The sequence below is a fragment of the Amycolatopsis sp. NPDC114505 genome (genome assembly GCF_055633615.1).
Genome location: NZ_JBVKDV010000002.1, coordinates 613,040 through 669,481, shown reverse-complemented (window position 1 = coordinate 669,481; position 56,442 = coordinate 613,040). Strand labels below are relative to the sequence as shown.

General features: G+C 72.0%; 54 protein-coding genes and 1 pseudogene (2 of these 55 only partly in view). 14 read left to right on the top strand and 41 right to left on the bottom strand.

The genetic code is table 11. The annotated features are described in order from the left end of the window. Both ACZ7OU_RS21210 and ACZ7OU_RS21205 read left to right on the top strand, forming a co-directional pair. On the top strand, window positions 1-310 hold the final stretch of the coding sequence (locus ACZ7OU_RS21210) for a coproporphyrinogen III oxidase (protein WP_470238365.1). The gene continues 530 nt to the left of window position 1, outside the view; 310 of the gene's 840 nt are visible here — the last part of the coding sequence; its start codon lies beyond the left edge, outside the window; the stop codon is at window positions 308-310. A 216-nt stretch (window positions 311-526) separates the two neighbouring features. Further along, entirely contained in the window at window positions 527-3,094 is a 2,568-nt protein-coding gene (locus ACZ7OU_RS21205) for a PQQ-dependent sugar dehydrogenase (RefSeq protein WP_470256332.1), read from the top strand. A 54-nt stretch (window positions 3,095-3,148) separates the two neighbouring features. Here ACZ7OU_RS21205 and ACZ7OU_RS21200 read toward each other — a convergent pair whose 3' ends face one another. Together ACZ7OU_RS21200 and ACZ7OU_RS21195 are read right to left on the bottom strand one after the other, a co-directional pair. Continuing rightward, entirely contained in the window at window positions 3,149-3,517 is a 369-nt protein-coding gene (locus ACZ7OU_RS21200; RefSeq protein ID WP_470238367.1) for a hypothetical protein, read from the bottom strand. A 169-nt stretch (window positions 3,518-3,686) separates the two neighbouring features. Continuing rightward, on the bottom strand, window positions 3,687-4,295 hold the full coding sequence (locus tag ACZ7OU_RS21195) for a TetR/AcrR family transcriptional regulator (protein ID WP_470238368.1): 609 nt from the start codon (window positions 4,293-4,295) through the stop codon (window positions 3,687-3,689). 70 nt (window positions 4,296-4,365) lie between these two features. On the opposite strand from ACZ7OU_RS21195, the gene ACZ7OU_RS21190 reads away from it, so the two are divergent. Then, window positions 4,366-5,226, top strand: a complete 861-nt coding sequence (locus tag ACZ7OU_RS21190) for a sterol desaturase family protein (RefSeq protein ID WP_470256331.1) — start codon at window positions 4,366-4,368, stop codon at window positions 5,224-5,226. A 1-nt stretch (window position 5,227) separates the two neighbouring features. Here the strand turns inward: ACZ7OU_RS21190 and ACZ7OU_RS21185 are convergent, their stop codons facing one another. From ACZ7OU_RS21185 to uvrC, 5 genes are all read right to left on the bottom strand, one after another. Further along, window positions 5,228-6,229 carry a glucosyl-3-phosphoglycerate synthase gene (locus ACZ7OU_RS21185; RefSeq protein WP_470256330.1) on the bottom strand — a complete coding sequence of 334 codons (1,002 nt, stop codon included), beginning with the start codon at window positions 6,227-6,229 and terminating at the stop codon, window positions 5,228-5,230. A 228-nt stretch (window positions 6,230-6,457) separates the two neighbouring features. Then, on the bottom strand, window positions 6,458-7,453 hold the full coding sequence (whiA, locus tag ACZ7OU_RS21180; RefSeq protein ID WP_470238371.1) for a DNA-binding protein WhiA: 996 nt from the start codon (window positions 7,451-7,453) through the stop codon (window positions 6,458-6,460). Beyond that, complete coding sequence (locus ACZ7OU_RS21175; RefSeq protein ID WP_470239009.1) at window positions 7,453-8,439, bottom strand: gluconeogenesis factor YvcK family protein; 987 nt, start codon at window positions 8,437-8,439, stop codon at window positions 7,453-7,455. The genes whiA and ACZ7OU_RS21175 overlap by 1 nt, the downstream gene beginning before the upstream one ends. A 1-nt stretch (window position 8,440) precedes the next feature. Further along, complete coding sequence (rapZ, locus tag ACZ7OU_RS21170; protein WP_003101350.1) at window positions 8,441-9,298, bottom strand: RNase adapter RapZ; 858 nt, start codon at window positions 9,296-9,298, stop codon at window positions 8,441-8,443. A gap of 42 nt (window positions 9,299-9,340) precedes the next feature. Continuing rightward, the gene (uvrC, locus tag ACZ7OU_RS21165; protein ID WP_470256329.1) at window positions 9,341-11,302 is read right to left on the bottom strand and encodes an excinuclease ABC subunit UvrC; all 1,962 of its coding nucleotides are present in this window, start codon (window positions 11,300-11,302) and stop codon (window positions 9,341-9,343) included. Window positions 11,303-11,468: 166 nt separating this feature from the next. Between uvrC and ACZ7OU_RS21160 the strand changes: the two genes are divergently transcribed. Both ACZ7OU_RS21160 and ACZ7OU_RS21155 read left to right on the top strand, forming a co-directional pair. Next, on the top strand, window positions 11,469-12,191 hold the full coding sequence (locus ACZ7OU_RS21160) for a S1 family peptidase (protein ID WP_470256328.1): 723 nt from the start codon (window positions 11,469-11,471) through the stop codon (window positions 12,189-12,191). 71 nt (window positions 12,192-12,262) lie between these two features. Further along, entirely contained in the window at window positions 12,263-13,039 is a 777-nt protein-coding gene (locus ACZ7OU_RS21155; RefSeq protein ID WP_470256327.1) for an exodeoxyribonuclease III, read from the top strand. 12 nt (window positions 13,040-13,051) lie between these two features. Here the strand turns inward: ACZ7OU_RS21155 and ACZ7OU_RS21150 are convergent, their stop codons facing one another. The 5 genes from ACZ7OU_RS21150 to rpe form a co-directional block, all read right to left on the bottom strand. After that, entirely contained in the window at window positions 13,052-13,495 is a 444-nt protein-coding gene (locus ACZ7OU_RS21150; protein ID WP_470238375.1) for a PH domain-containing protein, read from the bottom strand. Continuing rightward, the gene (gene ribH, locus ACZ7OU_RS21145) at window positions 13,492-13,998 is read right to left on the bottom strand and encodes a 6,7-dimethyl-8-ribityllumazine synthase (RefSeq protein WP_470238376.1); all 507 of its coding nucleotides are present in this window, start codon (window positions 13,996-13,998) and stop codon (window positions 13,492-13,494) included. Before ribH ends, ACZ7OU_RS21150 begins: the two co-directional genes overlap by 4 nt. Continuing rightward, the gene (locus ACZ7OU_RS21140; protein ID WP_470238377.1) at window positions 13,995-15,323 is read right to left on the bottom strand and encodes a bifunctional 3,4-dihydroxy-2-butanone-4-phosphate synthase/GTP cyclohydrolase II; all 1,329 of its coding nucleotides are present in this window, start codon (window positions 15,321-15,323) and stop codon (window positions 13,995-13,997) included. The genes ribH and ACZ7OU_RS21140 overlap by 4 nt, the downstream gene beginning before the upstream one ends. Next, a complete protein-coding gene (locus ACZ7OU_RS21135) occupies window positions 15,320-15,949 on the bottom strand; it encodes a riboflavin synthase (RefSeq protein WP_470238378.1) in 630 nt (209 codons plus the stop codon). The genes ACZ7OU_RS21140 and ACZ7OU_RS21135 overlap by 4 nt, the downstream gene beginning before the upstream one ends. A gap of 79 nt (window positions 15,950-16,028) precedes the next feature. Then, window positions 16,029-16,700 (bottom strand): ribulose-phosphate 3-epimerase, encoded by a 672-nt coding sequence (gene rpe / locus ACZ7OU_RS21130; RefSeq protein ID WP_470257637.1) that lies wholly within the window; start codon window positions 16,698-16,700, stop codon window positions 16,029-16,031. A gap of 121 nt (window positions 16,701-16,821) precedes the next feature. Between rpe and ACZ7OU_RS21125 the strand changes: the two genes are divergently transcribed. The 4 genes from ACZ7OU_RS21125 (at window position 16,822) to ACZ7OU_RS21110 (ending at window position 21,431) form a co-directional block, all read left to right on the top strand. After that, the gene (locus tag ACZ7OU_RS21125; protein ID WP_470256326.1) at window positions 16,822-18,021 is read left to right on the top strand and encodes a sensor histidine kinase; all 1,200 of its coding nucleotides are present in this window, start codon (window positions 16,822-16,824) and stop codon (window positions 18,019-18,021) included. Then, a complete protein-coding gene (locus ACZ7OU_RS21120; RefSeq protein WP_470256325.1) occupies window positions 18,018-18,677 on the top strand; it encodes a response regulator transcription factor in 660 nt (219 codons plus the stop codon). Before ACZ7OU_RS21125 ends, ACZ7OU_RS21120 begins: the two co-directional genes overlap by 4 nt. A gap of 156 nt (window positions 18,678-18,833) precedes the next feature. Then, window positions 18,834-20,228: an alkaline phosphatase gene (phoA, locus tag ACZ7OU_RS21115; RefSeq protein WP_470256324.1), complete on the top strand. Its 1,395-nt coding sequence runs from the start codon at window positions 18,834-18,836 to the stop codon at window positions 20,226-20,228. Between the two features lie 102 nt (window positions 20,229-20,330). Then, window positions 20,331-21,431 carry a serine hydrolase domain-containing protein gene (locus ACZ7OU_RS21110; protein WP_470256323.1) on the top strand — a complete coding sequence of 367 codons (1,101 nt, stop codon included), beginning with the start codon at window positions 20,331-20,333 and terminating at the stop codon, window positions 21,429-21,431. On the opposite strand, the gene ACZ7OU_RS21105 is transcribed toward ACZ7OU_RS21110, so the two are convergent. Genes ACZ7OU_RS21105 through fmt form a run of 3 tightly spaced genes read right to left on the bottom strand, consistent with a single transcriptional unit; the run spans window position 21,432 to window position 24,273 of the window. Next, the gene (locus tag ACZ7OU_RS21105) at window positions 21,432-21,929 is read right to left on the bottom strand and encodes a flavoprotein (RefSeq protein WP_470256322.1); all 498 of its coding nucleotides are present in this window, start codon (window positions 21,927-21,929) and stop codon (window positions 21,432-21,434) included. Next, window positions 21,926-23,350: an RsmB/NOP family class I SAM-dependent RNA methyltransferase gene (locus ACZ7OU_RS21100; protein WP_470256321.1), complete on the bottom strand. Its 1,425-nt coding sequence runs from the start codon at window positions 23,348-23,350 to the stop codon at window positions 21,926-21,928. Before ACZ7OU_RS21100 ends, ACZ7OU_RS21105 begins: the two co-directional genes overlap by 4 nt. Then, a complete protein-coding gene (gene fmt, locus ACZ7OU_RS21095) occupies window positions 23,347-24,273 on the bottom strand; it encodes a methionyl-tRNA formyltransferase (RefSeq protein ID WP_470238385.1) in 927 nt (308 codons plus the stop codon). The genes ACZ7OU_RS21100 and fmt overlap by 4 nt, the downstream gene beginning before the upstream one ends. Window positions 24,274-24,419: 146 nt before the next feature. Here fmt and ACZ7OU_RS21090 point away from each other — a divergent pair, with 146 nt between their 5' ends. Then, window positions 24,420-25,364 carry a GNAT family N-acetyltransferase gene (locus ACZ7OU_RS21090; RefSeq protein WP_470256320.1) on the top strand — a complete coding sequence of 315 codons (945 nt, stop codon included), beginning with the start codon at window positions 24,420-24,422 and terminating at the stop codon, window positions 25,362-25,364. A gap of 1 nt (window position 25,365) precedes the next feature. Here the strand turns inward: ACZ7OU_RS21090 and ggt are convergent, their stop codons facing one another. Next, entirely contained in the window at window positions 25,366-27,162 is a 1,797-nt protein-coding gene (gene ggt / locus ACZ7OU_RS21085; protein WP_470256319.1) for a gamma-glutamyltransferase, read from the bottom strand. A 203-nt stretch (window positions 27,163-27,365) separates the two neighbouring features. On the opposite strand from ggt, the gene ACZ7OU_RS21080 reads away from it, so the two are divergent. After that, on the top strand, window positions 27,366-28,181 hold the full coding sequence (locus ACZ7OU_RS21080; RefSeq protein WP_470256318.1) for a lysozyme: 816 nt from the start codon (window positions 27,366-27,368) through the stop codon (window positions 28,179-28,181). 79 nt (window positions 28,182-28,260) lie between these two features. Then, complete coding sequence (locus ACZ7OU_RS21075; RefSeq protein WP_470256317.1) at window positions 28,261-29,595, top strand: pyroglutamyl-peptidase I; 1,335 nt, start codon at window positions 28,261-28,263, stop codon at window positions 29,593-29,595. Window positions 29,596-29,643: 48 nt separating this feature from the next. Here ACZ7OU_RS21075 and ACZ7OU_RS21070 read toward each other — a convergent pair whose 3' ends face one another. From ACZ7OU_RS21070 to pyrR, 13 genes are all read right to left on the bottom strand, one after another. Then, window positions 29,644-31,743 carry a primosomal protein N' gene (locus ACZ7OU_RS21070; protein WP_470256316.1) on the bottom strand — a complete coding sequence of 700 codons (2,100 nt, stop codon included), beginning with the start codon at window positions 31,741-31,743 and terminating at the stop codon, window positions 29,644-29,646. Window positions 31,744-31,833: 90 nt separating this feature from the next. Continuing rightward, entirely contained in the window at window positions 31,834-33,036 is a 1,203-nt protein-coding gene (gene metK / locus ACZ7OU_RS21065; protein WP_470239011.1) for a methionine adenosyltransferase, read from the bottom strand. A 93-nt stretch (window positions 33,037-33,129) separates the two neighbouring features. After that, entirely contained in the window at window positions 33,130-34,350 is a 1,221-nt protein-coding gene (coaBC, locus tag ACZ7OU_RS21060) for a bifunctional phosphopantothenoylcysteine decarboxylase/phosphopantothenate--cysteine ligase CoaBC (RefSeq protein WP_470256315.1), read from the bottom strand. Next, window positions 34,343-34,612, bottom strand: coding sequence for a DNA-directed RNA polymerase subunit omega (gene rpoZ, locus ACZ7OU_RS21055; RefSeq protein ID WP_005152353.1), 270 nt, complete (start codon window positions 34,610-34,612; stop codon window positions 34,343-34,345). Before rpoZ ends, coaBC begins: the two co-directional genes overlap by 8 nt. Beyond that, on the bottom strand, window positions 34,609-35,277 hold the full coding sequence (gmk, locus tag ACZ7OU_RS21050; RefSeq protein WP_470238392.1) for a guanylate kinase: 669 nt from the start codon (window positions 35,275-35,277) through the stop codon (window positions 34,609-34,611). Before gmk ends, rpoZ begins: the two co-directional genes overlap by 4 nt. Further along, window positions 35,274-35,591: an integration host factor, actinobacterial type gene (mihF, locus tag ACZ7OU_RS21045; RefSeq protein ID WP_013224622.1), complete on the bottom strand. Its 318-nt coding sequence runs from the start codon at window positions 35,589-35,591 to the stop codon at window positions 35,274-35,276. The genes gmk and mihF overlap by 4 nt, the downstream gene beginning before the upstream one ends. 107 nt (window positions 35,592-35,698) lie before the next feature. Then, the gene (gene pyrF, locus ACZ7OU_RS21040; protein ID WP_470256314.1) at window positions 35,699-36,547 is read right to left on the bottom strand and encodes an orotidine-5'-phosphate decarboxylase; all 849 of its coding nucleotides are present in this window, start codon (window positions 36,545-36,547) and stop codon (window positions 35,699-35,701) included. Beyond that, on the bottom strand, window positions 36,544-39,858 hold the full coding sequence (carB, locus tag ACZ7OU_RS21035) for a carbamoyl-phosphate synthase large subunit (RefSeq protein ID WP_470238394.1): 3,315 nt from the start codon (window positions 39,856-39,858) through the stop codon (window positions 36,544-36,546). Before carB ends, pyrF begins: the two co-directional genes overlap by 4 nt. Next, window positions 39,858-40,979: a glutamine-hydrolyzing carbamoyl-phosphate synthase small subunit gene (gene carA / locus ACZ7OU_RS21030; protein WP_470238395.1), complete on the bottom strand. Its 1,122-nt coding sequence runs from the start codon at window positions 40,977-40,979 to the stop codon at window positions 39,858-39,860. The genes carB and carA overlap by 1 nt, the downstream gene beginning before the upstream one ends. Next, window positions 40,976-41,470 (bottom strand): PH-like domain-containing protein, encoded by a 495-nt coding sequence (locus ACZ7OU_RS21025; RefSeq protein ID WP_470256313.1) that lies wholly within the window; start codon window positions 41,468-41,470, stop codon window positions 40,976-40,978. Before ACZ7OU_RS21025 ends, carA begins: the two co-directional genes overlap by 4 nt. Next, window positions 41,470-42,756, bottom strand: a complete 1,287-nt coding sequence (locus tag ACZ7OU_RS21020; RefSeq protein ID WP_470256312.1) for a dihydroorotase — start codon at window positions 42,754-42,756, stop codon at window positions 41,470-41,472. The genes ACZ7OU_RS21025 and ACZ7OU_RS21020 overlap by 1 nt, the downstream gene beginning before the upstream one ends. After that, window positions 42,753-43,685: an aspartate carbamoyltransferase catalytic subunit gene (locus ACZ7OU_RS21015; RefSeq protein ID WP_470238398.1), complete on the bottom strand. Its 933-nt coding sequence runs from the start codon at window positions 43,683-43,685 to the stop codon at window positions 42,753-42,755. Before ACZ7OU_RS21015 ends, ACZ7OU_RS21020 begins: the two co-directional genes overlap by 4 nt. Continuing rightward, window positions 43,682-44,299, bottom strand: a complete 618-nt coding sequence (pyrR, locus tag ACZ7OU_RS21010) for a bifunctional pyr operon transcriptional regulator/uracil phosphoribosyltransferase PyrR (RefSeq protein WP_470256311.1) — start codon at window positions 44,297-44,299, stop codon at window positions 43,682-43,684. Before pyrR ends, ACZ7OU_RS21015 begins: the two co-directional genes overlap by 4 nt. Window positions 44,300-44,547: 248 nt before the next feature. Between pyrR and bldD the strand changes: the two genes are divergently transcribed. Then, complete coding sequence (gene bldD, locus ACZ7OU_RS21005; protein ID WP_003096372.1) at window positions 44,548-45,036, top strand: transcriptional regulator BldD; 489 nt, start codon at window positions 44,548-44,550, stop codon at window positions 45,034-45,036. Window positions 45,037-45,200: 164 nt separating this feature from the next. On the opposite strand, the gene nusB is transcribed toward bldD, so the two are convergent. The 3 genes from nusB to ACZ7OU_RS20990 are packed head-to-tail and all read right to left on the bottom strand — an operon-like array spanning window position 45,201 to window position 47,352. Beyond that, on the bottom strand, window positions 45,201-45,656 hold the full coding sequence (gene nusB / locus ACZ7OU_RS21000; protein ID WP_470238400.1) for a transcription antitermination factor NusB: 456 nt from the start codon (window positions 45,654-45,656) through the stop codon (window positions 45,201-45,203). After that, complete coding sequence (gene efp, locus ACZ7OU_RS20995) at window positions 45,656-46,219, bottom strand: elongation factor P (RefSeq protein ID WP_360673313.1); 564 nt, start codon at window positions 46,217-46,219, stop codon at window positions 45,656-45,658. The genes nusB and efp overlap by 1 nt, the downstream gene beginning before the upstream one ends. 44 nt (window positions 46,220-46,263) lie before the next feature. Continuing rightward, entirely contained in the window at window positions 46,264-47,352 is a 1,089-nt protein-coding gene (locus ACZ7OU_RS20990; protein ID WP_470256310.1) for a M24 family metallopeptidase, read from the bottom strand. Window positions 47,353-47,444: 92 nt separating this feature from the next. Between ACZ7OU_RS20990 and ACZ7OU_RS20985 the strand changes: the two are divergent. Beyond that, window positions 47,445-47,852: pseudogene (locus ACZ7OU_RS20985) on the top strand (B-4DMT family transporter); the annotation flags it as partial. Between the two features lie 255 nt (window positions 47,853-48,107). Here ACZ7OU_RS20985 and ACZ7OU_RS20980 read toward each other — a convergent pair. The 9 genes from ACZ7OU_RS20980 to ACZ7OU_RS20940 all read right to left on the bottom strand — a co-directional run. Next, a complete protein-coding gene (locus ACZ7OU_RS20980) occupies window positions 48,108-49,589 on the bottom strand; it encodes a beta-xylosidase (protein ID WP_470257636.1) in 1,482 nt (493 codons plus the stop codon). Window positions 49,590-50,203: 614 nt separating this feature from the next. After that, complete coding sequence (locus ACZ7OU_RS20975; RefSeq protein WP_470256309.1) at window positions 50,204-51,118, bottom strand: GNAT family N-acetyltransferase; 915 nt, start codon at window positions 51,116-51,118, stop codon at window positions 50,204-50,206. Next, a complete protein-coding gene (aroQ, locus tag ACZ7OU_RS20970) occupies window positions 51,115-51,546 on the bottom strand; it encodes a type II 3-dehydroquinate dehydratase (protein WP_470256308.1) in 432 nt (143 codons plus the stop codon). Before aroQ ends, ACZ7OU_RS20975 begins: the two co-directional genes overlap by 4 nt. Next, the gene (aroB, locus tag ACZ7OU_RS20965; RefSeq protein ID WP_470238404.1) at window positions 51,543-52,652 is read right to left on the bottom strand and encodes a 3-dehydroquinate synthase; all 1,110 of its coding nucleotides are present in this window, start codon (window positions 52,650-52,652) and stop codon (window positions 51,543-51,545) included. Before aroB ends, aroQ begins: the two co-directional genes overlap by 4 nt. Before the next feature lie 8 nt (window positions 52,653-52,660). Continuing rightward, entirely contained in the window at window positions 52,661-53,188 is a 528-nt protein-coding gene (locus tag ACZ7OU_RS20960; protein ID WP_470257635.1) for a shikimate kinase, read from the bottom strand. After that, complete coding sequence (aroC, locus tag ACZ7OU_RS20955; RefSeq protein ID WP_470256307.1) at window positions 53,182-54,369, bottom strand: chorismate synthase; 1,188 nt, start codon at window positions 54,367-54,369, stop codon at window positions 53,182-53,184. The genes ACZ7OU_RS20960 and aroC overlap by 7 nt, the downstream gene beginning before the upstream one ends. Window positions 54,370-54,417: 48 nt before the next feature. Continuing rightward, entirely contained in the window at window positions 54,418-55,038 is a 621-nt protein-coding gene (locus tag ACZ7OU_RS20950) for a prepilin peptidase (protein ID WP_470256306.1), read from the bottom strand. 621 nt (window positions 55,039-55,659) lie between these two features. Continuing rightward, window positions 55,660-56,307: an anti-sigma factor family protein gene (locus ACZ7OU_RS20945; protein ID WP_470256305.1), complete on the bottom strand. Its 648-nt coding sequence runs from the start codon at window positions 56,305-56,307 to the stop codon at window positions 55,660-55,662. Continuing rightward, on the bottom strand, window positions 56,304-56,442 hold the 3' end of the coding sequence (locus tag ACZ7OU_RS20940; protein ID WP_470238408.1) for a sigma-70 family RNA polymerase sigma factor. 374 nt of this gene lie beyond the right edge of the window; only the last 139 of its 513 coding nucleotides appear in the window; its start codon lies beyond the right edge, outside the window — the gene reads right to left on this strand; the stop codon is at window positions 56,304-56,306. The genes ACZ7OU_RS20945 and ACZ7OU_RS20940 overlap by 4 nt, the downstream gene beginning before the upstream one ends.

Genomic DNA, 56,442 nt, shown 5'->3' with positions numbered 1-56,442 from the left:
GTTCACGGCGGCGGGCATCGCGACGATCGCGCCCGCGTACCTCCCGATCGTGCGACGGCGACGGGACCTGCCGCACGGGGCGCGTGAGCGGCAGTGGCAGCTCCACCGGCGTGGCCGGTACGTCGAAGCCGCGCTCTTCCGCGCCGCGTCCGCCGCGCGGGCCGACGCCGAGGCGATCCTGCTGGCGCTGCCGCCGCTGGCGCGGTGGGAGTCGGGGTTCACGCCGGAACCGGGGAGCGCCGAGGCCGAACTGGCCTCCTTCCTCGAACCGCGCGACTGGGCGGGCGAGAACGCCGCGGTCGCGAGCTGACGGCACTCCGCTGTCCGGGCACGCGCACCGCTGAGCGGGAAACCCTTCTTCACCAAGGGTGAGCGCCCATGTCGAGTATTGACACGGCCCGCTCGGAGGGTGTGAGATCTGCCCTATAGATAGGAAACTTTCCTAACTATTAGGTCCAGTTCCGGTGGTCCGCCGACCAGTTCCGCCCCGGTCACCCCCTCCCCCGACCCACGCAGGAGGCTCCCAGTGGCACCCCGTCCACCGTGGCGCGTGGTACTGGCCGGTACCGCCGTCGCGGCGCTCGGCCTCACCGCGCTCAGTCCGGTAAGCGCTTTCGCAGCCGCCGCAACGGACTACGAGTCCGAGAACGCCGTCATCTCCCAAGGCGTCGTCGAGTCGAACCACGCCGGCTACTCCGGCACCGGGTTCGTCAACTTCGACAACGTCGTCGGCAGTTATGTCGAATACTCCGTGAACGCCGCGCAGGCGGGCACGCACACCCTGACCTTCCGCTACGCCAACGGAACCGCCGACAACCGGCCGGTGAAGCTGATCGTCGACGGCGGCGACAAGGGCACCGTCGACTTCCCCGGCACCGGCGCGTGGACGACGTGGAAGACCGTCACCGCGAGCGTCCAGCTGACCGCGGGTGTCAACAAGATCCGCACCACCGCGACCACCGCCAACGGCGGCCCGAACGCGGACAAGCTCACCGACACGTTCACCGCGCCGAGCGACGGCGAACCGCCGTCGCCGCCGTCCAACCTGCAGGCGAGCAACGTCCTGCCCACCGCGGCGACGTTCTCCTGGACCGCCGCGACCGACAACGTCGGCGTCGTGCGGTACGAGATCAACCGCGGCGGCAACATCCTCAAGACCGTCGACGGCACCACGACGTCGGCGACGGTCACCAACCTGACCCCGAACACCGCCTACGACATCTCGGTCGGCGCGTTCGACGCCGCGGGCAACCCGTCGCAGCAGAGCAACGTGGTCACCTTCACCACGCCGCCGAGCGACGACACCACCCCGCCGACCGTGCCGGGCAACCTGCGCTCCACCGGCGTCACCGCGAACAGCGTTTCCCTGGCGTGGAACGCTTCCACCGACAACGGCGGCACGGTCGCCGGCTACGACGTCTTCCAGGGCGCCACGAAGGTCGCGACCACGACGTCGCTCGGGACGACCGTGACGAACCTGAACCCGAGCACCTCCTACACCTTCACGGTCAAGGCGCGCGACCCCGACGGCAACAGCTCCGCGGCGAGCAACGCGGTCACCGCCAAGACGAGCGCGCCGGGCGGCGCCGGGGGCATCCCGGAGTACGACAAGGACATCGCGAAGGTCGACCTCGGCTGGGCGGTGGACTTCCTGCCGAACGGCAACGCGCTGGTGACCGAGCGGGACCGGTTCGAGATCCTGCTGGTGACGCCGTCCGGCCAGAAGACGACGCTGGGCAAGGTGCCGGGCGCGGTCGGGACCAACGGCGAAGGCGGCCTGCTGGGCCTGGCGATCTCGCCGAACTGGGCGAGCGACCACGCGGTCTACGTCTACCACACGGCGTCCGGGGACAACCGGATCGTGAAGATGACCTACGACGGCACCACGCTGTCCTCGACGTCGACGCCGGTGCTGACCGGGATCGCGAAGAACCGCTACCACAACGGCGGCCGCATCAAGTTCGGCCCGGACGGCAAGCTGTACGCCACCGTGGGCGACGCGAAGAACAGTGACAACGCGCAGAACAAGAGCTCGCTCAACGGCAAGATCCTCCGGATGAACCCGGACGGCTCGGCGCCGAGCGACAACCCGTTCTACGCCACCGGCGGCAACGCGCGGTACGTCTGGAGCTACGGCCACCGCAACCCGCAGGGCCTGGCCTGGGACTCCCGCGGCCAGCTGTGGGCGGCGGAGTTCGGCGAGAGCAGCCTGGACGAGCTCAACCTGATCCAGAAGGGCGGCAACTTCGGCTGGCCGAGCTGCGAAGGCACGCAGGGCAGCTGCAGCGGTTTCATCGCCCCGAAGAAGACCTGGCCGACGTCCCAGGCCGGGCCGAGCGGGATCGAGATCGTCAACGACTGGATCTACATCGCCGGCGTCACCGGCGAGCAGATGTTCGCCACGCAGATCAACGCGGCGGGCACGGGCATCGGCACGGTGTCGACGCTGTTCTCCGGCCGCTGGGGCCGGCTACGCTCGGTAACCAAGACGCCGGACGGCGGGCTGTGGCTGACGTCGACGAACAACGACAAGAACGGCGGCACGCCGTCGGTGCTGGACAACGTGATCGTGCGGCTGAAGTTCCCGGGCGGCTCGACGCCGGGTGACTTCAAGCTGACCAGCTCGGCGTTCGCCGATAACGCCACGATCCCGGACAAGTACACCTGCGCCGGCGACGGCACGGCGGGCCAGGACCCGTCGCCGCCGCTCGCGTGGGGCGCGTCCACCGGCGCGAAGGCCTACGCCGTCGTGTTCGCCGACGTCGCCAACAGCGGCAACAAGCTGCACTGGGCGATCTGGGACATCCCGGCGTCGGCTCGCGCACTGCCGGAGGGTCTCGGCGCGGGCTACACCGTGCCGGACCAGGGTGGCGCGAAGCAGAAGGCCATGGGCAGCGGGGCGAACGCGCAGAAGTTCTTCGGCCCCTGCCCGGGCGGGTCCAGTCATCCGTACACGTTCACGCTCTACGCCCTGAACACCGCGACCGTCCCCGGCCTGAGCTCGTCTTCGACGATGGCCCAGGTCGAGACGGCGGTCAAGGGCGCCTCGACCGGCAGCGTCGTCCTGCGCGGCAAGTCCAGCGCGGCTGCCTGAAAGCCGCGGCAGGGGTGACCGGAGCGGCGCCGGTCACCCCTGCCGCGCTCACCCCTACCCCTGCTCGGCGAGGCTCCGCAGGTGGGCGTCGACGTCGAAGCCATGCTCCTCCAGCCGCCGCCGGGCCAGCAGGAGCTCGTCGGGCGTGAACAGGTCGGCGTACTCCCCGCGGAGCATCGTCGCCTCGGAGCTGCGGCCGAGCTGGTTCTTCTCCCAGAGCACGGTGAACCCGCCCGCGGTCCCGGCGCCGCGCAGCAGCAGCCGGGCCGCTTCGACACCGCCGTGCTCGCGCACCATCCGCTCGAACTGGGCCGGCCGGTACCCGTAATCCTTCGCCAGGACGCGGCAGCCGTCGAGCAGGTCCTCGGTGAACCGCGCGGCGAGGCGGGGATCGTCCGGGACGGAAGCGGCTGGTTCGGGCATGGGACACCTCTCGACGGGATGGCTTCCCTGATTAATCGCGAACGGGAGCGGTTTCGCTACGCCGTTCGGGAAGCCAATCTTCGAATGCCACGCTCCGTGTCCTGATTAACGGACAAAGAAGACGTATCAGGCTACCATCGAAGTGTGCGCTGTCCTTTGTGGACAGATTTCACCAGCCGAACAACCCTTCCATGATTCGCGCGCAGCGGGCCGTCATCGCCGCCGAATCTTCGTCCGGGCGGTCGATCCACCAGCTGATCAGCGAATCGACCACGCCCGTCCACACCTGTGCGATCGCCTCGATGTCGACCGGGTCGGCCAGCCCGCGCGACGTCATCAGCTGCGTCGCGCCGAGCAGGGCGAACGCGTCCAGGCGGCGCCGGTAGTCCGCCGCCGCGGTCGCGATGCCGCCCGTCGCCGGGACGGTCGCGTCGCGCAGGAGGCGCCACGCGTAGCGGTCGTGGTCGAACGTCGTGAAGATCGCCGAGAGCACCTTCAACGGCATCCGCTCCGGGTCGCCGCCGGCCGCCATGGTCGTCGCGACGCCCTCGGTCAGCCGGTCGCCCGCGCGGTGCAGGCAGGCCAGGTAGAGCCCGTCCTTCGAGCCGAAGTACTGGTACAGCAACGGCTTCGTGACCCCGACCCGGCGCGCGATCTCGACCATCGACGCGCCCGCGTAGCCCGCGCGGCCGAACTCCTCGGTGCCGGCCACGACGAGCTGGGCCTCGCGCTCTTCGCGGGGCATCCCCTTGGTCCCGACCGCCCTTGACTCCGTCACGCCGGAGAGCCTACCGTGCGTAAAGTGACTTCAGGGTAAGTTACCGTCAGGTCAGATCAAAGGAGGCGACGTGGCCGAGTTCCTGGCGCACCTGCGCGACCCCGTGCTGTTCGCGACCCCGGTGTTCCTGCTGTTCGTGGCGATCGAAGTCGTCGCGGTGCACGTGCTCGGCCACGACGACAACGTCATCGGCTACAGCCCGGCCGACACCCGCACGAGCATGCTGATGGGCACCGTCGCGGTCGGCGTCAACGCGCTGTTCCGGCTGGTGATGCTCTTCGTGTTCGCCGCGCTGTTCGAGCTCGCGCCGGTCCAGTTCGACCCGCGCGACTGGTGGACGTGGGTGCTCATGCTGCTCGGCCAGGAGCTGGTCTTCTACGCCTACCACCGCGCCAGCCACCGCGTGCGGCTGCTGTGGGCCGGGCACCAGGTGCACCACTCGAGCGAGCACTACAACTTCTCGACGGCGCTGCGCCAGAAGTGGACGCCGTACTTCCAGCTGCCGTTCTGGTCGGTGCTGGCGCTGTGCGGGATCCCGCCGTGGATGATCCTGACCGGCCTGTCGATCGACCTCGTCTACCAGTTCTTCGTGCACACCGAGAAGGTCGAGAAGCTGCCGCGCTGGTTCGAGTACGTCTTCAACACGCCGTCACACCACCGCGTCCACCACGGCAGCGACGCCGAGTACCTGGACGCCAACTACGGCGGCATCCTCATCATCTGGGACCGGCTGTTCCGCAGTTTTGTGCCCGAGGGTAAGCGGCCGACCTACGGGCTGACGAAGAACATCGACACGTACAACCTGCTCAAGGTCGGCTTCCACGAGTACGGCTCGATCCTGCGCGACCTCCGCGGGGCCCGGACGTGGCGCGAGCGCGCCGGCTACGTGCTCGGCCCGCCCGGGTGGCAACCCGCGCGCGTGCCCGCCTGACCTACGCCGTCTCCCGCAGCGCGTGCGCCGGCAGGCTGTCGAGCGGCGGCCGCTGCGGGGACGTCAGGTCGGTCAGGACGAGCTCACGCTCGACGCCATCGGCCGACGTCCCGCGCCGGAACTGCGCGAGCAGCGTCGCCGGCGGGACCGCCGTGACCAGGCGGTCGTAGCGTTCCAGGCGGTCGAAGAGCGTCTGCATGATCTGCCCGGACATCCGGCCCAGCGCCTGCGTGCTCTGGTGCCGGTGCACGCGGTGGCCGAGGTCGACCTGGGCGAGCGCGTCGAGGCCGCGCAGCTCCAGCAGGTCGATGAGGTGCCCGATCTCGACACCGTAGTTGACGACGAACGGGATGCTCTCGAGGACCTCGCGGCGGCCCGCGTACTCACCGGCGAGGGGCTGCACGAACCCGGCCAGCTCCGGCCAGAACATGTTGAGCAGCGGCCGGGCGACGAGCTCGGTGACGCGGCCGCCGCCTTCCGGTTCGCTGCCCGCCGCGCCGTTCAGCGGGCGGTGGTAGAAGCCCTTGACGTAGGCCACCGACGGGTCGGTCAGCAGCGGGCCGAGCAGGCCGGTGACGTAGTCGGTCGTGAAGTCGTAGAGGTCGCCGTCGACGAAGACGACGAGATCGCCGGTCGTCGCGGCGACGCCCTTCCAGAGCGCTTCACCCTTGCCCGGCAGGCCGTCCAGCTCCGGGAAGACGTCGTCCTGCGCGACGACGCGGGCCCCGGCCGCGGCGGCGACTTCGGCGGTGGCGTCGGTGGAGTGGCTGTCGACGACGAGGATCTCGTCGACGAGCACGCCGTGGAGCTCTTCGCGGATGGCGGTGACGATCGCCCCGACGGTGGCTTCCTCGTCCCGGGCCGGGATGACCACGGAGACGGTGGTACCGCGCTTGGCCGCGGCCAGCTCGGCGATCGTCCAGTCGGCCACCTTGCTGCTGCGCCGGGCGAGCCAGGTGCCGACCTCCGGCGTCACCTGCAGCCGCGCGTTGCTCTTGCGCATGCTTTCCCCTTCCCTCGTTCGGCCTATCCCTCCCCGAGGTTCGAGGTCCCGCGTTTCGGCGGTCGCGCCGTGGTGCTACCGGGATGTTACGAAGTGGCGGGTCCGGTTAACCCCGCGCGCCGACGAGGACCGCGGTTCCGCGTGGACGTCCTCGCCACCGAGCGGCGCCGCAGGCGGCCTGGCGGGCGCGGCACGAGGCCGGCTGCCCGAACCACGACCGCGGACCGGTCAGGCCTCGTCGTCTTCTTCCAGCATCTCCGGCGTGACCGCCGACTCCGTGTCCGGGATGTTCAGGTCCTTCGCGCGCTTGTCCGCCATCGCCAGCAGGCGGCGGATGCGGCCCGCCACCGCGTCCTTCGTCATCTGGGGGTCCGACAGCTGGCCCAGCTCCTCCAGGGACGCCTGCCGGTTGGACAGCCGGAGCTTGCCCGCCGCCAGCAGGTGATCGGGCGCCGTGTCGCCGAGGATCTCCAGTGCCCGCTCCACGCGGGCCGCCGCCGCCACCGCCGCGCGGGCCGAACGGCGCAGGTTCGCGTCGTCGAAGTTCGCCAGGCGGTTGGCCGTCGCGCGCACCTCGCGGCGCATGCGGCGCTCCTCCCACTGCAGGACGCTCGTGTGCGCGCCCAGGCGGGTCAGGAGCGCGCCGATCGCGTCGCCGTCGCGGACCACCACGCGGTCCGCGCCGCGGACCTCGCGGGACTTCGCCTGGATGCCCATCCGGCGCGCCGCGCCGACGAGCGCCAGCGCCGCCTCCGGGCCCGGGCACGTCACCTCGAGGGACGACGAGCGGCCCGGTTCCGTCAGCGAACCGTGGGCGAGGAACGCGCCTCGCCATGCCGCTTCCGCGTCGGCCACTCCCCCGGACACCACGGCCGCGGGCAGTCCGCGCACCGGGCGGCCGCGCTGGTCGATCAGCCCGGTCTGCCGGGCCAGGCCCTCACCGTCCTTGACCACGCGCACGACGTACCGGGTGCCCTTGCGCAGCCCGCCGCTGGCGGTGATGACGTGGACGTCGGAATGGTGGCCGTACAGCTCGTGGATCTCCTTGCGCAGCCGTCGCGCGACCGAGCCCGTGTCCAGCTCCGCCTCCACGACCACCCGGCCGGCCACGATGTGCAGCCCGCCGGCGAAGCGAAGCAGCGACGCGACCTCCGCCCGGCGCGGCCCGACCTTCGTGATCTCCAGCCGGCTCAGCTCGTCCTTCACCGCGGCGGTCATCGCCATTACTGCCCCTCCCTGCCTTTCGCTCCTCCCCCGTGCTCCCCGCCGAGACCGAGAGCCTCCCGCATGCACAACGCGAGCGCATCAGGATCATGCCGTCCCGCCACTTCCGGGTCGCCCACCGCCCCCAGGTGCGCGCGCCCGCCGAGCCGTTCCGCCGCGCGCCGGAGATTCGCCGGGTCGGGCACGGAATCGCGGTCCGCGATCACGGCGTCGACCCGCAGATCGGGCGCGTGCTCGAAGAGTACGTCCAGGTGCCGCTCCGGCGAGAACCCCGCGGTTTCCCCCGGCTGGGGGACAAGGTTGAGCACGAGGACCTTCGTCGCGGTGGTTTTCACGAGCGCGTCGTGCAGGCCCGGCACGAGCAGGTGAGGGAGAACACTGGTGAACCAGGAGCCCGGCCCGAGGAAGACGACGTCGGCGCTCAGCACCGCCTCCACCGCTTCCTCGCACGCCTGCGGCGGCCGCCCCGAGCGGCCGGGCGAGTGCAGGCTGACGCGCTGCACCTGCCCCGGCGTCGAGGCCACCGCGACCTGCCCGCGGATCGTGCGCAACGCCTCCGGGTCCTCGCTGTCGAGCCCGCTGACCTGGCCCACGATCTCCAGCGGCTCCGGCGACATCGGCAGGACCCGGCCCGAGACGCCCATCAGCCGGCAGGCCTCGTCGAGCGCCGCGACCGGGTCGCCGAGCACCTCGAACAGCCCGGCCAGCAGCAGGTTCCCCACCGCGTGCCCGGCCAGTGCGCCGTCACCGCCGAAGCGGTGCTGGAACACCTCGGCCCAGAGCGTGCCGCCGTCTTCGGCGGCGAACGCGGCGAAGGCCTGCCGGAGGTCGCCCGGCGGCAGCAGCCCGAGCTCGCGCCGCAGCCGGCCGGACGATCCGCCGTCGTCGGCCACGGTCACGATCGCGGTCACGTCGGGGGTCACCCGCCGCACCGCGGACAACGTGGCGTGCAGTCCGTGGCCGCCCCCGAGGGCGACCGCCCGCACGTTATTCACGACCAAGGTCGCGGTGCACCACCTTCACGGCCATGCCGTCCTCTTTGGACAGACGCTGGGCGAGCTCCACGGACAGCGCGACGCTGCGGTGCTTGCCGCCGGTGCAGCCGACGGCGAGCGTCAGGTACCGCTTGCCCTCGCGCTTGTACCCGGCACCGATCAGCCGCAGCAGCTGGTGGTAGCGGTCGAGGAACTCCTCGGCGCCCTCCTGCGAGAGGACGTAGTTGCGGACCTCGCCGTCGAGGCCCGTGTGTTCGCGCAGCTCCGGGATCCAGAACGGGTTCGGCAGGAACCGGACGTCCATCACCAGGTCGGCGTCCATCGGCAGGCCGTACTTGTAGCCGAAGGACAGCACGGTGACCCGGGTCTGGGTGCTCGCCTCGGAGCCGAACGCGTCCTCGATCTTGGCGCGCAGGTCGTGCACCGACAGCGAAGACGTGTCGAGCACCAGGTCGGCCTCTTCGCGCAGCGGCTCCAGCAGCGTCCGCTCCGCGGTGATGCCGTCGGCGAGCCGGCCGTCACCCTGCATCGGGTGCCCGCGGCGGACCGCCTCGAAGCGCCGCACCAGCACCGCGTCGGTCGCCTCCAGGAACAGCACGCGCGGCTTGTAGCCCCGCGCGTCCAGGTCCTTGATGACCGAGGCCAGGTCGTCGGTGAACGCGCGCGAGCGCACGTCCATGACGACCGCCACCTTCGTGATCGCGCCGCGCGCCTGCGCGCCCAGCTCGACCATGGTGGCGATCAGCTCCGGGGGGAGGTTGTCGACGACGAACCAGCCCAGGTCCTCCAGGCACTTGGCCGCCGTGCTGCGGCCCGCCCCGGACAACCCGGACACGACCGCGACCTCCATACCGGAACCGCGGATCTCCTCTTGCGCACTCACTGTGTTTCCCTACTCCCCTGCTTGCGTGCCGTTGCTCGCGCCGGACTCCCCGGCCAGCGCGGCGACCACGGCCTCCGCGGTGCGCCTGCCGAAGCCGGGCACCGCCTCGATCTCTTCGATCCTGGCCTGCTTGAGCTTCTTCACCGAGCCGAAGTGCTTGATCAGGGCGGTACGGCGAGCCTGCCCCAGCCCGGGCACACTGTCCAATTCGGACGTCTGCAGCCGCTTGGAGCGCTTCTCGCGGTGGTAGGTGATGGCGAACCGGTGGGCCTCGTCACGCAGCCGCTGGAGCAGGTACAGCCCCTCCGACGTCCGCGGCAGGATGACCGGGTCGGGGTCGGCGGGCAGCCACACCTCTTCGAGCCGCTTCGCCAGCCCCACCACGGAGATGTCGGTGATGCCGAGCTCGGCCAGCACGTCCGCGGCCGCGGTGGCCTGCGGGCCCGCGCCGTCGACGACCAGCAGGTTCGGCGGGTAGGCGAACTTCTTCGGCCGGCCGGTCTCGGGGTCGAGGCCCGGCTTCGACGAGTCCGTCTCCTCCGCGGTTTCCTTCAGGTAGCGGTAGAACCGGCGGCGCACGACCTCGGCGATCGACGCGACGTCACCCTCTTCGGCCGCTTCGCGCAGCGCGAAGCGCCGGTACTCGGACTTGCGCGCGAGCCCGTCCTCGAAGACGACGAGCGACGCCACGACGTCGCTGCCCTGGATGTGGCTGATGTCGATGCACTCGATGCGCAGCGGCGCGGAGTCGAGGGCCAGGAACTCCTGCAGCTCGGTGAGCGCCGCCGAGCGCGCCGTGAGGTCGCCGGCGCGGCGCAGCTTGTGCTGGGTGAACGCCTCCCCCGCGTTGCGCTGCACGGTCTCGGCGAGGGCCTTCTTGTCGCCGCGCTGCGGCACCCGCAGCTGGACCCGCGAGCCCCGCAGCCCGGTCAGCCACTCCGCGACCGCGTCGGCGTCCGCGGGCAGCTCCGGCACCAGCACCTCGCGCGGGACGACCGGCCCGGCGTCGACGTCGTCGCGGGCGTCCAGGTCGGCCTCGTCGCCGTAGAACTGCGTGAGGAAGTGGTCGACCAGCGCCGGGACGTCCATCTCCTCGGCCTTGTCGATCACCCAGCCGCGCTGGCCGCGGACCCGGCCGCCGCGCACGTGGAAGACCTGGACCGCGGCTTCGAGGTCGTCGTGGGCGAACGCCACGACGTCGGCGTCCGTGCCGTCGCCGAGCACCACGGCCTGCTTCTCCATGGCCCGCCGGAGCGCGCCGAGGTCGTCGCGCAGGCGGGCAGCGCGCTCGAACTCGAGCTCCTCGGAGGCCGCGGCCATCTCGGCTTCCAGGCGCTTGATCATGACGTCGGTCTTGCCGGCCAGGAAGTCGCAGAAGTCCTCGACGATGTCGCGGTGCTCGACGGCCGAGACCCGGCCGACGCACGGCGCCGAGCACTTGTCGATGTAGCCGAGCAGGCACGGGCGGCCGATCTGGCCGTGCCGCCGGAACACCCCGGCCGAGCAGGTGCGGGCCGGGAAGACGCGCAGCAGCAGGTCGAGGGTCTCGCGGATGGCCCACGCGTGCGCGTACGGCCCGAAGTACCGGACGCCCTTCTTGCGCGCCCCGCGGTAGACGTGCAGGCGGGGGAACTCCTCGGCCAGCGTCACCGCGAGCATCGGGTAGCTCTTGTCGTCGCGGTAGCGGACGTTGAACCGCGGGTCGAACTCCTTGATCCAGTTGTACTCGAGCTGCAGCGCCTCGACCTCGGTGCCGACGACGGTCCACTCGACGCTCGCGGCGGTCGTGACCATCTGCCGCGTGCGCGGGTGCAGGCCGGAGAGGTCGGCGAAGTAGGAGTTCAGCCTGCTGCGCAGGCTTTTCGCCTTGCCGACGTAGATGACCCGCTTGGTCGCGTCGCGGAACTTGTACACGCCAGGGGCCTCCGGGATGCTTCCCGGAGCGGGTCGGTAGGTGGTCGGGTCAGCCACACGTCACAGAGTATTTGGCGGCACCGACAGTTCTCGCACGCCCCCGGCCCGCCCGCCGGAAGTAGGGTGTTCGTCCGGTTCAGACTTTGGTGGGTGTCCCCCTCGGTGACGCGGTGGTTACTTTCCGACCGGCCCGATCGGGGCCCCGTCCGAAAGGATCACCTCCGTGAGCTCTCTTCGTTTCCTCGGCGCCGCGTGCACGGCCGCCGTCGCGCTGACCCTCGCGGGTGGCGCCGTCGCTTCCGCCGGCGTCCAGCCGAACATCGTCGGCGGCACCACCGCCCCCACTGTGTCGTGGGGCGCCCAGGTGTACGTGAACACCCCCGGCCGTGACTTCCAGGGCTTCAACTGCTCGGGCACGGTGATCGCCGCCCGCTGGGTCATGACGGCGGTGCACTGCCTCGACCAGGACGGCTCGGGCATGCACGTCAAGGTCGGCAGCAACACGCTGTTCTCCGGCACGCAGATCGCGGTCGACGGCGAGTACGAGTCCCCCAACGGCGACATCGCGCTGCTGCACCTCGCGTCGGCCACCAGCGCCGGGCCGATCTCGCTGGGCAGCGCGGACCCGTCGACGGGCAGCACCAACCAGCTCTACGGCTGGGGCCGCACGACCCCGACCGGCCCGCCGGCGTCGGCGCTGAAGACGGCGAACGTCCAGGTCACCGGCCGGTCGTCGGACGCGTACGGCGGCCGCGCGATCCAGAGCGTCGGGATCAACGGCTCGGCGTGGAAGGGCGACTCGGGCGGCCCCCAGCTGTCGGGCGGCGTCCAGGTCGGCGTCGCGTCGACGGTCCAGAACCAGAGCGGCACGAACACGCGCGGCACGAACAACTACGCGAGCGTGGCGTCGAGCCGCTCCTGGATCCGGACGACCGCCGGGGTCTGATCTCTCTTGTTCCGGGGCGGCGCTTCGGCTCCGCCCCGGAACTGTCGGTGGGGTGTGCGAAACTCGCGGACATGCGGATCGCCACCTGGAACGTGAACTCCATCCTCCCCCGCCTGCCGCGCGTGCTGGAGTTCCTGGAGCAGTCGGCGCCGGACGTGCTGTGCCTGCAGGAGCTGAAAAGGCCGACGGACAAGTTCCCTTTTGCCGAGGTCGAGGCGCTGGGGTACGAGGTGGCGGCGTACGGGCTCGGGCAGTGGAACGGCGTCGGGATCGTGTCCCGGGTGGGGTTGTCGGACGTGGTCCGCGGGCTGCCGGGCGAGCCCCAGTTCGAGGGAGCGTCGGAGGCGCGCGCCATCGGGGCGAGTTGTGGCGGCGTCCGGGTGTGGTCGGTGTACGTGCCGAACGGGCGCGAGCCGGACAACCCGCACTACGCGTACAAGCTGGAGTGGCTGGAGGCCTTGCGGGCACTGGTGGCCACGGAGGTGTCTGCCGGGCCGTTCGCGGTGCTCGGGGACTTCAACGTGGCGCCCACGGACGCCGATGTGTGGGACATCGCGGTGTTCGCGGAGTCGACACACGTGACTCCCCCGGAACGCGAGGCCCTGGCGCACCTGCGGAAGCTGGGGCTGTCGGACGTGTTCCCGCGGCCGTTGAAGTACGACCATCCCTTCACGTACTGGGACTACCGGGCGGGGAACTTCCCGAACAACAAGGGGATGCGGATCGATCTCGTTTACGGGAACGAGGGGTTCACGTCGGCGGTGACGGATTCCTATGTGGACCGGAACATGCGGAAGGGGAAGGGGCCTTCGGACCACGCCCCGATCGTGGTGGACCTGGACCTCTGAGGCCCAGGCCCGTCAGCCGCCCGTCGCGGCGCGGTGCAGTTTCCTCAACGCCCGCACCGCTTCCACCGCTCGGTCCCGATCCACCGCCTGGACCGCCATCACCGCGTGGTACTCGTCATCCGGCAGCTCCAACCGCGCCCACGACGCGCCATCCGGGAAACTCACCGAAAGCACCTCGCTCCAAGCGAACCGCCTGGTGATCACCACGTTCCGGACCTCGATGCCCTCTTCGTCCGCGCGCACCCGGGCGATCGCGAACAGCATCACGCCGCACGCCAACAGGATGCCGATGCCGATCATCGCCGCCTGGTCGGAGCGCTGGAAGTGGACTCCCGTGTTGCCGTTGCGCAGCAACACCGCCACCACCACGAACACCGCCAGCAGCGCCACCGCCAGCACGCTGCACACGATCAGCGCGCGCCGGGGGCGGACCACCAGGAGAGTCTTCACGCTCACACGAAACCCCGCTCGGTCCACGGCTGGCGGAGGCTCCGCAGCACGTGGGCCGTGTCCAGGGCCGCCACCGTCGCCTCGTAGCCCTTGTCTTCCTTCGCGCCCGGGCGCCCCGACCGGTCGACCGCCTGCTCGTGCGTGTCGCACGTCAGGACGCCGTTGCCCACCGGGGTGCTCTCGTCCAGGGCCACCCGGGTCAGGCCCGCCGTCACCGCGTCGCACACGTACTCGAAGTGCGGGGTGCCGCCGCGGATGACCACGCCCAGCGCGACCACCGCGTCGTGGTTGCGGGCCAGCGCCTGCACCACCACCGGGAGCTCGACCGCGCCCGCGACGTGGACCACCGTCGGCTCGTCCTCCAGCTCCGCCTCGCGGGCCGCCGCCAGCGCGCGCTCCAGCAGGACGTCGGTGATGTCCGCGTTCCACTTCGTCGCCACGATGCCGAGCTTCAAGGACTTGCAGCCGGTCAGGTCCAGCGAAACCTCGGGACGGCCTTCGCCGCTCACAGCGTTCCTCCGTCGGGGTGCTCGGGGCCCGCGCCCACCTGGTCGTAGTGCTCCAGCTGGGCCAGGTCGTGGCCCATCCGGTCGCGCTTGGTCCGCAGGTAGCGCAGGTTCTCCGGGTTCGGCGAGATCGGCAGCGGCACCCGCCCGGTGACGCGCAGGCCGTAGCCCTCGAGGCCGATCCGCTTGGCCGGGTTGTTCGAAAGCAGCCGCATCGTGCGGACACCGAGGTCGCAGAGGATCTGCGCGCCGGTGCCGTAGTCGCGGGCGTCGGCCGGGACGCCGAGCGCGAGGTTCGCGTCCACCGTGTCGGCGCCGTCGTCCTGCAGCTGGTAGGCCTGCAGCTTGTGCAGCAGGCCGATGCCGCGACCCTCGTGGCCGCGGATGTAGAGCACGACGCCGCGGCCTTCGGCGGCCACCGCTTCCAGTGCCGCCTCCAGCTGCGGGCCGCAGTCGCAGCGCAGCGAGCCGAAGACGTCGCCGGTCAGGCACTCGGAGTGGACGCGCACCAGGATGTCCTGGCCGTCGCCGATCTCGCCGTAGACGAACGCGACGTGCTCGATGCCGTCCAGGAGGCTGTCATATCCGACCGCGCGGAACGTGCCCGCGGCCAGCGGGATGCGCGCCTCGGCGACGCGCTCGACCTGCTTCTCGGTGCGACGGCGGTAGGCGATCAGGTCGGCGATGGTGATGATCGCCAGGTCGTGGTCGGCGGCGAACACCTCGAGCTCGTCGCGGCGCGCCATGTCGCCTTCGTCCTTCTGCGACACGATTTCGCACAGCACACCGGCCGGCGCGAGCCCGGCCATCCGGGCCAGGTCGACCGACGCCTCGGTGTGCCCGGGGCGCCGCAGCACGCCACCGCTCTTGGCCCGCAGCGGCACGACGTGCCCGGGGCGGCGGAAGTCCTTCGCCGTCGACTTCGGGTCGCCCAGCAGGCGGATCGTGTGCGCGCGGTCGGCGGCCGAGATGCCGGTGCTGATGCCCTCGGCGGCGTCGACCGTGACGCTGTACGCGGTGCCCCGCGCGTCCTGGTTCGTGTGGTACATCGGCGGCAGGTCCAGCCGGTCGGCCTCGGCCTCGGTCAGCGCCACGCAGACGTAGCCCGAGGTGTAGCGGACCATGAACGCCAGCAGCTCCGGCGTCGCCTTTTCCGCCGCGAAGATGAGGTCACCCTCGTTCTCGCGGTCCTCGTCGTCGACCACGACGACCGGACGGCCCGCCGCGATGTCGGAAATCGCCCGCTCGATGGCGTCGGCGTCGAACACCGCCCCCGTGCCGCAGGGCGTCCAGCCCGCCTCGGGCTCCGCCGCACTCGATTCACTCATGACCGCTCCTCCGTGCCGCCGTCCCGATTCTGCACCTGGTCGCGGATGTGTGCCTCGGCCAGCTTTTCCACGTACTTCGCGACCACGTCGACCTCGAGGTTCACCAGGTCGCCGGCCTCCCGGCCGCCGAGGGTGGTCACCTCGAGGGTGGTCGGGATCAGCGCGACCTTGAACTGCTCGTCGGTGACCGCCGCGACGGTCAGGGAGATCCCGTCGACCGCGATCGACCCCTTTTCGACGACGTACCGGGCCAGGTGCCCCGGCAGGGCGAAGGTCGTGACGCCGGTTTCGTCGCGGGAGAGGAACACGCCCGTCCCGTCGACGTGCCCCTGCATGATGTGCCCGCCGAGCCGGCCGCCGGCCGGGGTGGCGCGTTCCAGGTTGACCCGGTCGCCGGTCGCGACCTTGGCCAGGCTCGAGCGCTGCAGCGTCTCGTTCACGACGTCGACGGTGAACTCGCCGTCGCTCACCTCGACGACCGTCAGGCACACGCCGCTGACCGCGATCGAGTCGCCGTGCCCGGCATCGCTGGTGACCAGCGGGCCGCGCACGCGCAGCCGTGCCGCGTTGGTCAGCTGCTCGACCGCGGTGACCTCGCCGATCTCCTCGACTATGCCGGTGAACACGTCCGCTGCCTCCTAGTGAGCCGGTTCTCCCATCCAACACCCGACGCGGCCCCGGGGCTTCCCCGGTGCCACCCCTGGATCAGCCGGCCCGGCCGCGCGCCGCCTGCTCGCGCAGCGCGGCGACCGCTTTGCCCGGATCACCGGCGTCGTAGACGGCGGACCCGGCGACGAAGCAGTCGACGCCCGCCTCGGCGGCCTGCTCGATGGTCTCGGCGTTGATCCCGCCGTCGATCTCGACGACGAGCTTCAGGTGCCCGGTGTCGACGAGCCGCCGCGCGGTGCGCACCTTCTCCAGGACGTCGGCGATGAACGACTGCCCGCCGAAGCCCGGCTCGACCGACATGACCAGCAGCGTGTCGTAGTGCTTGAGCACGTCGAGCCACGGTTCGAGCGCGGTGCCCGGCTTGACCGACAGGCCGGCCCTGGCACCGGCGGCGCGCAGGTTCTTGGCCAGCGCGACGGGGTCCTTCGCGGCTTCGGCGTGCACGGTGACGTTGTAGGCGCCGGCCTCGGCGTACCCGGTCGCCCAGCGGTCCGGGTCGTCGATCATCAGGTGGCAGTCGATCGGCAGGTCGGTGCTCTTGAGCAGCGCCTTGACCACGGGCAGGCCGAGGGTCAGGTTGGGCACGAAGTGCGCGTCCATGACGTCGACGTGGACCCAGTCGGCGCGGGCCTCGCCGGTGCCGGCGACGGCGGCGATCTCCTCGCCGAGCCGGGCGAAGTCCGCGGACAGGATGCTGGGGGCGATCAGGGGTCGGTCAGCCACGTCCCGAGTGTAGGAGGCCGGTGCTAACGGTCGCTAACCGGTTGTGACCAGAATCTGGCTCCGGAGAGGGAGGTCACGGCCATCCCGGCCGCCCTACGCTCGCCGCATGCCCGGATTCCTCCTGTCCCTGACGCGGATCGGCAGCTACCGCAGCCTGCTCCACGCCGCCGCGGGCGCCGCCATCGCGGCGCCGGTGTCCCCCTTCGCCCTGGCCGTGGCGGTGTCCGTCGAAGCCGACTCCCGGGTCCGCGCGCTCGTCGCCCTGCTCGCCCTCACCGTGCTGATGGGGCTGCTGGGCCTGCTGGGACCGGTGCGACGCCTCGGCATCGGCCTGGCGAACACCCTGCTCGGCACCCACGTCCCCGCGCCCGAGGGCCGGCCGGACGCGGCGTCGCGGCTGCGGTCCGGGCTGTGGCTCGCGCTGCACACCGCGGCCAGCGGCGTCCTGTTCACCGTGCTGGCCTTCCTGGGCCTCGGGCTGCTCGTGCCCGCGATCTGGCTGGCGGGCGGGCAGGACACGATCTCGCTGTACCGGTCCGGAGTCCCGCTCGGGGCGTGGACGATCCCGTTCGGGCTGGTGGTGGCGTTTGCGGCACTGGCGCTGACGGCGGCCGCCACCTTCGGCCTCCGGGCGGGCGCGACCGCGCTGCTGGGCCCGTCCACAGCCGAACGCGCGGCCCTGGCCGAACGCCGCGCCGCCGTGCTCGCCCAGCGCAACCGGCTCGCCCGCGAGCTGCACGACTCGATCGGGCACACGTTGACGACGTCGACCATCCAGGCGGCGGCCGCGGCCGAGCTGGTCGAGGCCGACCCGGCTCAGGTGCGGCGCGCACTGGGCACGATCGAAGAAGCGTCTCGAAGCGCCCTCGAGGACCTCGACCACGTTCTCGGCCTGCTGCGCGAGGAACCCGCGGCCAAGGAACCGATGCGCACGCTCGCCGAGGTCGACGTCCTCGCCGTGCGCGCCCGCGACGCCGGGCTCGACGTCCGGCTGACCGTCAGCGGACCGGTCGCCACGCTGCCCGCCGCCGTGTCGCGCGAGGGCTACCGGATCGTCCAGGAGGGCCTGACCAACGCGCTGCGCCACGCCGGCCCGGGCGGGGTCGACGTCCGCGTCGAGGCCGGGCCCGAGCGCCTGGCGATCGCCGTGGTCAACGCCCTGCCCGGCGTGGGTCCGCGGCCCGGGCGGCGCGGGCTGACCGGGCTCGCCGAGCGCGTCGAAGCCCTGCGCGGCGAGCTCGACGCCGGTCCGGACGGAGAGCGGTGGCGGCTGCGCGCGACCATCCCGCTGCGGACGGGCGCATGACGCCCACCGTCCTCCTGGCCGACGACGAGCCGCTGGTGCGCACCGGCCTGCGGGCGCTGCTGGAGCAGCAGGGCCTGACTGTGATCGGCGAAGCGGCCGACGGCTCGGAGGTGCTGCCCGCGGTCCGCCGCGCCCGGCCCGACGTCGTGCTGATGGACGTCCGGATGCCCGGGATGGACGGCATCGAGGCGACCCGGCAGCTGCTCGCCGAGCCGGCCGAGCCGCCGAAGGTCCTCGTCGTCACGACGTTCGACAACGACGACTACGTGCACGAGGCGCTGCTGGCCGGGGCGAGCGGGTTCCTGCTCAAACGGGCGCGCAAGGAGGAGATCGCGCACGCCGTCCGGACCGTCGCCACCGGCGAGTCGCTGCTGTTCCCGGAAGCGATCCGGCGGCTGGTGAGCGCCCGGCTGCCGGACGGGCGGTACGCGCGGGCCGCGAAAGCGCTCACCCGGCGCGAAGCCGAGGTGCTCCGGCTGGTCGCGACCGGACTGTCCAACCAGGACATCGCGGCCGCGCTCGTGATCAGCCTCGAGACCGTGAAGACGCACGTGGGCAACGTCTTCGCGAAGCTCGGCGCGGGCAACCGCGCCCAGGCGGTGGTCATAGCGTACGAATCGGGCATCGTCGCGCCGGGCCACCTCGCCGGTCAATAACCGACGTGCTCCCGGTCACCTCCGTGAAGCCATGAGTTCCCCCAGCGGTCACCTGGCGCTCACCCGCCGTCCCTCCTCGGCACACATGCAGACGGACTAATAGCCCGTGTCCGGAATCCGGGCTCTTACCTCCCGAAGTCCCCGAAGAGGAGAAACATGGCTTCGCTGCTCACCGGCCGCCGCCGGTGGCTGGTCGCGGGCGCGCTCGGCGCCGCACTGGTCGCCGCCGCCCCGGTCGCCATCGCCGCCAACGGCTCCGACAGCGACAACGCGCGTTCGTCGGCCGGCACCGGTGACCGCACCAACGACGTCCGCTCCGCGATCCAGGGCGGCAGTGCCCGCAACGTCATCCTGTTCCTGGGTGACGGCATGGGCCAGTCGGAGATCACGTCCGCGCGCAACTACGAGCGCGGCGCCGCCGGCCGGCTCGCGATGGACGAGCTGCCGCTGACCGGTGACTACACCACCTACGCGGTCGAGCAGAACAACCCCGGCAAGCCGAACTACGTGACCGACTCGGCCGCGTCCGGCACCGGCTGGGCCACCGGCGTCAAGACCTACAACGGCGCCATCTCGGTCGACGCGTACGGCAACCCCGTGCCGACGATCCTCGAGCTGGCCAAGCGCGGCGGCCTGCGCACCGGCGACGTCACCACCGCCGAGGTCCAGGACGCCACGCCGGCCGTGCTCGGCTCGCACGTCGTGAGCCGCGACTGCAAGGGCCCGGTCGAGACGACCGCCAAGTGCGCGGTCAACGCCAAGGAGAAGGGCGGCGCCGGCTCGATCTCCGAGCAGCTCGTCCAGACCCGCCCCGACGTCCTGCTGGGCGGCGGCGCGACGTACTTCGACCAGACGGTCACCGCCGGCAAGTTCAAGGGCAAGACCGTCCTCGACCAGGCCAAGGCGGCCGGCTACAACGTCGTGAACACCGCGGCGGACCTGGCGGCGGCCAAGAAGGGCAAGCCGGTCCTCGGCCTGTTCGCCAAGAACAACATGCCGGTGAACTGGACCGGCCCGGCGGCCGTCCACGGCGGCACCGCGCCGTCGCGCTGCACCGCCAACCCGGCGCTGCCGAAGACGCAGCCGAAGCTGGCCGACCAGACCCGCAAGGCGCTGGAGCTGCTCGACGACCGTCACTCGGACAAGGGCTTCTTCCTGCAGGTCGAGGGCGCGAGCATCGACAAGCAGGACCACGCCGCCGACCCGTGCGGCCAGATCGGCGAGACGATCGACTTCGACGCGGCGATCGCGGCGGGCACGGCGTTCGCCCGCAGCCACCCCGACACGCTGGTGCTGGTGACGGCCGACCACGGCCACAGCAGCCAGATCGTCGAGCCGACGGCCACCCCGGGCCTGACCGCGACGCTGGTCACCAACGAGGGTGCGAACATGACCCTCGCGTACGGCACCGCCGAGACCGGCGGCTCGCAGTCGCACACGGGCACCCAGGTCCGCATCGCGGCCATGGGCCCGCAGGCGGCCAACATCGTCGGCCTGACCAACCAGACCGACCTGTTCGGCACGCTGAAGCGCGCGCTGCGCCTGCGCTGACGTGGTGGGGCAGGCCCCCGGATCGTTCGGGCGGCCTGCCCCATGCCCCCTGGTGCCGTGGCTCCCTAGGTTGGGAGTACCACGACACCAGGGGGTTCTTTCATGCGGAAGTCATTGCGCGGCAAGCGGATCATCGCTTGCGGCACCCTCGTCGCACTCCTCGCTGCGACCACGGCGGCGCCGGCGCTCGCCACCACCAGCCCACTCCAGGGCGCGCTCGACACGTTGACCGCCCAGGACGGCGTCCCGGGCGCCGAGGCGGTCGTCCAGGACGGCTCCCGGACGCGGGTCACGCGCAGCGGCACGGGGGACGTGACGACCGGGAAACCGTTCCCGCGCAACGGGTCCTTCCGCGCGGGCAGCGTCACGAAGTCGTTCGTCGCGACGGTCGTGCTGCAGCTGGTCGGCGAGGGCCGGGTGAAGCTGGACGCGCCGGTCGAGCGGTACCTGCCCGGCCTGCTACCCGACCGGCGGATCACCGTGCGGCAGCTGCTCCAGCACACCAGCGGGCTGTACAACTACACCGACGACCTCGCGTTGAGCGACCCGGAGTCGCTGCGCCACCGCGGCGCGGAGCCGGCCGAGCTGGTGGCGATGGCGCTGAAGCACCCGGCGCTGTTCCCGCCCGGCACGAGCTGGTCGTACTCGAACACCAACTACATCGTCGCCGGGATGCTCGTCTCGCAGGTCACGGGGCGTTCCGTGGGCGACGAGATCGCGCGGCGGATCACCCGGCCGTTGGGCCTGCACGACACGTACCTCCCCCGCCGCGGCGACGAGAAGCTGCCGGACCCGCACGCCGTCGGTTACGTGCCGTTTGGTGGGAAGCTGGTGGACTTCAGCGACTACGACGCGACGATCGCCGGGGCGGCGGGCGGGCTCATCTCGACCCCGGCCGACCTCGATCGGTTCTACGGCGCCCTGCTCGGCGGGCGGTTGCTGCGTCCGGCCGAGCTGGCCGAGATGAAGCGCACGGTCCCGGCGGATCTCGGCATCCCGGGGGCGGGTTACGGCTTGGGGCTGGGCAGTGTTCCGCTGTCGTGCGGGGAGTTTTGGGGTCATGAAGGCGGAATCCTCGGCTTCACGAACCTGGCCGGCGTCGGCCCGGGTGGTCGCCGGGTGACGGTGGTGCTGAACGAGAACCCGACTCCGGCCGAAACGAGCGGGCACCTGCTGGCCGCCACCGACGCGGCGGCCTGCTGATCAGGGAAGCAGGTCCAAGACCTCGGTCCAATGCCGCCCGACGTCCAGCCGGTGCAGCGTCACCCCTACTCCCGCGAGGGTGTCGAGGTGGCGCTGCCATGCCGGGTGGTGCACTCGGGTGTCCTGGATCTGGTACGCCACCACGATCGTGATCCCCGGGGCGCCGAGGACGTCGCCGAGGACCGTCAGTGCCTGGTTGTCCGCGATGCCCAGCGCCAGCTTCGCGACCGAATTGGCCGATGCCGGCGCGAACAGGAACACCGAAGGGTCCGGGTGCGGCCGCGGCTCCCCCGGCAGCCGGGACACGCTGCGCACCGGCAGGTCGGTCGACAAAGCAACCTCGGCGAGCGCGCCCGTCGACTCCAGCCAACGATGAGCCGTCGGCGTCAAGGTGATCGCCGGGCGCCAGCCGCGCTCGGCGGCGGGCCGGACCAGCTCGGCGGCGAACCGGGTGTCCAGCCCGCCGCACGAGCCGGCGATCAGCCCGAGGTCTCTCACGGTTTGCGCAGCACGGCGCAGAACATCGCGTCCGTGCCGTGGCGGTGCGGCCAGAGCTGCACGTACGGCCCGTCGCCGAGCTCGGGGACACCGGGGAAGAACTCCCGTGAGTCCAGCACTTCGGCCTTCAGCCGCCGGGCCGTCTCGCCCAGCACGCCTTCGGTCTCCGCCAGGTGCGGCGAGCAGACGACGTACGTGAGCGCGCCGCCCGGTCGCAGCAGTGCGTACGCCGCGGTGATCAGCTCACCCTGCAGCTTCGTCAGGTCCGCGACGTCCGACGGCTGCCGGCGCCAGCGTGCCTCCGGCCGCCGACGCAGTGCGCCGAGACCGCTGCACGGCGCGTCGACCAGGATGCGGTCGTAGCCCGGCTCCAGACCCGACTCGCGGCCGTCGGCGACGTGCACCTTCACCGGCAGGCCGGTCGTGGCCTTCTCGACGAGCTTCGCGCGGTGCGGCGCCTTCTCGACGGCGTCCACCGTCGCCCCGCTCAACGCCGCCAGCGCGCCGAGCAGCGTCGCCTTGCCGCCGGGACCGGCGCAGAGGTCGAGCCAGCGCTCGTCGGAGCCCTCGACCGGCACCTTCGTCGCGGCGATCGCGCACAGCTGGCTGCCCTCGTCCTGCACCGCGGCCAGCCGCTCGCGGATCGGCTCCGCGTCGGCCGGGTCACCGGCGCCGGAGGGCAGGCGGACGCCGTAGGGCGAGTACGGCGCGGGGTCGCCGCCGGTGATCGCCGCCAGCTCGTCGGCGGTGATCTCGCCGGGCCGGGCGACCAGGTGCACCTCGGGCCGCGCGTCGTCGGCCTCCAGGGCCGCCTTCAGCCCCGCGCCCTTGTCCCCCAGCGCTTCGGCGAACGAGCGGGCGATCCAGCGCGGGTGCGCGGTGCGCAGCGCGAACGCCCCGATCGGATCCTTGGCCTCGTCCGGCGCGACCTCGTCCAGCCAGGCCGCTTCGTCCTTTTCGGACACCTTGCGCATGATGGCGTTCGCGAAACCCGTTGCCCACGAACCAGCTTCGGCGCGCACGAGGTCCACAGTGGACGTCACGGCGGCGTGCTCCGGGATGCGCGTGCGCAGCAGCTGGTAGACGCCGAGCCGCAGCGCGTCCAGCACCACCGGGTCGGTCTTGGCCAGCGGCCGCTCGGCGTTGGCCTCGATGACGGCGTCGAGCAGGCCCTGGGCCCGCGACGTGCCGTACGCCAGCTCGGTCGCCAGCGCCGCGTCCCGGCCGCCGATCCGCCGCTCGCGCAGCAGGTCCGGCAGGACGAGGTTGGCGTAGGCGTCCTTCTCCCGGACCGCGCGCAGGACGTCGAACGCGGCCTGCCGGGCCGGGTCCACCTCCGGCGGGCGGCGCGGGCCTTCCTTGCGCGGAGCCGGGCGGCCCCGGTCCGGCCGTGACGGACGTCGTTCCCTGTGGTCGTTCACCGGAGGCGTTCTCCCTGGTCGATCCTCGTACCTCGCGCCCAGTCGGTGGCCGCCATCCGTTTCTTGCCGGGTGCCTGGACCTCGCCGAGCCGCAACGGCTTGGTCGCCGTCCCGACCAGCACCCGCTTGCGTTCGACCACGATCTCCCCCGGCGGCGGGCCGGGCTCGTCGACCACCGTCACCGGGCCGAGCTTGAACCGCTCGCCGCGGAACTCCGCCCACGCACCCGGGTCCGGGGTGACCGACCGGATCTGGCGGTCGACCGCCGCGGCCGGGTCGGCGAAGGACACCCGGGCGTCCTCGACGGTCACCTTCGGCGCGTAGCTCATCCCCTCGGCGGGCTGCTCGCGCGCGACGAGGCTGCCGTCGGCCAGACCGTCCATGGTGGACAGCAGCAGCTTGGCGCCGGACTCCGACAGGCGCCCGAGCAGGCCGCCCGCCGTGTCGGTCCCGCCGATCGCCTCGGTGACGAAGCCGAAGACCGGGCCCGCGTCCAGCTCCTTGACGATCCGGAAGGTCGACGCGCCGGTGATCTCGTCGCCGGCGCGGATCGCGGCCTGCACCGGCGCGGCGCCGCGCCACGCGGGCAGCAGCGAGAAGTGCAGGTTCACCCAGCCGAGGCGCGGGATGTCGAGGGCGGCCTGCGGCAGCAACGCACCGTAGGCGACGACCGGGCAGGCGTCCGGCGCGAGCTCGGTCAGCCGGGCGAGGAAGGCCGGGTCGCCGGCGCGCGCGGGCGTCAGGACCTCGATGCCGTGCTCGTCGGCGAGGGCGCCGATCGGCGAGCGGACGACCCGGCGGCCGCGGCCGGCCTGGGCGTCGGGCCGGGTGACGACGGCGACGATCTCGTGCCGGCCGGAGTCGAGCAGGGCGCGCAGCGCCGGGACCGCCGGTTCGGGGGTGCCGGCGAAGACGAGCTTCATCGGCGCACCCCCGGCGGGAGCGGGGAGGATTCACATGGCTGGAACATCGGAGCCGAGTCTAGAAGGCCCCCGTGATCGGGGCGCGCCCGCCTGACCGCCGGTAATCGGCACGACAGGCCCGGCTCCCGGGCGTTAGCGTCGCCGGTATGCACGGACTGACGTGGCGGCCGCTCACCCGCGAGGACGCCCAGGCCTCGGCCGACCTCCTCAACGCCATGGAATCCGTGGACGCGATCGGCGAGCACTACACCGCCGAGGACACCCTCCAAGAGCTGGTCGACCCCTACGCCGACCTCGAACGCGGCAGCCTCGCGGCCTTCGGCGGCGACACGATGATCGGCTATGTGAAGATCCGGTTCAAGCCGTCCGCCGGCGAGGTCCACCGGGTCTTCCTGGACGGCGGGGTGCACCCGGCGCACCGGCGCCGCGGGGTCGGGACCCGGCTCGTCGAAGCCGGGGTCGCCGCGGCGAAGGTGCTGCACGCCCGGCACCACCCGGACGCGAAGCTCGTGGTCGACGTCCACCGGCCCGGGCACATCGCCGGCCTCGCCGAGCTGATGCGCTCCCGGGGCTTCGCGCCGGTCCGGTACTTCCGGCGGATGGAGCACCCCCTCGGGGACGTCGCGCCGGGGGAAGCCCGGATCGAGCCGTGGTCGGAGCAGACCGACGAAGACTTCCGGCGTGTCCGGAACGCGGCGTTCGAGGACGCCTGGGGCGCGGTCCCGATGCCGCCGGACATGTGGCGGAACAAGATCGTCAACCAGACGTTCCGGCCCGAGGTCAGCTTCCTGGCCCGCGACGCGACCGGAGCACCGGCGGGCTTGCTGGTGACCCTGTCCTGGGACGCCGACACCGCGGCGACCGGGATCCGCGACGCGCACTTCATGGTCGTCGGGACGCTCCCGGAGCACCGGAAGCGCGGCGTCGCGACGGCCCTGCTGGCCCACGCGTTGCAGGCCGCGAAGGACCACGGTTACGACCAGGCGAGCCTGGTGGTGGACTCGGCGAGCCCGTCCGGCGCCTCCGGGGTGTTCGAACGGGCGGGGTTCGTCCCGAAGACGCCGTACATCCGCTGGGCTCTCGAAGCCTGACCTACCAGCGCGCCGGCCACACCACCTGCGCCGCGCCCTGACCGCGTCGGACCGGTTCCGCCGCCGCCAGCCAGCGGCCGTCACGCAGGCGCTCCACGCCCGTCGCCGCGCCGATCTCCGCCGGTGCCGTCGAGAAGCCCTGGCCGCGGGCCCTCAGGTCCGCCGTCTCCGGCTGGTCCAGGAACGCCTGCTCGACCTGCGCGGCCGCCGAGTTGCGCTGCGATGCCCGCGGCGCCGCGATGGCGTCCTCCAGCGACAGCCCGCGGTCGAGCCGGCCGAGGATCACCTGCAGGACGGTGGTGATGATCGACGCGCCGCCCGGCGAACCCGTCGCGAAGAACGGGCGGCCGTGGTCGAGCACGATCGTCGGCGCCATCGACGAGCGCGGACGCTTGCCGGGGCCGGGCAGGTTCGGGTCGGGCACGCCCGGCGTCACCGGCGTGAACGAGAAGTCGGTCAGCTCGTTGTTGAGCAGGAACCCGCGGCCCGGCACGACGATCCCGCTGCCGCCCTCCTGCTCGATCGTCAGCGTGTAGGCGACGACGTTGCCCCACTTGTCGGCGACCGTGAGGTGCGTGGTGTTCTCGCCCTCGTACGGCGTCGGCGCGGCGGTGGTCCCGGCCGCGCACGGTGTCGGATGGCGAGGGTCGGCCGGCGCGACCGGGCTGGTCGCGGCCTTGTCCTTCGAGATCAGGCACGCCCGCGAGTCGGCGAAGCGCTGGCTCAGCAGCTCCTTGGCCGGGACGTCGATGACGGCGGGGTCGCCGATCCAGCGGTTGCGGTCGGCGAAGGCGAACCGCGTCGACTCCAGGAAGTACTGCAGGTAGTCGGCCTTGCTCGCGTGCTTGAGGTCGAAGTTCTCGAGGATGTTGAGCGCCTCGGCCACCGTGAGCCCGCCGGACGACGGCGCGGGCATGCCGTAGACGTCGAGGCCGTGGTAGCTCGTGCGGGTCGGGTCGCGCTCGATCGCGCGGTAGGCCGCGAGGTCGGCCGTGCTGAGCTTGCCGGGACGCACGTTCAGCGTCGAGGCCGGGTCCTTCGGCGGCTGCTGCACGGTCTTGGCGATGTCCGCGCCGATCTGGCCCTGGTACAGCGCGTCGACGCCGCGGCGTTCGAGCTGCGCGTAGGTGTCCGCGAGGTCGGGGTTCCGGAAGACCGTCCCGGGCGACGGCGGGGCGCCGCCGGGCAGGTACAGCGACCGCGTCGAGGGGAACGCGGAGAACCGCGCGGCGTTGTTCGCGATCTGCGTCTGGAACGTCGAGTCGACGACGAATCCCTTGCGCGCCAGGTCTTCGGCGGGCTTCAGGGACTTCGCCAGCGAGCGCGTCCCCCACTTGCGCAGCGCCTCGGACCACGTCGCGGGCGTGCCGGGGACGCCGACGCTGAGCCCGCTCGTGACGGCGTCGTTGAACGGCAGCGGCTGGCCGTTCTCGACGAAGAGGTTCGCGTCAGCGGTCTTCGGCGCCGTCTCGCGGCCGTCGAGGGCGTGGACGCGGTGGGTCTTCGCGTCGTAGAAGACGAAGAACCCGCCCCCGCCGACGCCGGCGGAGAACGGGTCGGTGACGCCGAGCGCGGCGGCGACCGCGACGGCCGCGTCGACGGCGTTGCCGCCGTCGCGCAGGACCTGGGTGCCGATCGCGGTGGCGTCGGCGTCGATGCTGGCCACCGCGCCCCCGAAGCCGACGGCGACCGGGGACTTCGGCGTGGGGGTGGCGGCGGTGGCGGGTCCGGCGGCGACGGTCGTGAGGAGCGCGGCCGTGGCGGCGATGACGAGGGTGCGACTCCGGTGCGCGGGCATGCGGGCGAGTCTGCCCTTCGGACCAGGCACGTTCAAGACGCCAAAAGGCGCCGCACCCCGCTCGTCAGAATTTTACGAGTTTCCCCAGACTTCGAAATTGGATCACATGGCGGAGTGACGCCGCCCACATCGCTGTCACAGAATCGTCCGGCGTGGCCCTGCACAGCCGCGCACAGCGAGGGCAACCGAAAGGACAACTGAAGATGACCGCACCACGCAGATGGCGCCGCATGCTCGGCGCCGCTGTTGCCGTCTCGACCTCCCTGCTGGTCGTGACCGCCCCCGGCGCGTCGGCGTCACCGGGCCTGCCGGACCAGGACGCGTCGGACAACCACGAGATGGGCGCGGCGATCCGCGCCCACGACGGCGTGGCCCCGGCGGGGCTCGCGCCGGCCTCGGTGGACGCCAGCGTCCCGGGCATCGACGTCAGCTCCTACCAGGGCAACGTCAACTGGGCGTCGTACTGGAGCGCGGGCAAGAAGTTCGCCTACGTCAAGGCGACCGAGGGCACCAGCTACCAGAACGCGTACTTCAGCCAGCAGTACACGGGGTCGTACAACGTCGGCATGATCCGCGGGGCCTACCACTACGGCCGCCCGGACGGGGCCGGCGGCGCCGCGCAGGCCGACTACTTCGTCGCCCACGGCGGCGGCTGGTCGAAGGACGGCAAGACGCTCCCGGGCACGCTCGACATCGAGTGGGGCCCGAACAACGCGTGCTACGGCAAGACGCCGGCCCAGATGGTGGCGTGGATCAAGGCGTTCAGCGACGAGTACCACGCGAAGACGACCCGCTGGCCGGTGATCTACACGGCGACGAGCTGGTGGAGCCAGTGCACCGGCAACACGGGCGACTTCAGCTCGACGAACCCCCTGTGGGTGGCGCGTTATGCGTCGTCGGCGGGGACGTTGCCGTACAACTGGGGCTTCTACACGTTCTGGCAGTACAGCTCTTCGCCCATTGACCAGGACCAGTTCAGCGCGGACATTTCGCGCTTGAAGGTCCTCGCCACGGGCTGATCCCGACTTCCGCGGGTTACGCGGGTGGCGCGGTCGGCGGAAGACTCGGCCGCGTCACCCACGCCGTGGAGGGAAATCCGTGCGCCTGACCGCTCTGCTCCCCCTGCTCGCCGCCGTTCCGCTCTTCGCCTTCCCCACCGTCGCCACGGCCGCGCCCGGCTGTTTCGACGCCGGTGTTCCGCTGACCGTCGAGGAACAGCGTCTGACCGCCTCCCTGCCCGCGGGTGGTCCCGCCGTCGGGCCCGAGCTCGTGCGGCTGGCGGGGTTCGATCCGCTCGTCGCCGAGGTGAAGCACGACCTCTGCGCGGCGCGGACCCCGCGTCGCGCCGAGCACGTCGTCACCCAGGCCGGTGAGCGGCTGTGGCGGACCGCCGTCGACCGCGCGCAGGGCCGCCGTCCCGATCTCGGCACGCTCGACCGGTTCGACGACCGGCCGCTGTACTGGGCGCGGCTGCAGCTCAGCAGCGCGATCCGGCAGTGGAAGTCGTTCCCCTCGCAGCGGGACGCGCTGCTGACGGCGTTCGATCGCGGCGCGCGTGGCCTCGACGACGTCCGGTTCCCGCTCGGGAAGGCGCGGCGGGTGATGGTGAGCGGCTTCGACCCGTTCCAGCTGGACGGCGCGGGCATCACCATCTCGAACCCGGCGGGCGCGTCGGCACTGCAGCTCGACGGGCGGGTGCTCGACACGCCGGCCGGCCCGGCCGTGGTGCAGGCGGTGAGCTTCCCGGTGGTGTGGGGCTACTTCGACCAGGGCATCGTGGAAGCGGCGTACGGCACGGCGTTGCGCGACCGCGCGCGGCGGCCGGACGTGGTGCTGACGATCAGCCAGGGCCGCCCGGGCCGCTTCGACGTCGAACGCTGGGCCGGCGCCTGGCGCGGCGGTTTCCCGGACAACAACAACGTGTCCGTGACGGGCGGGGTCCCGCCGGCCGCGGGCTGGCCCCAGCCGGACGTCCAGTTCATCGAGACGACGCTGCCGTACACGCGGATGCTCGAGGTGACCGGCGCTTATCCGGTCAACTTCAACCAGGCGTTCTGCGTGTGGCCGGACTCTTCACACCCGGGTGCGGGGACGCCGGTGTGCCGCTCGGACGCCCCGGTACCGGGCGAAATCGCGGCTTCGGGCGGGGGCGGAAACTATCTGTCGAACGAGTCGATGTTCCGCGCGAACCGAGTGCGGCTGGGCCTGGGGCTGACTTCGGTGTCGGGCGGGCATTTGCACACGCCGGTGCTGGGCCAGCCGACGGGCTTGACGGACCCGGCTTTCGAGGCTCGTCGCCAGGCGATCGCGGCCGAGGTGGTCGACCTGACGTCCGCCGCGGCCGGCGGTGCGGGTTCGACGGTTCCGTTGCCGCAGAAGGAATCCCCGCGGGTGGCGCTGGATTCGTTGCCGGGCACGGTTCTCGGCCACTGATCCGGCGGAATTCGCGCGCACGCCGGGGAATCCTGGCGTGCGCGCGGATCAGATGAGCTCCAGCGGGTCCAGCTGGACGCGGATCGGTTCCGTGGCCTTCTTCGCGTCCCGGCGGGCCGCCGCCGCGTGGATCGACGCCGACAACGCCTTTCCCTCCGCTCGGGACACCCGCACCAAAGCCCGCTCCCGCTCGGCATTGCCGTCCTCGTCGATCTCCCCGAGCGGCACCGGGCCCAGCACCTCACCCGACGGCGGCAACGGCAAGTCCGACAGGAACCCCGCCACCGCGTCCGGGCTTCCCTCCACGCTCGCCATCCGCATCGCCGGGGGGAAGCCCAGCTCGCGGCGCTCCGACAGCTCCTGGCCCGCGTGCCATGCCGGGTCCCAGCGGACCAGTGCCTGGACCACCGGCATCCCCGCCTCCGCCCCGACGATCACGCGGCCACCCGACGACGCCGGGCGCACCAGCGCCGCCGCCGCCATCCAGCGGCGCAACGCCTCCTCGCTCGCGCGCAGGTCCTGGCGGCCCAGCAATGCCCAGCCGTCCAGCAACAACGCCGCGCCGTAGCCGCCCTCGGCCACCGGTTCCGCTCCCGGGGTGCACACCACCAGCGCCGGCTTGCCCGGGACCGATGACAGCACCTCCGCCGCCCCCGACGTGCGGACCGGGATGCCCGGGAACGCCCGCCCCAACTCCTCCGCCGTCCGCTTCGCGCCGACGATCACCGCGCGCAGCCTCACCGAGCCGCATGCCGTGCAGCGGAACGCCGTCTCCGGGACGCCGCACCAGCGGCACGCCGGGGGCTTCGGCTGCCCGTCCACCGAACCGCCCGGCAACGACAGGGGTCCCGCGCAACGACGGCAGTGGGCCGGGGTCCGGCAGTTTCCGCAGGCCAGACCGGGGACGTACCCGCGCCTCGGCACCTGGACCAGCGTCGGCAGGCCCGCCGCGAACGCCTGCCTCGCCGCTTCGAACGCCACCGCCGGCAGGCGGGCGACGCGGGCCGCTTCGTCGCGGGCGACGTCGAAGTCCTCACCGACCGGCGTCACGCGGGGCGCCGCGGACCGCAGCACCGTGCGGTCGGCCAGGACCGGCGCGGCCCAGCCCGACTCGACCAGCAGCTGGGCCTCCGCCGTCCGGGCGAAGCCGCCGACCAGCAGGGACGCCTTCGCCGCGTGCGCGCGGTCCATCAGCACGTCCCGGACGTGCGGGTACGGCGCGTGCTGGTCGAGGTGCAGGTCGTCGCCGTCGTCCCAGACGACGAACAGCCCGGGGTCGTGGACCGGCGCGAACATCGCCGCCCGCGTGCCGACCACCACCCGCACCGAGCCGCGCAGCACCGCCAGCCAGCGCCGGTACCGCTCCGCGGGCCCGAGGCCGGCGATCAGCGCCACCACGGCCTCTTCGCCGACGATCGCGGCGCACGCCTCGTACACCCGCGTCAGGTCGCGGTGGTCCGGCACCACCAGCACCGCGCCGCGCCCGGCCGCCGCCACCGAACCGGCGGCTTCGGCGAGCCGGCGTGGCCAGTCCTCGCCCGGCAGGGCCTGCCAGACGGCGTTCGCGGGCTTGCCCTCGGTCAGCGCCTCCAGGAACGCCGGGCCGCGCTGGTAGCGCGCCCAGGCCGTGCTGTCCGGCAGCTCCGGCGGCGCGGCGGGCGCGAGCGGCGGCTCGCCCTCGACCTTCGCGTGGCGCGGCGGGATCGCCAGGCGCAGGACGTCCGACAGCGTGCCGCCGTAGCGGTCGGCGACCGCCCGGCACAGCGCGTGCAACGACGGCGCCAGCACCGGCTCGGCCGACGTCACGCGGTCGAGGAACGCCAGCTTGCTGCCGTAGTCGCTGGTCTCGCCGCGCTCGATGAGGTAGCCGTCGACGAGCTGCCCGGCGAACCGGACGCGGACGCGGCACCCGGGCACCGCGCTCTCGTGCAGCTTCTCCGGCACGAGGTAGTCGAAGGTGCGGTCGAGGTGGGCCAGCGGGATGTCGACGACGATCCGCGCGACCGGCCGCTCGGGCGCGGGCGACTGCGCGCCCTTGGCCTTCTGACCCGGCTTCGGCTTCGGTTTCCGGGCACGCGACGGCGCCGCCGGAGCGGCGGTCGGCTTCTCCGGGAGGTCCCAGAGGGCTGCGGGCTCGGAGCTACTCACGCCGTGATCTCTACCAGACCCCTCCGACACCCCGGACGCCAGGAAGGCCACCTCGAAGGGTTTCCGAGGTGGCCTTCACCGGATCGTGCGTCAGGCTCCCGCGGCCGACTTCAGCGCCTCGGCGCGGGCCGTGCTCTCCCAGGGGAGGTCCAGCTCGGGCCGGCCGAAGTGGCCGTACGCCGACGTCGGCGCGTAGATCGGGCGCAGCAGGTCGAGGTCGCGGATGATCGCGGCGGGCCGCAGGTCGAAGACCTCGGTGATGGCCTGCTGGATCTTCGACGGGTCGACCGTCTCGGTCCCGAACGTCTCCACGAACAGGCCGACCGGGGCCGCCTTGCCGATCGCGTACGCGACCTGCACCTCGGTCCGCGACGCCAGGCCCGCGGCGACGACGTTCTTGGCCACCCAGCGCATCGCGTACGCGGCGGAGCGGTCGACCTTGGACGGGTCCTTGCCGGAGAACGCGCCGCCACCGTGGCGGGCCATGCCGCCGTAGGTGTCGACGATGATCTTGCGCCCGGTCAGGCCGGCGTCACCCATCGGGCCGCCGATGACGAACCGGCCGGTCGGGTTGACCAGCAGCCGCGCGCTGGAGGTGTCGATGCCCAGTGCCTCGATCTCGGGCCCGACCACGTGCTCCTTGACGTCGACGCTGAGCATGCGCTCGAGGTCGATGCCGTCGGCGTGCTGCGAGGACACGACGACCGTGTCGAGGCGCACCGGCTGGTCACCGGCGTACTCGATGGTCACCTGGGTCTTGCCGTCCGGGCGCAGGTACGGCAGCACGCCGTCCTTGCGGACCGCGGTCAGCCGCTTCGAGAGCCGGTGGGCCAGCGCGATCGGCAGCGGCATCAGCTCGGGGGTGTCCGAGCAGGCGTAGCCGAACATCAGGCCCTGGTCGCCGGCACCCTGGCGGTTGATCTCGTCTTCGTCGGACTCGACCCGCGACTCGTACGCGGTGTCGACGCCCTGGGCGATGTCCGGGGACTGGGACCCGATCGCGACGTTGACGCCGCAGGAGTTGCCGTCGAAGCCCTTGGCCGAGGAGTCGTACCCGATCTTCAGGATGACGTCGCGGACGATCGTGGGGATGTCGGCGTAGGCCTCGGTCGTCACCTCACCGGCGACGTGCACCTGGCCGGTGGTGATCAGGGTCTCGACCGCGACGCGGCTGCGCGGGTCCTTCGACAGCAGACCGTCGAGGATCGAGTCACTGATGGCATCGCAAATCTTGTCGGGGTGCCCTTCGGTCACCGACTCCGAGGTGAACAATCTGCTGCTAGACGCGGTCACGGTGGCCGTCACTTCCTCACCTTGTCGTCGGATGCCCCGTAACTTAGGCACCCCTTACCTGTGCAAGCGTACTGACTATCGCTCGGAGGCCGGTCAACGCTTCATGAAGCTCACAACAGCGTCCCACAGTGTGGACGCCAGCTCGGCTTTCGCGCCCAGAGGTATGGGGATTTCCGTGCCGTCGGAGCCGAGCAGCCAGCCCGAATTGTCCTCCGTGCCGAACGCCTTGCCGTCGCCGACGGCGTTCACGACCAGCAGGTCGGCACCCTTGCGCTTGAGCTTCACACGGGCGTGGTCGAGGACGTCGCCGTGCTCGTCGCCGGTCTCCGCGGCGAACCCCACGACGACCTGTCCGGGACGCCGGTTTCGCACCAGTTCCGCGAGAATGTCGGCGTTGCGATCGAGCGTGATGACCGGGTCCGGCTGGTCGTCGGACTTCTTGATCTTGTGGTCGGCGCGGTTCGCGGGCCGGAAGTCGGCGACGGCGGCGGCCATCACGACGACGTCGGCCGCTTCGGCGGCCGCGTGCACCGCCTGCCGCAGCTCTTCCGCCGTCGAGACGTGCGAGACGGTCGCGCCCGCCGGATCCGGCAGCGCGACGGTGTGGGCGGTGACCAGGGTGACCTCGGCGCCGCGCTGGGCGGCGACGCGGGCCAGCGCGTAGCCCTGCTTGCCGGACGAGCGGTTGCCCAGGTAGCGGACCGGGTCGAGCGGCTCGCGGGTGCCGCCCGCGGACACGACCACGCGGACCCCTTCGAGGTCGCGCGGGAGGGCGTCCGGGCGGGCCAGCAGCAGCCGGGCGAGGTCGACGATCTCGGCGGGGTTCGCCAGGCGGCCCTTGCCGGTGTCGACGCCGGTCAACCGGCCCGCGTCGGGCTCGGTGACGATCGCGCCGCGCGAGCGCAGCAGGGCCACGTTGGCGCGGGTCGCGGGGTGCTCCCACATCTCCGTGTGCATCGCCGGGAAGAAGGCGACCGGGCACCGGGCGGTGAGCAGGGTGTTCGTCAGCAGGTCGTCCGCCAGGCCGTGGGCGGCCTTGGCGAGGAGGTTCGCGGTGGCCGGGACGACCAGGACGAGGTCGGCCTCCTTGCCGACGCGGACGTGCTGCACCTCGGGCACCTCGGTGAACACGCCGGTGTGCACCGGGCGCCCCGAGAGAGCCTCGAAGGTGGCCGCGCCGACGAAGTTCAGCGCGGCTTCGGTGGGTACCACGCGGACGTCGTGACCGGACTCGGTCAGTCCCCGCAGGACCTCACAGGCCTTGTAGGCGGCGATGCCGCCGCCCACGCCCAGGACGACCTTGGGTTTACTCACCCTCGGTGTGCTCGAGCAGGCCACCGTGGATCTCGCGCAGCGCGATCGAGAGCGGCTTCTCGCGCGGGCCCGGCTCGACGAGCGGGCCGACGTACTCGAGCAGGCCCTCGCCCAGCTGGGCGTAGTAGTCGTTGATCTGGCGGGCACGCTTGGCCGAGTAGATCACCAGCGCGTACTTCGAGCTGACCTTCTCGAGCAGGTCGTCGATCGGCGGGTTGGTGATGCCCTCGAGCTCTTCGTGCAGCGTCGCCTGAGTCGTCACTCTTGGTGCTCCGAATCTGTGGGACTACCGGCGGCAAACTGCTCGCCGGTAATCAAGTTTAGCAAGTGCTCAGCGGCCTCCCGCACGTCGGCGTTGACGACGCGGTGGTCGAACTCGCCGGCGGCGGCCAGTTCACGCTCCGCTTCCGCCAGCCGGGCCTGCACGGCGGCCTCGTTCTCGGTGCCGCGCCCGGTGAGCCTGCCGACCAGTTCCTCCCAGGACGGCGGCATCAGCATCACCAGCCGGGCCTCCGGCATCGCCTTGCGGACCTGCCGGGCGCCCTGCAGCTCGATCTCCAGGATCGCGGGCCGTCCTTCGGCGAGGGCCTTCTCGACCGGTTCGCGCGGGGTGCCGTAGCGGTTGCCGGTGAACTCGGCCCATTCCAGGAGCCGCTCTTCGGCGACCATCGCGTCGAACTCGGCGCGGTCGACGAAGTGGTAGTGCGCGCCCTCGATCTCGCCGGGGCGGGGTTTGCGCGTGGTGACCGAGACGCTGAAGTAGATGTCGGGCTCCAGCTTCCGCAGCTCGCCCACCACGCTCGACTTCCCGACCCCCGAAGGCCCCGATACGACGGTGAGCCGGTGCCGGGGGATGTCCCCCGCCACCGGCTCACTGCCGCGGTCGGCGCCCGGGGTCACCGGGTAGTCACGACCGGCGCCGTTCACTCGCCGCTGAACTCGGCCAGCAGCGCCTTGCGCTGCCGGTCGCCGAGGCCGCGGAGGCGACGGCTGGGGGCGATCTCCAGTCGTTCCATGGTCTGCTGCGCGCGGACCTTGCCGACGCCCGGAAGGGCCTCGAGCAGAGCCGAAACCTTCATCTTGCCGAGGACTTCGTTCTCCTCGGCCTGCTTCAGCACGTCGACCAGAGTGGTACCGCCCCGCTTCAGCCGCTCCTTCAGCTCAGCACGGATCTTGCGAGCGGCGGCGGCCTTCTCCAGCGCCGCAGCGCGCTGTTCCTCTGTCAGCTGGGGAAGTGCCACGTTTTCCTCCGGTAGTTCTCAAATCTGGGTGGGTGACGCGACGGTACCCACCCGTGAGCACCGGCCACAATGCGGGGGTGCCTGGTGGGACCCGGTTCCGGGCCCTGCTATTGGTCGTTTTCCTGCGGGTCGGCCAGCACTTCGGCGACCCGTTCGACCGCTTGGCGCAAAGCCGCTTGCTCCGGACCGTGCTTCAGGATGTCGCGGGACGACGCGGGCAGCACCCCGGGCAGCGAAGTGCCGAAAAGTGCCCGTAAATCGGCCGCAGTGGCCCCCTGGGCCCCGAAACCGGGCGCCAGCACCGGACCGTTCAGCCCGGAAAGATCCAGGTCTCCCGGCGAGATGGTGGCGCCGACCACGACACCCACATCGCCGAGCGGTGCGGCGGATGCGTTGAGCGCCGCCGCGGAATCGACGATCGACTGCGCCACGGTGCGCCCGTCCGGCAGCCGGGCGTTCTGCACCGCGGCCGCTTCGGGGTTGGAAGTTCGCGCAAGCACGAAGATGCCGTTCCCCGCGGCGACCGCCGTTTCGGCGCATTGGGCCAAAGAGCCGAACCCGAGGTACGGCGAAACGGTGATCGCGTCGGCCGCGATCGCGGCGCCGTCGGCCACGTACGCGGCCGTGTACGCCGCCATCGTGGAGCCGATGTCGCCGCGCTTGACGTCCAGCAGCACCAGTGCGCCGGCTTCGCGCGCCGTTTCCACCACCCGTTCCAGCACCCGGACGCCCGCCGCTCCGAAACTTTCGAAGAACGCCGACTGCGGCTTCACGATCGCCGTGCGCGCCGCCAGGACCTCCGTGGCGGACAGCGCGAAGCGCTCCAGGCCCGACGCGTCCACCGGGAGCCCCCAGGCCTCGATGAGGCCCGGGTGGGGGTCGATCCCGGCGCACAGCGGGCCCCGGGCCGCGACGGCCTTCGCCAGCCGCGCCCCGAACCGCTCCCCCGTGCTCACGACTTCGCCTTGAGCGCCGCCTGCAGCTCCTGCAGGGACTTGACCCCGATGTCGCCCCGGATGAGCGCCTCGATGCCGTGCACGGCCGCCGCGGCGCCCTGCACGGTCGTCACGCACGGGATGTCGCGCGACACCGCGGCGGTGCGGATTTCGTAGCCGTCGACGCGCGGACCGCTGTTGCCGTAAGGGGTGTTGATCACCATGTCGACGTCGCCGTTGAGGATCACGTCCACGATGTTCGGCTCGGCTTCGGTCGAGCCCTCGTAGTGCTTGCGCACCACCGAGCACGCGACTCCGTTGCGCCGCAGCACTTCCGCGGTGCCGGACGTGGCGAGGATCTCGAACCCGAGGTCCGCCAGGCGCTTCACCGGGAAGACCATCGAGCGTTTGTCGCGGTTGGCGACCGAGACGAACGCGCGCCCGGACGTCGGCAGCGAGCCGTAGGCCGCGCTCTGCGACTTGGCGAACGCCTTGCCGAAGTCGACGTCGACACCCATCACCTCGCCGGTGGACTTCATCTCCGGGCCCAGCAGCGAGTCGACGCCGTGTCCTTCGGGCGTGCGGAAGCGGTGGAAGGGCAGCACGGCTTCCTTCACCGCGACCGGCGAGTCGGCCGGCATCTGCCCGCCGTCGCCGTCGGCCGGCAGGACGCCGCTCTCGCGCAGGTCCTTGATCGTCGAGCCGGTCATGATCAGCGCGGCGGCCTTGGCCAGCGGCACCGCGGTCGCCTTGGACACGAACGGCACCGTCCGCGACGCGCGCGGGTTGGCCTCCAGGACGTACAGGACGTCGTCCTTGAGCGCGTACTGGACGTTCAGGAGCCCGCGCACGCCCACGCCCCGCGCGATGGCCTCGGTGGAGCGGCGGACGGCCTGCAGGTCGGTGTGCCCGAGCGTGATCGGCGGCAGCGCGCACGACGAGTCGCCGGAGTGGATGCCGGCTTCCTCGATGTGTTCCATGACACCGCCGAGGTACAGCTCTTCGCCGTCGAACAGCGCGTCGACGTCGATTTCGATGGCGTCGTCGAGGAAGCGGTCGACGAGCACCGGGTGCTCGGGGTTGATCTCGGTGGCGCGGCTGATGTACCCGGCGAGGGTCTGCTCGTCGTAGACGATCTCCATGCCGCGCCCGCCGAGCACGTAGGACGGCCGGACGAGCACCGGGTAGCCGATCTCGTCGGCGATCCGCTTGGCGCCCTCGAACGACGTCGCCGTGCCGTAGCGCGGCGCGGGCAGCCCGGCGTCGGTGAGCACCTCGCCGAACGCGCCGCGGTCCTCGGCCAGGTGGATGGCCTCCGGCGGCGTCCCGACCACCGGGACACCGGCGTCGGCGAGCCGCTTGGCCAGTCCCAGCGGGGTCTGGCCGCCGAGCTGGACGATGACGCCGGCGACCGTGCCGGACGCCTGCTCGGCGTGCACGACCTCGAGGACGTCCTCGAAGGACAGCGGCTCGAAGTACAGCCGGTCGGACGTGTCGTAGTCGGTGGACACGGTTTCCGGGTTGCAGTTGACCATGACGGCCTCGAACCCGGCCTCCCGCAACGCGATCGCCGCGTGGACGCAGGAGTAGTCGAACTCGATGCCCTGGCCGATCCGGTTCGGGCCCGAGCCGAGGATGAGCACCTTCGGCTTGTCGGTCTGCGCGGCCACTTCGGACTGCGCTTCGGGGTCGGACTCGTAAGCCGAGTAGTGGTACGGCGTCTTGGCCGCGAACTCGGCCGCGCAGGTGTCGACGGTCTTGAACACCGGCCGCACGCCGAGGCGGTGGCGCAGCGCGCGGACGCCGTCCTCGCCGGCCAGCTCCGGGCGCAGCGCGGCGACCTGGCGGTCGGACAGGCCGGTGCGCTTGGCGCGGCGCAGCAGGTCGCCGTCGAGCACCGGCGCGTCGCGGACCTCGGCCCCGACCTCGCCGATGAGCGCGATCTGGTCGATGAACCACGGGTCGATCCCGGACGCCTCGTGGACTTCCTGCACCGACGCGCCCAGACGCAGCGCGCGTTCCACTTCGTACAGCCGGCCCTCGTGCGGCACGCGCAGCGAGTCCAAAGTGGACTCACGCGTGACACCGTCGGGGTCGGGCAGGGTCCAGAACCCGGTCGCCTTCGTCTCGATCGAGCGCATCGCCTTGCCGAGCGCCTCGGGGAAGCTGCGGCCGAACGACATCGCCTCGCCGACGCTCTTCATCGTCGTGGTCAGCGTCGGGTCGGCGCCCGGGAACTTCTCGAAGGCGAACCGCGGCATCTTGACGACGACGTAGTCCAGCGTCGGCTCGAAGGCCGCCGGGGTCTCACCGGTGATGTCGTTCTGGATCTCGTCCAGGGTGTAGCCGATGGCGAGCTTCGCGGCGATCTTGGCGATCGGGAAGCCGGTGGCCTTCGACGCGAGTGCGGAAGACCTCGACACCCGCGGGTTCATCTCGATGACGACCATCCGGCCGTCTTCGGGGTTGATCGCGAACTGGATGTTGCAGCCGCCGGTGTCGACGCCGACCGCGCGCAGCACGTCGATGCCGACGTCGCGCATCACCTGGTACTCGCGGTCGGTGAGCGTCATGGTCGGCGCCACGGTGACCGAGTCGCCGGTGTGCACGCCCATCGCGTCGACGTTTTCGATCGAGCAGACGACCACGACGTTGTCGCTGCGGTCGCGCATCAGCTCGAGCTCGTACTCCTTCCAGCCGAGCACGCTCTCCTCGATGAGCACCTCGGTGACCGGCGACTCGTCGAGGCCGGTGGAGGCGAGCCGCTCCAGGTCCTCCGGCGTGTGCGCCATGCCGGAGCCGAGCCCGCCCATGGTGAAGGAGGGCCGGATGACGACCGGCAGGCCGAGTTCCTTCACCGTGTCCCGGACCTCGTCCATGGTGTTGCAGACGCGGCTTCGCGGGGTCTCGGCGCCGACCTCGGCGACGATGTTCTTGAACTTCTGCCGGTCCTCACCGCGCTGGATGGCGTCGATGTCGGCCCCGATCAGCTCGACGCCGTACTTGGCGAGCACGCCGCGCTCGTGCAGCGCGACGGCGCAGTTGAGCGCCGTCTGCCCGCCGAGGGTGGCCAGGATGGCGTCCGGCCGCTCCACCGCGATGACCTTCTCGACGAAGTCCGGCGTCACCGGCTCGATGTAGGTCGCGTCGGCGAACTCGGGGTCGGTCATGATGGTGGCCGGGTTCGAGTTCACCAGGGACACGCGCAGGCCTTCGCTGCGCAGCACCCGGCAGGCCTGGGTGCCGGAGTAGTCGAACTCCGCGGCCTGCCCGATCACGATCGGCCCGGAGCCGATCACCAGCACGTGCTGGATGTCCGTCCTCTTCGGCATCAGGCCTTCTTCTCCATGAGCGTCACGAAATCGTCGAACAGGGGGGCCGCGTCGTGCGGGCCGGCCGCGGCTTCGGGGTGGTACTGCACCGAGAACGCCGGGACTTCGAGCGCGCGCACGCCCTCGACCGTGTCGTCGTTGGGGCAGTAGTGGCTGATCTCGGCCGCACCGAAGGGCGACTCGAAACGCTGGCCGGGCTCGCCTTCGAGGGCGAAGCCGTGGTTCTGCGCGGTGATCGCCACCCGCTTGGTGGCGACGTCGATCACCGGGATGTTGATGCCGCGGTGGCCGTAGCGCATCTTGTACGTCCCGAGGCCGAGCGCGCGGCCGAGGACCTGGTTGCCGAAGCAGATGCCGAACAGCGGGATCTCGCGGCCGAGGACCTGCTTGGTCAGCTCGGTGGCGTGCACCGTGGTGGCCGGGTCGCCGGGGCCGTTGGAGAGGAACACGCCGTGCGGCTCGATCGCCAGCAGCTCGTCCAAGGTCGACGTCGAGGGCAGCACGTGCACCTCGATGCCGCGCTTGACCATCTGGCGCGGGGTGTTGGACTTGATGCCCAGGTCGAGCGCGACGACGCGGAAGCGCGTCTCACCGGAGGGCGAGACCACGTACGGCTTCGGCGTGGTGACCTGGCCGGCCAGGTCGGCGCCCTCCATCTTCGGGCTCGCCAGCACCTCGGCGACCATCTCGTCGACGGTGCCCAGCGCGTCGCCGGAGAACACCCCGGCGCGCATCGCGCCGAGCTCGCGCAGGTGGCGGGTCAGCGAGCGGGTGTCGACCTCGGCGATGCCGACGATGCCCTGGTTCACCAGCTCGTCGTCCAGCGTGCGCTTCGAGCGCCAGTTGGACGGCGTGCGGGCGGGGTCGCGCACCACGTAGCCGTTTACCCAGATCTTCGACGACTCGTCGTCCTCGTCGTTCCAGCCGGTGTTGCCGATCTGCGGCGCGGTCTGCACCACGATCTGCCCGTGGTAGGACGGGTCGGTCAGCGTCTCCTGGTAGCCGGTCATGCCGGTGCAGAACACCGCCTCGCCGAGGGACCGTCCCTGCGCGCCGTAGGCGGCGCCGCGGAACACCCGGCCGTCTTCGAGTACCAGTGCGGCCTGAGCGCGCGCGTTCACTGGGCACCTCCCTTGATCTTGAGCTGTTCGATCCACTGTGGATAGTCGTCGAGGTCGTCGCCGCGGAAGCCGGTGTCGAGCTCGGTGTCGCCGGCCCGCCAGGTGAGCACCAGCAGCGCGTCGGTGCCCATCACCTTCCCGGCGATCTTGTTGTCGCGCCGGACGCCGGTGACGGCGTCGCGCGGGATCCAGAAGTCGGGCGCCCCGCCGCGTTCGACGGCGATCCCGCCGTCGTGCAGCCGCAGGACCGCCCCGGTGCGCAGCCCCGCGCCGCGGGTGACGACCCGGTTCTGCCACTCCCCCGCGAACGTCGTCGCGACGTAGACGCCGGTGGACTCCAGCCGCGTCTCGCCCGCGTCTTCGGGGACGGCGGGGAACGGCGGCACCTGCACGCTCTGCGAGCGCGCCTTGCGGCGCCAGCCGACGTACATGCCCCACAGGCAGAGCAGGAAGAAGGCGACGATCGCCAGCACCAGCCACAGGCGTTCCATCAGCAGACCTTCCCGTCCCGCGCGGTGAGCCGCCCGCGCAGCAGCGTCGCGGTCACCACACCGGGGAGCCGCATTCCCTCGTACGGGGTGTTGGCGGCGATGCTGGCGAGCTCCGCGCCCCGGACCGTCCACTCGGCGTCCGGGTCGACCAGCGTCAGGTTCGCCGGCTCGCCGACCTCGATCGGCCGGCCCTGGTCGGCCAGGTTCCCGATCTCCGCCGGGCGCTCGCTCATCACGCGGGCGACGCCGCGCCAGTCGAGCAGCCCGGTGCGGACCATGGTCTCGGCCACGATCGACAGCGCCGTCTGCAGCCCGAGCATGCCGGGCCGGGCGGCGGTCCACTCGGTGTCCTTGTCCTGCACCGCGTGCGGCGCGTGGTCGGTGGCGACGCAGTCGATGACACCCTCCGCCAGCGCGGTCCGGAGCTTTTCGGCGTCGGACTCCGTGCGCAGCGGCGGGTTCACCTTGTTCACCGGGTCGTAGGTGGCCAGGCGTTCGTCGGTGAGCAGCAGGTGGTGCGGGGTGACCTCGGCCGACACCTTCGTGCCGCGGTCCTTCGCCCAGGCCAGCACGTCCGCGGTGCCCGACGTCGAGACGTGGCAGACGTGCAGCCGCGCGTTCGCGTGCAGGGCCAGGAGGCAGTCGCGCGCCACGATGGACTCTTCCGCGGCGGCCGGCCAGCCGGTGTAGCCGAGCCGCGCGGCGCGTTCGCCCTCGTGCGCCTGGGCGCCGACGGTCAGCCGCGGCTCCTCCGCGTGCTGCGCGATGACGACGTCGAGCGCGGTCGAGTACTCCAGCGCGCGGCGCATGAGCAGCGGGTCGGCGACGCAGAGGCCGTCATCGGAGAACACCTTGACCCGCGCCTGCGACGCCGCCATCGTGCCCAGCTCGGCGAGCTTCTCGCCCTTGAGCCCGACGGTGACCGCGCCGACCGGGTGGACGTCGACCAGGCCGACCTCCTGCCCGCGCCGCCACACGTGCTCGACGATGACGGCGTTGTCGGCGACCGGGTCGGTGTTGGCCATGGCGAACACCGCGGTGTAGCCGCCGAGCGCCGCCGCGGCCGAACCCGAGTCGATGGTCTCGGTGTCCTCGCGGCCGGGTTCGCGCAGGTGGGTGTGCAGGTCCACGAAGCCCGGCAGCAGCACCTGACCGGCGGCTTCGACGATTTCGGCGTCCTCCGGGACGTCGACGGCGCCGATCGCGGTGATCACGCCGTCCTCCACCAGGACGTCGACCGGGTCACCCTCGCCATAGGGGCGGGCGCCCTTGATCACGGTGCTCACGCGGCAGCTCCTTCACTGGCCAAGAGGTGGTAGAGGACCGCCATGCGGACGTGGACGCCGTTGCGGACCTGTTCGGTGATGGCCGAGGCCGGGGAGTCGGCGACCGCGCTCGCGATCTCCATCCCGCGCAGCATCGGGCCGGGGTGCAGCACGACCGCGTGCTCGGGCAGCAGCTTCTGCCGCTTTTCCGAGAGGCCGTAAGCGATCGAGTACTCGCGGGCGCTAGGAAAGAACCCGCCGTGCATGCGTTCCGCCTGGACTCGCAGCATCATGACCGCGTCGACCGCGGGCAGTTCGGCGTCGAGGTCGTGGGAAACGGTCACCGGCAGGCTTTCGACGCCGTAGGGCAGCAGCGTCGGCGGCGCGACGAGGACCACCTCGGCGCCGAGAGCCGAGAGCAGGTGGATGTTCGAGCGCGCGACGCGGCTGTGCAGCACGTCGCCGACGATCGCGATGCGACGGTCCTTCAAGGACCCGAGCCGTTCCCGCAGCGTCGCCGCGTCGAGCAGCGCCTGCGTCGGGTGCTCGTGGGTGCCGTCGCCGGCGTTGACCACCGACGTGCCGGGCTCGGCCAGCCACTCCGAGAGCCGCTGGGCGGCGCCGCTGGCCGGGTGCCGGACGATCACGCAGTCGGCGCCCGCGGCGGCCAGCGTCAGCGCGGTGTCGCGCAGGGACTCCCCCTTGTTCACCGAGGAGCTGGAGGCGGAGACGTTGATCACGTCGGCGCTCATCCACTTCCCGGCGATCTCGAATGACACCCGCGTGCGCGTCGAGTTCTCGTAGAACAGGGTGATCACCGTGCGGCCGCGCAGCGTCGGCAGCTTCTTGACCTCGCGGCCGAGCAGGGTGTGCTTCAGCTCGTCGGCGGTGTCGAGCACGGCCGTGGCCAGCTCGGGGTCCAGCCCGTCGGTGGCGAGCAGGTGCTTCACGAATCTTCTCCAGGTGCTTCCGAGGCTTGCGCGGCTTCCGGGGCCCGGAGCAGCACCGAGTCGCGGCCGTCGATCTCCGCGAGCAGCACGGACACCCCCTCGGTGCGGGCGGTCGGCACGTTCTTGCCCACGTAGTCGGCGCGGATCGGCAGCTCACGGTGACCTCGGTCGACGAGGACGGCCAGCTGCACCGCGCGGGGGCGGCCATGATCACGGAGGGCATCGAGCGCGGCCCGGATCGTGCGGCCGGAGAAGAGCACGTCGTCGACCAGGATCACCACGCGGTCGTCGATGCCGTCCGGGGGGAGCTGCGTCTGTTCGAGCGCGCGCGGCGGGCGGCGGCGGAGGTCGTCCCGGTAGAGGGTGACGTCGAGGGCGCCGGTCGGCGGGCGGACTCCGGAGAACTCACCGATCTTCTCGGCGAGACGGGCCGCGAGCGGAGTGCCGCGGCTGGGGATCCCGAGCAACACGGGCGGGGTAGTGCTCTCCGCACCGTTCGCGGTCTTTTCGATGACCTGATGGGCCATTCGAGCGATCGTGCGCGCGACATCGCCGGCCGACAGGAGCTCGCGCTCCCCGGCCGAACCAGCCGCGCCACGCGGACGTGACGACACTTCGGACTCCTTCCCCGCCTCACCGGACGGGTCCTTAAAGGACGTCTGTTCCCCTGCTGGTCGGGGCTTTCCCACCGACAGTAGCAGGCACTTTGCTCAGTCTTACGGGTGGTGTGGCGTGATTCGCGGCAAGCTCCTGCTTGACCTGGTGACAACAATGCGTAACCATTACTCTGAGTATTCGACTCGAAGAGTCCCCTGGACCGGTCACCCCGACCGGGAGGGGGTGGAGAACGGAGAACGACCAGATGGGCGATTACGCCAAGGCGCTCGGGGCCAAGCTCCGCGGGATCCGCCAGCAGCAGGGCCTGTCCCTGCACGGGGTCGAGCAGAAGTCCGGTGGGCGCTGGAAGGCCGTCGTCGTCGGCTCGTACGAGCGTGGCGACCGTGCCGTCACCGTGCAGAAGCTGGCCGAGCTGGCCGACTTCTACGGCGTGCCGGTGGTCGAGCTGCTGCCCGAGGGCCGGGTCCCCTCCGGTGCGGAGCCCGCCACCAAGATCGTGATCAACCTCGAGCGCCTGCAGCAGCTGCCTGCCGAAAAGGTGGGTCCGCTGGCCCGCTACGCGGCGACGATCCAGAGCCAGCGCGGCGACTACAACGGCAAGGTGCTCTCGATCCGCACCGAAGACCTGCGGTCCCTGGCGATCATCTACGACATGACGCCGGGCGAGCTCACCGAGCAGCTCATCGACTGGGGTGTGCTCCCGCCGGAGGCGCGTCCTTCCAAGGAGGACTGATTCGGGGTGTTGCTGTGCCGACGGGGCTCGTTCGGGGACGAGCTCTGCTCGCGGACAGCGCGAGCCACGCCCTCGCTCGCCGTGCTTTGCGGGGGCCCAGCCCCCGGACCCCCGGTCGTGGTCACCGCTGACCGGAACCGCCTGACCGGGGGGCCAGGCGGGCTCTAGAGAACGGCGCGGAGGCGGTCGGCGATCGTGCCGATCCGGCCCAGCACGCCGTTGACGAACCGCGGCGAATCGTCCGTGGACAGTTCCTTCGCGAGGCCCACGGCCTCGTCGATCGCGACCGGGTCCGGCACGTCCTCGGCCCAGAGCAGCTCGTAGACCCCGACCCGCAGCACCGCGAGGTCGACCTTCGGCATCCGCTCCAGGGTCCAGCCCTGCGCGTGCTCCGCCAGCAGCTCGTCGATCTGCGCTTTCCGGCCGGTCACGCCCTCGACCAGGCTGATCGTGTAGTCCGCGATCGGGTCGACCTCGGTCGCGCCGACCCGGTCGGCCAGCAGCGTCACCGCGTCGGCGTCCCGCTGCGCGGCCTCGTACAGCATTTCCACCGCGCGACGACGCGCCTGCCGCCGGCTGATCGCGCCGCCGCGGTTGGGGTGGGGCTTCGACGTCGGCATCAGTTGGAGACGCGGCCCAGGTAACGGCCGTCGCGGGTGTCGACCTTGATCTTCTCGCCGGTGGACAGGAACAGCGGGACCTGGATCTCCGCGCCGGTCTCCAGCGTCGCCGGCTTGGTGCCGCCGGTGGAGCGGTCGCCCTGCAGGCCCGGGTCGGTGTGCTGGATGACGATCTCGACCGAGGTCGGGAGCTCGATGTAGAGCGCCTCGTTCTCGTGCACCGCGACCTGGACCTCGGTGTTCTCCAGCATGTAGTTGGCGTTGTCGCCGACGACCGCGGGCAGCACGGTGATCTGGTCGTAGGTGTCGCCGTCCATGAACACGAAGTCCTGGCCGTCCTTGTACAGGTAGGTCATGTTCCGGCGGTCCACCGTGGCCGTCTCGACCTTCGTGCCCGCGTTGAACGTCTTGTCGACCACCTTGCCGGTGAGCACGTGCTTGAGCGTCGTGCGCACGAAGGCACCGCCCTTGCCCGGCTTGACGTGCTGGAACGCGGTGACGGTCCACAGCTGGCCCTCGAGGTTGAGGACGAGCCCGTTCTTCAGGTCGTTGGTCGTGGCCACGAGCTTGCAGTCTCCTGTGTCGAATCTACGGTTCGGGGCCGCCGTCAGACGACCACGAGGTTCTTGGTGCTCAGGGTGAGGAGTTCGGGCTCCCCAGCCCGCACGACGAGCGTGTCCTCGATGCGCACGCCACCGCGCCCCGCGAGGTAGACGCCGGGCTCGACGGTGACCGCCATACCGGCGGACAGTGTACCGACGCCTGTCGCGGCGAAGCTGGGCGCCTCGTGGATCTGCAGGCCGACGCCGTGGCCGAGACCGTGCGCGAAGTGCTCGCCGTGCCCGGCGTCCGCGATCACGGTCCGCGCGGCGGCGTCCACATGGGACACCTCGGCGCCGGGCACGACGGCGTCGACGCCCGCCGCCTGGGCCGTGTGCACGAGGTCGTACACCTCGCGCTGCCAGTCCGCGGGTGCACCGAGGACGAACGTGCGGGTCATGTCGGAGTGGTAGCCGTCGACGGTGGCGCCGAAGTCCATCTTCACGAAGTCACCGCGCTCGAGCTCGGCGTGCGTCGGCCGGTGGTGCGGGATGGCCGAGTGCGCGCCGGCGGCGATGATGGAGGCGAAGCTGAGCGCCTCCGAGCCGTGCTCCAGCATCCGGTTCTCCAGGTCACGGGCGACTTCCAGCTCGGTCCGCCCGGGCCGCAGGCCCCCGGCGGCGACGAGGTCGTCCAGCGCCCGGTCGGCGGCGGCGCAGGCCTGGCGCAGCGCCTCGATCTCGGCTTCGTCCTTGACCAGGCGCAGCTGCTCGATGAGCCCGGGGGTGCGCTGGAGTTTTATGTGCGTCTGGAGCGCTTCGTACTCTTCGACGCTGACGTGCTGGCTCTCGAACCCGACCCGTCCGTAGGTCTTGGCGTCCTTCGCGGCTTTCGCGACGAGGGCGGCGGCGCTGGCCCGGTCGACGACCTTGTCCAGGTCGGGCACCTCGGCGGCCGACTGGGTCGTGTAGCGGCCGTCGGTGCAGAAGAGCGTCTTCGCGTCGCCCTCGGCGTGCAGCAGCACGGCGGCGTTCGAGCCGGTGAACCCGGTCAGGTAGCGGATGTTGAGCAGATCGGTGACCAGCAGCGCGTCGACACCGGCTTCGGTCAGCAGCCCGCGCAGCGCCGCCCGGCGTCGTCCATGGGTTTCAGGCACGTCCCCAGCCTAGTGGGCGCTGACTAAGCAACTCGCCAGTAACCTGGCCTACACTGCGCAGGATGAGCGCTTGGGTGATCCGCGGACTCGGGATGGCGGTGCTCCACGGCGTCGCGCTGACGCTGCTGGCCAAGTACGCGGTGTACCACCCGACGGACCAGACGCTGGTGACTTCCGTGGCCTTGGCGGTCCTGGTCGGCGCGGCAGCACTGTGGAGCGCCCTGGACGCGTGGCGCGGCCTGGCGGATCGCGGCCGGGCGTGGTTCATCGCGGCCCTGGTGGCGGGGGTCGTATCGGGCATCCTGTACGTGATCGGGCGCGCGGTGTTCGTCGACCAGACGGGCGTGTCGGAGCTGGGTGGGGCGCTCACCGGAGGGGCCGCGTTCTCGGCGTTGCTGGTGCTGGTGCCGGCCGGGCTCGGGCTGTTCGTGGGCGGGCGGATCGGACGTTCGAAGCCGGACGACGTTCTTCCGGAGGAGGAGGCTCCTTCGCCCCGGCCGCGGCGCCGGGATCGGGCGTCGGAGCCGGAGTCGGAGTCAGAGGCCTTGACCCGGCCTCAGCGCCGGATCCGGGCGGACGAGCCCTCGCCCCAGCCTCGCCGCCGCGACCGGGCGGCCGAGGAGGAACCCGCGCCGCGACCGTCTCCGCGGATCCGGCCGCGCAGCCGGGAACCTCGGGCCTAGCTCACCCGGCCGCGCGCGGACGTCCAGCCTCGGCTTCGACCTGCCGGCGAACAGCACGCGCCCGCTCCGGCGTCAGCCGACCAGCGAGGTGCCCTGGGGGAAGCCGTCCCACTGGGCGTCTGTCACCGGGTGGGCCGCTGAGCCGTTGCCGGCCACGATTGCCGCGTCCGGGACTCCCCACAGGCGGCGGTCGTCGAGGACCAGTGCCAGCCCGCGGCCCGGCGCCCAGACCGCCTCCGCGCCCGAGCGCAGACGCGTTGCCACCGGCAGCGCCGCCACCTCGGGCGGTTCCTTCTCCAGCAGCTCGCCGGCCAGGGCCGCGGCGACTCCGCGGCGGTCGACTCGCACCCGCTGCCCGGCGCGGACCAGGTCCATCGTGCGGTCCGGCGACGGCATCGTCACGCCGTCGAACGTCGCGGCCACCCGGCGCGGGTTCGCGCACGCCTGGCTGCCGCGCAGGTCGAGCCCGAAGTGCCGCAGGTCGGTCGGGGCGGCGGCCCCGCCGATCACGGTCGCGCGCACGACGTCGAACGGCACCCGGTCGCACGGCGCGGCCGACGACAGCGGCGCGTGCCCGTCCGCGCGGCGCACCAGCCCCGGCCCTTCCTTCCACGGACCCGGGATGACCACCGGCCGGTACGGGTTCTCGGTGAAGTCCGCGGTCCAGAACGTCAGCGTCGTCCCGGTGTCGGTCTCGTGCGCGATGACGAACGCGTCGAGCGCGCCCACCCACATCAGGTCGGCGCTGAACCCCTCGACCACCGACCGGCCGCGCGGCGTGGCGGTCGTGGGCACCGGCACGAACCCGCCGACGTCGAGCGCCTGCACCCCGGACCCGAACGCGGGGTCGTGCGACCGGAGCACGAACTGCCCGGCGCCGTTCCACGCCGCGGCGCGGCCGGTGGTGTCGGTGAACATCAGGTAGAACCAGCCGTCGAGGTAGACGGCCGAGGGCTGGCCGGCGCCGTAGACGTTGGCGCGGTGCACGTCGTGCGACGGCCCGAGGATCGGCTTCCCGCCCGCCGCGCGGGTCCAGTGCACACCGTCGGTGCTGGTCGCGAGCCCGACGGCGTTGCCGAGCGCGTGGTCGCCGGCCGCGCCGGTGTAGTAGAGGTAGTAGGTCGTGCCGACGCGCAGGACCGACGGGTCGCAGGTGTGCATGCCGTCGAACTGCCCGGGCGCGCCGGAGAACACGGCGGCCGGGATCCCGCCGTCGGGCCCGGCGAACGGCCCGTCGATCGACTGGGCCTGGGCGTAGAGGATGTCGTCGCCGGCGGGTCCGGCGCCGCCGTACTGGCTGCACCACCACATCCGTGTCTGCCCCCGGTCGAGCATGACCGACGGCCCGTAGTTGTAGACGGCATCCGCCCCACCGGCGGCGATCACACCACCACTCTCCCGGGGGTCACCCGAAGCGAGCTTGACATCGACCGGCCGCGGCGGCACACCGGTCTGCCCGCCCGCGATGGCCGGCTTGTCCCCCGCCGCTTGAGGCTGGCCGTAACCCTCGGTGCACCCCGCGACGAGGAGCCCCGCCAGAACACTGGCGACCAGGGCACGAGCGGGTCGCCGACCCCCACGACGAAACGGGCTCACGACATCGGAGTGTAGCGAGACCCGACCCGTCCGAGTGACGGCATGCCTGGTCGACGGTCCTCCGATCGCGCGCAAGATCGCGGGCGGACAAGGGTTTCCGGAGTGTGGGCCGGTCAGACCCGGTGGCGAGCCCGACCGGCGGCTGGGGGTTCGCGCCGACGAGCGCTGGATTCGCGCTGGCGGGAGTCGGGCTCGCTCCGCGGAGAGTGGGGTTCGTGCCGGCGGGGCTACGGTGTCGAGCGGCCACCGAGGGTTGCGGTGTCGGCAACCACCGGGAATCGCAGTGATGCGCATGCTCGCCCGAAAGCCCGGCGATCGGCCTTCGATGATCGAAGCGCAGGAAATGTCGAGCAGCCTCTGGTTGTTCCACGGCGCGAGCCGCGCGCGCCAGCGAGACCGGATCGCGGACTTCGCGCCCGGGCTCGGATGCTCAGCTCCCGGATCGCCGGAAATGCGCGAGCTTCGGCAGACCGCCGAGAGCGCGCGTCCGGCGCCGGAGTCAGCCGGCGGCGAAGCGTTCAGGCGCCGCTATGCCCCTGCGCGAAAACGCTTCCCGATTCGAGACGCTCGAGTCACGTCCCGGCCGGTGGGCCTTCCAGCGCGACCAGTTCGACCTCGAAACCGGCGTCGTTCTCGAGATAAGCCGCGTAGTGCGCTTCGCCGCCCGCGTACGGGTAACGGTCGGCGAACAGGGGGCGCCAGCCGTGTTCCGCCGCGCGCTCGACCAAAGCGTCGATCTGGGCTCGGGTTCCCACGTGCAGCGCCAGGTGGTTCAGACCCGGCCGGGTGCGCTCGTGCTCCGGGGCGCTCATCGCCGGGGATTCCTCCACCACGACGTACGTTCCGGCGCGCCGCCAGCTGATGCCCGCGGGCCAGCGCTGGAACTCCCGCCACCCCAGCTCGCCGAGCAGCCAGCCCCAGCTCCGCTCGGCTTCCGCGAGGTCCGGCACCCACAGCTCGATGTGGTGCGGCCGCCCGTGCACCGGCGCCAACGAGACAAGCACCCGATGCAGATCGCCGTAGTGGATGCCGCTGCCTACGTCGAGGAAACCCAGCCTGGCCGCCACCTTGCGGCTCGCCGCGTTGTTCTCGTGCACCAGTGCCCAGATCGCCGGGAGCCCGAGCGCGTCGAGGCCGTGGGCGAGCACCGCCTGGGCCGCCTCGGTCGCCAACCCCTGCCCCGCGTGCGCGCTCGCGATGTAGTAACCCAGCTCCGCCACCCCGCCGGGCAGTTCCGGCGACGGGCGCAGGTGCGCGACGCCGATCACCTCGCCGTCGCGCTCGATCACCCAGTGGCCCTGGCCGGCCGGGCCGCGATAGGCCAGCCGGCGGTCGACCATCGCGCTCGCCGCGGCCGGGTCGGAGAAGTCCGCGGCGAAGAACCGGCTCATCTCCGGGTCGGAGAACACCTTCACGACGGCTTCGCGGTCGGCCTCGACCAGCTGACGCAGCCGCAGCCGCGCCGTGGTCAGCGTCGGCAGCGTCATGCCGGGTGCGCGGCGAGCCACCGCAGCGCGAGCGGGTAGCCGTCGACGCCGAGGCCGGCGATCACCGCGGTCGCGATGTCCGACAGCACGCTGTGGTGCCGGAACGCCTCCCGCTTGTGCACGTTCGAGATGTGCAGCTCGATCAGCGGTGCGGACAGCTGCGCCGCCGCGTCACGCACCGCGATCGAATAGTGCGTCCACGCTCCGGCGTTGAGCACCACCGGGTTCCCGCCGTCGGCGGCTTCGTGCAGCCAGCCGACCATTTCGCCTTCGTGGTCGGTCTGCCGGACCTCGACCTCGATGCCCAGTTCCTCGCCCGCCTTGACGCACAGCGCCGCGAGGTCGTCGTGGGTGGTCGAGCCGTAGACCGACGGCTCGCGCTTGCCGAGCCGGCCCAGGTTGGGACCGTTGAACACGAACGCCTTCACAGCAGGATGCTCCCGCCACTCGAAGGGGCGTCGGCGGCGATCGCCGAGTACGCGGCCGCGAGCAGCGACGGGTCCGGGCCCTCGAGCCGGCCCGGCTTGCCGAGGGCGTCGAGGACGACGAACCGCAGCACGCCCGAGCGGGTCTTCTTGTCGCCCTTCATGGTTTCCAGCAGCTGGGGCAGCGCGTCGGCGTCGTACGTCGTCGGCAGGCCGAGCAGCTTCAGCACGGCGGCGTGACGCTCGGCCGTGGCGTCGTCGAGCCGCCCGGCCAGCCGCGCGAGCTCGGCGGCGAACACCAGCCCGACGCTCACCGCGGCGCCGTGACGCCACCGGTACCGCTCGCGGCGTTCGATGGCGTGGCCGAGGGTGTGGCCGTAGTTGAGGATCTCCCGTAGGTCGGACTCGCGCAGGTCGGCGGCCACGACGTCGGCCTTCACCTGGATCGACCGGCGGACCAGCTCGGCCAGCACGTCGCCGCTCGCGTCGAGCGCGGCGGCCGGGTCGGCCTCGATCAGCTCGAGGATCCGCGGGTCGGCGATGAAGCCCGTCTTCACGACCTCGGCCATCCCGGCGACGAGCTCGTTCGGCGGCAGCGTCTCGAGCGTCGCGAGGTCGACGAACACCGCGCTCGGCTCGTGGAACACCCCGACGAGGTTCTTGCCCGCCTCGGTGTTGATGCCGGTCTTGCCGCCGACCGCGGCGTCGACCATGCCGAGCAGCGTCGTCGGGACGTTGACCAGGCGGACCCCGCGCATCCACGTGCCCGCGACGAACCCGGCGAGGTCGGTGACGGCGCCGCCGCCCAGGCCGACCACGACACCGCGGCGGTCCAGCCCGATCCGGCCGAGCACCTCCCAGCAGAAGCTCGCGACGGTGAGCGCCTTGCCGTCTTCGGCGTCGGGGATCTCGACGCGGTGCGCGTCGAGCCCGGCGGCGATCAGCTCCTCGCGGATGGCCTCGGCCGTGGTGGTCAGCGTGGGCGGGTGGATCAGCGCGATCTTCGAAGCGTCGGCCAGCTGCGTGGCGAGGTCGCCGAGCAGGCCGCGGCCGACCACGACGTCGTACGGATGGGCGGTGGCGACGGGGATGCGCACCGGATCGGACACGGGGTGACTCACTCCTTGGCTTCGGCGGGGACGGCGAGCTCGGCCGCCAGGCCCGCGACGATGTCGGCGGGCGTCCGGTCGTCGGTCACGACCTCGACGGTGGCGACCTCGCGGTAGACGGGCACCCGCTCGTCGAGCAGTTTCTTGAACGTGGCGCGGGGGTTCACCCCGGCCAGCAGCGGCCGCGCCGACGACAGTCCGGTGCGCTGCACCCCGGCGGCGAGGCCGACGTTGAGGAACACGACGGTGTGCTCGGCCAGCCGCGCCCGGGTGCCCGGGGTGAGCGGGGCGCCGCCGCCGAGGGAGAGCACGCCGTCGTGCTCCGCCAAGCCCGTGGCGACCGCTTCCTCTTCCAGCGCGCGGAAAGCGGCTTCGCCGTCTTCCGCGAAGATGTCGGAGATGCTGCGCCCGGTGAGCGCGACGATGTCGTCGTCGCTGTCGCGGAACTCGACGCCGAGCGCGGCCGCCAGCAGCGGGCCGACCGTGCTCTTGCCCGAGCCGGGCGGGCCGACGACCACCGCGCGAGGGCTCACCAGCGCTCCTCGAGGGCCTTCAGGTACGCCTCGGCGTTGCGCTTGCTTTCGACGAGGGAGTCGCCGCCGAACTTCTCGAGCGCGGCGTCGGCGAGGATGAGCGCCACGACCGATTCGAGCACGACGCCGGCGCGCGGCACCGCGCAGACGTCGGACCGCTGGTGGATGGCGACGGCGGGTTCGCCGGTCTTGACGTCCACTGTGGACAGTGCTTTGGGGACGGTCGAGATCGGCTTCATCGCGACGCGCACCCGCAGCGGTTCGCCGTTGGTGATGCCGCCTTCGAGCCCGCCCGCGCGGTTGGACCGGCGGGTGACGCCGACCGGGCCGGTGCCGCGGTCGATCTCGTCGTGCGCCTGGCTGCCCCAGCGGCGGGCGGTGGTGAAGCCGTCACCGACCTCGACGCCCTTCATCGCCTGGACGCCCATCAGCGCGCCGGCGAGCCGGGCGTCGAGCCGGCGGTCCCAGTGGACGTGGGAGCCGAGGCCCGGCGGGAGGCCGTAGGCGATGACCTCGATCACGCCGCCGACGGTGTCGCCCGCCTTCCGCACGGCGTCGACCTCGGCGACCATCGCGTCGGTGCCCTCCTGGCCGAAGGCGCGCACCGGGCTCTCGTCGATGGCGGCGAGGTCCTCCGGCTTCGGGAGGGGCCCCTGGGGAGCGTCGGCCTCCCCGATCGAGACGACGTGGCTGAGGATCTCGACGCCGAGCAGCTGCTTCAGGAAGTTCCGCGCGACGGTGCCGAGCGCGGTCCGCGACGCGGTTTCGCGCGCGCTGGCCCGCTCGAGGACGGGACGCGCCTCGTCGAAGCCGTACTTCTGCATGCCGGGCAGGTCGGCGTGGCCCGGGCGGGGCCGGGTGAGCGGTTCGTTGCGTGCGAGGCCGTCGAGGATCTGCGGGTCGACCGGGTCGGCCGCCATGACCTGCTCCCACTTGGGCCACTCGGCGTTCTCGATCTGGATCGCGACCGGGCCGCCCTGGGTGAGGCCGTGGCGGACGCCGCCGAGGAAGTCGATGTGGTCGGTCTCGAAGCCCATCCGCGGGCTGCGCCCGAAGCCGAGGCGGCGCCGGGCGAGCTGCTCGGTGACGTCGGCGGTGGTGACGCCGACGCCGGCGGGCATGCCTTCGAGCACGGCGGCCAGCGCGGGTCCGTGCGATTCACCTGCGGTGATCCAGCGCAACATGGGCTCAATCCTGTCACGGGGGCCGGGCGGGCCCGAAGAGTGTTCCGGTCATGGCGCACCAGGGAAGAGGGCACACAGCCAGGTGGCGGCGAGGAGGGCGGGACCGTGGGGCACGCGACGGCCGTTCCGCACGATCGCGACGACCAGGCTGACGAGCGCCGCCAGCACGGCCGCGACGGCGAGGGCGGCCCAGCCGACCGCGCCCAGCACCGCGCCGAGACTGCCGGAAAGCTTCACGTCACCGGCGCCGAGGCTGGGTGGCGCGGCTCTCCGGACCACCACGTGGGCGCCGCCGAACAGGAGCGCGCCGAGGGCCGCTCGTACGGCGAGCGACGGGCCGCCGCCGCCCAGCGCGGCAGCCCCGATCGCGGCGCCGAAGAGGGGGTACGCGGGCAGGGTGAGCACGTCCGGCAGCCGGAGGTGCCGCAGGTCGGCGAGGGCGAGCGGAACGGCGACGACGGTGAGCACCAGCGGGACGGGCAGCCACCAGACGGGCCAGCCGCCGGCTCGCCAGCACGCGGCGACGACGGCGGCACCCGCGGCGGCCAGGACGGCGGCGAGGGGCATCGGGATGGGGGCGGTGGCGCGACGGAGCAGCCGCGCGGCCGGTGGCGCGGTGACGGCTCCGGCGGCCGCCGCGGTGGTGAGGACGAAGATCGTCGGGGGCATGGGTCCAGGGTGCGGCGGGCGGGTTGAGCTGGGCAAATGGCGGGCGTCGCGAACGGTCCGTTCGCTACGTTCCGGGCCGGGTTTCACTCCTGTGGGGGACGGCTGGGGGCTCGGGAGCGCGTGTTTTGGGGCCTGGGGACGCGTGCCGCGAGGGCGGGTTCGGGTGGGTGGAGGCGCGGCTCGCGTGATCGGAGGGTCGGCTCACGTGCCGGGGCGGTCGGCTCACGTCCTTGGGCGGACAAATCGCGTGCCTAGGCGGACGACACGCGTGCCTGGGCAGACGACACGCGTACCCAGATGGACGACACGCGTACCTGGGCGGACGACTCGCGTGCTTGGACAGTCGACACGCGTGATCAGAGGGGCGACACGCGTGATTGCAGGGTCGACACGCGTGACTGGAGGTCGGTTCGCGCGCCTGGGGCCGGGCGTGTGCCGGGAGTCGGGGCGCGTGGCCAAGCCGGGGCTGGCGGGCGGGGCGGGGTCGTGTAGCGAAGCGGGAGGGGCGGGAGCGGGCGAGTCGCGGGGCGGGCGGGGGAGGGAAGTCAGGTGGCTCGTCCGGGACCCCCTGCGGCCCGGACGAGCCACCACCCCTTCGCGAAGTCCCGTCAGAGAGTCCCGTCAGAGGGTCAGCCGGAGGAGGGCTCGGCCGCTGCCTCCGCGTACCTCCAGCGCCGCCAGGTCGGTGCGCTTCAGGGCCGTGCCGATCACGATGCGGGCCGTGTTGTCCGGAACCGCCTTCCACGTCGCCAGCTGGGTCTCGGCCCCCGAGCGGGAGATCGCCACCAGGATGTACTCGCCGCTGCTGCGCTCGCCCGTGTAGCTGCACGACATGTCGACCTGGGTTCCCCAGTCGAAGGCCGCCAGGCTGGCGTCGGCGCGGACCGGGAACTCGCCCAGCGCCGTCATCGCGGAGTAAGGCGGTGGCGCGGGCGAAGGCACTGAGGCCACCACCGCCAGCGCCACGCACGACGACACCGCCAGCGCGGCCGACACCGACGTCACCGCCAGCCGGATCCGGCGGCCCCGGCGGACGCGGCGCAGCACCGCCGGCAGCAGGTCCGGCGGGGGCGGGCCCGCGTCCGGCAGCAAGGCCGGCGCCGGCGCGTCCACCCTGGCCAGCAGACCCGGCAGCCCCGCCAGGTCGCGGACCGAGGACGCGCACCGGTCGCACGTCCGCAGGTGCTGCTCGAAGCGCTGGCGGTCCTCGGGGGAAAGCGCCCCGAGCACGTAGGCCGCGTCGAACGTCGCGAACGGGTCCTCGCTCACTGGGTCACCCCCCTCTCCTCGAGCACCAGGCGCAGCGCGCGCAACGCGTAGTGCGTGCGGGACTTGACCGTCCCCTCGGCCACACCCAGCGTGGTGGCCGCGTCCGCTACGGAATAGCCCTGGAAGTAACACAGC

What these genes read in the sequence shown, in the direction of transcription:
- ACZ7OU_RS21200 (WP_470238367.1), bottom strand. Translation starts at nt 3,517, where the DNA reads ATGCCCGAACCAGCCGCTTCCGTCCCGGACGATCCCCGCCTCGCCGCG.
- ACZ7OU_RS21185 (WP_470256330.1), bottom strand. Translation starts at nt 6,229, where the DNA reads ATGCGCAAGAGCAACGCGCGGCTGCAGGTGACGCCGGAGGTCGGCACC.
- whiA (WP_470238371.1), bottom strand. Translation starts at nt 7,453, where the DNA reads ATGGCGATGACCGCCGCGGTGAAGGACGAGCTGAGCCGGCTGGAGATC.
- rapZ (WP_003101350.1), bottom strand. Translation starts at nt 9,298, where the DNA reads ATGGAGGTCGCGGTCGTGTCCGGGTTGTCCGGGGCGGGCCGCAGCACG.
- ACZ7OU_RS21155 (WP_470256327.1), top strand. Translation starts at nt 12,263, where the DNA reads ATGCGGATCGCCACCTGGAACGTGAACTCCATCCTCCCCCGCCTGCCG.
- ACZ7OU_RS21140 (WP_470238377.1), bottom strand. Translation starts at nt 15,323, where the DNA reads ATGAGTGAATCGAGTGCGGCGGAGCCCGAGGCGGGCTGGACGCCCTGC.
- ACZ7OU_RS21125 (WP_470256326.1), top strand. Translation starts at nt 16,822, where the DNA reads ATGCCCGGATTCCTCCTGTCCCTGACGCGGATCGGCAGCTACCGCAGC.
- ACZ7OU_RS21120 (WP_470256325.1), top strand. Translation starts at nt 18,018, where the DNA reads ATGACGCCCACCGTCCTCCTGGCCGACGACGAGCCGCTGGTGCGCACC.
- phoA (WP_470256324.1), top strand. Translation starts at nt 18,834, where the DNA reads ATGGCTTCGCTGCTCACCGGCCGCCGCCGGTGGCTGGTCGCGGGCGCG.
- ACZ7OU_RS21110 (WP_470256323.1), top strand. Translation starts at nt 20,331, where the DNA reads ATGCGGAAGTCATTGCGCGGCAAGCGGATCATCGCTTGCGGCACCCTC.
- fmt (WP_470238385.1), bottom strand. Translation starts at nt 24,273, where the DNA reads ATGAAGCTCGTCTTCGCCGGCACCCCCGAACCGGCGGTCCCGGCGCTG.
- ACZ7OU_RS21090 (WP_470256320.1), top strand. Translation starts at nt 24,420, where the DNA reads ATGCACGGACTGACGTGGCGGCCGCTCACCCGCGAGGACGCCCAGGCC.
- ggt (WP_470256319.1), bottom strand. Translation starts at nt 27,162, where the DNA reads ATGCCCGCGCACCGGAGTCGCACCCTCGTCATCGCCGCCACGGCCGCG.
- ACZ7OU_RS21080 (WP_470256318.1), top strand. Translation starts at nt 27,366, where the DNA reads ATGACCGCACCACGCAGATGGCGCCGCATGCTCGGCGCCGCTGTTGCC.
- carB (WP_470238394.1), bottom strand. Translation starts at nt 39,858, where the DNA reads ATGCCGAAGAGGACGGACATCCAGCACGTGCTGGTGATCGGCTCCGGG.
- ACZ7OU_RS21025 (WP_470256313.1), bottom strand. Translation starts at nt 41,470, where the DNA reads ATGGAACGCCTGTGGCTGGTGCTGGCGATCGTCGCCTTCTTCCTGCTC.
- bldD (WP_003096372.1), top strand. Translation starts at nt 44,548, where the DNA reads ATGGGCGATTACGCCAAGGCGCTCGGGGCCAAGCTCCGCGGGATCCGC.
- nusB (WP_470238400.1), bottom strand. Translation starts at nt 45,656, where the DNA reads ATGCCGACGTCGAAGCCCCACCCCAACCGCGGCGGCGCGATCAGCCGG.
- ACZ7OU_RS20975 (WP_470256309.1), bottom strand. Translation starts at nt 51,118, where the DNA reads ATGACGCTGCCGACGCTGACCACGGCGCGGCTGCGGCTGCGTCAGCTG.
- aroC (WP_470256307.1), bottom strand. Translation starts at nt 54,369, where the DNA reads ATGTTGCGCTGGATCACCGCAGGTGAATCGCACGGACCCGCGCTGGCC.
- ACZ7OU_RS20950 (WP_470256306.1), bottom strand. Translation starts at nt 55,038, where the DNA reads ATGCCCCCGACGATCTTCGTCCTCACCACCGCGGCGGCCGCCGGAGCC.